At 68.9% G+C, this 56,989-nt stretch carries 49 protein-coding genes (2 of these 49 cut by a window edge); 26 read left to right on the top strand and 23 right to left on the bottom strand.

The annotated features are described in order from the left end of the window. The 5 genes in view from ABDC25_RS17180 to ABDC25_RS17160 are tightly spaced (at most 9 nt apart) and all read left to right on the top strand, a layout consistent with a single transcriptional unit that may run on beyond the window. A protein-coding gene (locus tag ABDC25_RS17180; RefSeq protein WP_021201702.1) for a sugar ABC transporter permease crosses the window boundary here: on the top strand, positions 1-571 show its 3' portion. The gene continues 320 nt to the left of window position 1, outside the view; the window shows 571 of its 891 coding nt (coding positions 321-891); the start codon falls outside the window, past its left edge; it ends in the stop codon at positions 569-571. Then, positions 568-1,455: a carbohydrate ABC transporter permease gene (locus tag ABDC25_RS17175; protein WP_021201703.1), complete on the top strand. Its 888-nt coding sequence runs from the start codon at positions 568-570 to the stop codon at positions 1,453-1,455. The genes ABDC25_RS17180 and ABDC25_RS17175 overlap by 4 nt, the downstream gene beginning before the upstream one ends. Then, positions 1,452-2,963 (top strand): FGGY family carbohydrate kinase, encoded by a 1,512-nt coding sequence (locus ABDC25_RS17170; RefSeq protein ID WP_347123823.1) that lies wholly within the window; start codon positions 1,452-1,454, stop codon positions 2,961-2,963. The genes ABDC25_RS17175 and ABDC25_RS17170 overlap by 4 nt, the downstream gene beginning before the upstream one ends. Further along, on the top strand, positions 2,960-3,616 hold the full coding sequence (locus tag ABDC25_RS17165) for a class II aldolase/adducin family protein (protein WP_021201705.1): 657 nt from the start codon (positions 2,960-2,962) through the stop codon (positions 3,614-3,616). The genes ABDC25_RS17170 and ABDC25_RS17165 overlap by 4 nt, the downstream gene beginning before the upstream one ends. A 9-nt stretch (positions 3,617-3,625) precedes the next feature. Beyond that, a complete protein-coding gene (locus ABDC25_RS17160; RefSeq protein WP_021201706.1) occupies positions 3,626-4,585 on the top strand; it encodes a ketose-bisphosphate aldolase in 960 nt (319 codons plus the stop codon). 45 nt (positions 4,586-4,630) lie between these two features. Here ABDC25_RS17160 and ABDC25_RS17155 read toward each other — a convergent pair whose 3' ends face one another. Next, positions 4,631-5,428: a DeoR/GlpR family DNA-binding transcription regulator gene (locus ABDC25_RS17155; protein ID WP_021201707.1), complete on the bottom strand. Its 798-nt coding sequence runs from the start codon at positions 5,426-5,428 to the stop codon at positions 4,631-4,633. 157 nt (positions 5,429-5,585) lie between these two features. On the opposite strand from ABDC25_RS17155, the gene ABDC25_RS17150 reads away from it, so the two are divergent. Beyond that, positions 5,586-6,572: a LacI family DNA-binding transcriptional regulator gene (locus ABDC25_RS17150; protein ID WP_021201708.1), complete on the top strand. Its 987-nt coding sequence runs from the start codon at positions 5,586-5,588 to the stop codon at positions 6,570-6,572. Positions 6,573-6,589: 17 nt separating this feature from the next. On the opposite strand, the gene ABDC25_RS17145 is transcribed toward ABDC25_RS17150, so the two are convergent. Then, positions 6,590-6,880: a hypothetical protein gene (locus tag ABDC25_RS17145; protein WP_021201709.1), complete on the bottom strand. Its 291-nt coding sequence runs from the start codon at positions 6,878-6,880 to the stop codon at positions 6,590-6,592. 194 nt (positions 6,881-7,074) lie between these two features. Between ABDC25_RS17145 and ABDC25_RS17140 the strand changes: the two genes are divergently transcribed. Both ABDC25_RS17140 and ABDC25_RS17135 read left to right on the top strand, forming a co-directional pair. Then, positions 7,075-8,610 (top strand): FGGY family carbohydrate kinase, encoded by a 1,536-nt coding sequence (locus ABDC25_RS17140; protein WP_029259340.1) that lies wholly within the window; start codon positions 7,075-7,077, stop codon positions 8,608-8,610. Beyond that, positions 8,607-10,241: a hypothetical protein gene (locus ABDC25_RS17135; RefSeq protein ID WP_021201711.1), complete on the top strand. Its 1,635-nt coding sequence runs from the start codon at positions 8,607-8,609 to the stop codon at positions 10,239-10,241. The genes ABDC25_RS17140 and ABDC25_RS17135 overlap by 4 nt, the downstream gene beginning before the upstream one ends. A 12-nt stretch (positions 10,242-10,253) precedes the next feature. Here ABDC25_RS17135 and ABDC25_RS17130 read toward each other — a convergent pair whose 3' ends face one another. After that, positions 10,254-10,589, bottom strand: a complete 336-nt coding sequence (locus ABDC25_RS17130) for a hypothetical protein (RefSeq protein WP_347123818.1) — start codon at positions 10,587-10,589, stop codon at positions 10,254-10,256. On the opposite strand from ABDC25_RS17130, the gene ABDC25_RS17125 reads away from it, so the two are divergent. Continuing rightward, positions 10,577-11,503 carry an endo-beta-N-acetylglucosaminidase H gene (locus ABDC25_RS17125; RefSeq protein WP_347123816.1) on the top strand — a complete coding sequence of 309 codons (927 nt, stop codon included), beginning with the start codon at positions 10,577-10,579 and terminating at the stop codon, positions 11,501-11,503. The two genes, ABDC25_RS17130 and ABDC25_RS17125, sit on opposite strands and share 13 nt — an antisense overlap. Before the next feature lie 43 nt (positions 11,504-11,546). On the opposite strand, the gene ABDC25_RS17120 is transcribed toward ABDC25_RS17125, so the two are convergent. The 4 genes from ABDC25_RS17120 to ABDC25_RS17105 are packed head-to-tail and all read right to left on the bottom strand — an operon-like array spanning position 11,547 to position 17,937. Beyond that, positions 11,547-14,768 carry a GH92 family glycosyl hydrolase gene (locus ABDC25_RS17120; RefSeq protein ID WP_347123814.1) on the bottom strand — a complete coding sequence of 1,074 codons (3,222 nt, stop codon included), beginning with the start codon at positions 14,766-14,768 and terminating at the stop codon, positions 11,547-11,549. A gap of 5 nt (positions 14,769-14,773) precedes the next feature. Then, on the bottom strand, positions 14,774-15,709 hold the full coding sequence (locus ABDC25_RS17115) for a carbohydrate ABC transporter permease (RefSeq protein ID WP_136024635.1): 936 nt from the start codon (positions 15,707-15,709) through the stop codon (positions 14,774-14,776). Beyond that, positions 15,706-16,632 carry a sugar ABC transporter permease gene (locus ABDC25_RS17110; RefSeq protein ID WP_021201716.1) on the bottom strand — a complete coding sequence of 309 codons (927 nt, stop codon included), beginning with the start codon at positions 16,630-16,632 and terminating at the stop codon, positions 15,706-15,708. The genes ABDC25_RS17115 and ABDC25_RS17110 overlap by 4 nt, the downstream gene beginning before the upstream one ends. A gap of 3 nt (positions 16,633-16,635) precedes the next feature. Then, complete coding sequence (locus ABDC25_RS17105) at positions 16,636-17,937, bottom strand: extracellular solute-binding protein (RefSeq protein WP_347123811.1); 1,302 nt, start codon at positions 17,935-17,937, stop codon at positions 16,636-16,638. A gap of 231 nt (positions 17,938-18,168) precedes the next feature. Here ABDC25_RS17105 and ABDC25_RS17100 point away from each other — a divergent pair, with 231 nt between their 5' ends. Then, the gene (locus ABDC25_RS17100; protein WP_347123809.1) at positions 18,169-19,479 is read left to right on the top strand and encodes a glycosyl hydrolase; all 1,311 of its coding nucleotides are present in this window, start codon (positions 18,169-18,171) and stop codon (positions 19,477-19,479) included. Positions 19,480-19,486: 7 nt separating this feature from the next. Here the strand turns inward: ABDC25_RS17100 and ABDC25_RS17095 are convergent, their stop codons facing one another. Continuing rightward, on the bottom strand, positions 19,487-20,518 hold the full coding sequence (locus tag ABDC25_RS17095; protein ID WP_021201719.1) for a LacI family DNA-binding transcriptional regulator: 1,032 nt from the start codon (positions 20,516-20,518) through the stop codon (positions 19,487-19,489). A gap of 159 nt (positions 20,519-20,677) precedes the next feature. Between ABDC25_RS17095 and ABDC25_RS17090 the strand changes: the two genes are divergently transcribed. The 3 genes from ABDC25_RS17090 to ABDC25_RS17080 all read left to right on the top strand — a co-directional run bounded on the left by ABDC25_RS17090 (position 20,678) and on the right by ABDC25_RS17080 (position 25,801). Continuing rightward, positions 20,678-22,267 (top strand): family 20 glycosylhydrolase, encoded by a 1,590-nt coding sequence (locus ABDC25_RS17090; RefSeq protein WP_021201720.1) that lies wholly within the window; start codon positions 20,678-20,680, stop codon positions 22,265-22,267. Further along, positions 22,260-25,280, top strand: coding sequence for a glycoside hydrolase family 38 C-terminal domain-containing protein (locus ABDC25_RS17085; RefSeq protein WP_167255276.1), 3,021 nt, complete (start codon positions 22,260-22,262; stop codon positions 25,278-25,280). Before ABDC25_RS17090 ends, ABDC25_RS17085 begins: the two co-directional genes overlap by 8 nt. Positions 25,281-25,390: 110 nt before the next feature. Then, positions 25,391-25,801: an MmcQ/YjbR family DNA-binding protein gene (locus tag ABDC25_RS17080; protein WP_347123805.1), complete on the top strand. Its 411-nt coding sequence runs from the start codon at positions 25,391-25,393 to the stop codon at positions 25,799-25,801. A 63-nt stretch (positions 25,802-25,864) separates the two neighbouring features. Here the strand turns inward: ABDC25_RS17080 and ABDC25_RS17075 are convergent, their stop codons facing one another. Continuing rightward, positions 25,865-26,947, bottom strand: a complete 1,083-nt coding sequence (locus tag ABDC25_RS17075) for an SEC-C domain-containing protein (RefSeq protein WP_167255278.1) — start codon at positions 26,945-26,947, stop codon at positions 25,865-25,867. A gap of 53 nt (positions 26,948-27,000) precedes the next feature. Here ABDC25_RS17075 and ABDC25_RS17070 point away from each other — a divergent pair, with 53 nt between their 5' ends. Beyond that, complete coding sequence (locus ABDC25_RS17070) at positions 27,001-27,369, top strand: VOC family protein (RefSeq protein WP_029259327.1); 369 nt, start codon at positions 27,001-27,003, stop codon at positions 27,367-27,369. An 18-nt stretch (positions 27,370-27,387) separates the two neighbouring features. Here ABDC25_RS17070 and ABDC25_RS17065 read toward each other — a convergent pair whose 3' ends face one another. Then, positions 27,388-27,975: a hypothetical protein gene (locus tag ABDC25_RS17065; RefSeq protein WP_029259326.1), complete on the bottom strand. Its 588-nt coding sequence runs from the start codon at positions 27,973-27,975 to the stop codon at positions 27,388-27,390. A gap of 125 nt (positions 27,976-28,100) precedes the next feature. Here ABDC25_RS17065 and ABDC25_RS17060 point away from each other — a divergent pair, with 125 nt between their 5' ends. Next, on the top strand, positions 28,101-29,333 hold the full coding sequence (locus ABDC25_RS17060; protein WP_021201726.1) for a glycosyltransferase: 1,233 nt from the start codon (positions 28,101-28,103) through the stop codon (positions 29,331-29,333). Positions 29,334-29,338: 5 nt separating this feature from the next. Continuing rightward, positions 29,339-30,568, top strand: a complete 1,230-nt coding sequence (locus ABDC25_RS17055) for a glycosyltransferase (RefSeq protein ID WP_167255280.1) — start codon at positions 29,339-29,341, stop codon at positions 30,566-30,568. A 48-nt stretch (positions 30,569-30,616) separates the two neighbouring features. Here ABDC25_RS17055 and ABDC25_RS17050 read toward each other — a convergent pair whose 3' ends face one another. Both ABDC25_RS17050 and ABDC25_RS17045 read right to left on the bottom strand, forming a co-directional pair. Beyond that, a complete protein-coding gene (locus tag ABDC25_RS17050; protein ID WP_029259323.1) occupies positions 30,617-31,207 on the bottom strand; it encodes a hypothetical protein in 591 nt (196 codons plus the stop codon). A 43-nt stretch (positions 31,208-31,250) separates the two neighbouring features. Beyond that, entirely contained in the window at positions 31,251-31,412 is a 162-nt protein-coding gene (locus ABDC25_RS17045; protein WP_168441017.1) for a hypothetical protein, read from the bottom strand. 84 nt (positions 31,413-31,496) lie between these two features. On the opposite strand from ABDC25_RS17045, the gene ABDC25_RS17040 reads away from it, so the two are divergent. Next, complete coding sequence (locus ABDC25_RS17040; protein ID WP_021201729.1) at positions 31,497-32,471, top strand: helix-turn-helix domain-containing protein; 975 nt, start codon at positions 31,497-31,499, stop codon at positions 32,469-32,471. Between the two features lie 38 nt (positions 32,472-32,509). Here ABDC25_RS17040 and ABDC25_RS17035 read toward each other — a convergent pair whose 3' ends face one another. Further along, positions 32,510-33,211 carry an NRDE family protein gene (locus ABDC25_RS17035; RefSeq protein ID WP_347123801.1) on the bottom strand — a complete coding sequence of 234 codons (702 nt, stop codon included), beginning with the start codon at positions 33,209-33,211 and terminating at the stop codon, positions 32,510-32,512. A 67-nt stretch (positions 33,212-33,278) separates the two neighbouring features. Here ABDC25_RS17035 and coaBC point away from each other — a divergent pair, with 67 nt between their 5' ends. Next, positions 33,279-34,478 (top strand): bifunctional phosphopantothenoylcysteine decarboxylase/phosphopantothenate--cysteine ligase CoaBC, encoded by a 1,200-nt coding sequence (coaBC, locus tag ABDC25_RS17030; RefSeq protein WP_347123799.1) that lies wholly within the window; start codon positions 33,279-33,281, stop codon positions 34,476-34,478. Between the two features lie 149 nt (positions 34,479-34,627). Next, the gene (locus ABDC25_RS17025; RefSeq protein WP_021201732.1) at positions 34,628-36,838 is read left to right on the top strand and encodes an AAA family ATPase; all 2,211 of its coding nucleotides are present in this window, start codon (positions 34,628-34,630) and stop codon (positions 36,836-36,838) included. Between the two features lie 101 nt (positions 36,839-36,939). Here ABDC25_RS17025 and ABDC25_RS17020 read toward each other — a convergent pair whose 3' ends face one another. The 3 genes from ABDC25_RS17020 to ABDC25_RS17010 all read right to left on the bottom strand — a co-directional run bounded on the left by ABDC25_RS17020 (position 36,940) and on the right by ABDC25_RS17010 (position 40,924). Further along, on the bottom strand, positions 36,940-39,216 hold the full coding sequence (locus tag ABDC25_RS17020) for an ATP-binding cassette domain-containing protein (RefSeq protein ID WP_347123797.1): 2,277 nt from the start codon (positions 39,214-39,216) through the stop codon (positions 36,940-36,942). A 71-nt stretch (positions 39,217-39,287) separates the two neighbouring features. Beyond that, positions 39,288-39,875, bottom strand: a complete 588-nt coding sequence (locus tag ABDC25_RS17015) for a nitroreductase family protein (protein ID WP_347123795.1) — start codon at positions 39,873-39,875, stop codon at positions 39,288-39,290. Positions 39,876-40,015: 140 nt separating this feature from the next. Then, positions 40,016-40,924 carry a LysR family transcriptional regulator gene (locus ABDC25_RS17010; RefSeq protein ID WP_021201735.1) on the bottom strand — a complete coding sequence of 303 codons (909 nt, stop codon included), beginning with the start codon at positions 40,922-40,924 and terminating at the stop codon, positions 40,016-40,018. 147 nt (positions 40,925-41,071) lie between these two features. Between ABDC25_RS17010 and ABDC25_RS17005 the strand changes: the two genes are divergently transcribed. Beyond that, complete coding sequence (locus ABDC25_RS17005) at positions 41,072-44,557, top strand: bifunctional proline dehydrogenase/L-glutamate gamma-semialdehyde dehydrogenase (RefSeq protein ID WP_347123793.1); 3,486 nt, start codon at positions 41,072-41,074, stop codon at positions 44,555-44,557. A gap of 147 nt (positions 44,558-44,704) precedes the next feature. Here ABDC25_RS17005 and ABDC25_RS17000 read toward each other — a convergent pair whose 3' ends face one another. The 5 genes from ABDC25_RS17000 to ABDC25_RS16980 all read right to left on the bottom strand — a co-directional run bounded on the left by ABDC25_RS17000 (position 44,705) and on the right by ABDC25_RS16980 (position 50,065). Next, positions 44,705-45,793 (bottom strand): ABC transporter permease, encoded by a 1,089-nt coding sequence (locus tag ABDC25_RS17000; protein ID WP_029264745.1) that lies wholly within the window; start codon positions 45,791-45,793, stop codon positions 44,705-44,707. Then, positions 45,790-46,674, bottom strand: coding sequence for an ATP-binding cassette domain-containing protein (locus tag ABDC25_RS16995; RefSeq protein WP_315072059.1), 885 nt, complete (start codon positions 46,672-46,674; stop codon positions 45,790-45,792). The genes ABDC25_RS17000 and ABDC25_RS16995 overlap by 4 nt, the downstream gene beginning before the upstream one ends. 206 nt (positions 46,675-46,880) lie before the next feature. Then, the gene (locus ABDC25_RS16990) at positions 46,881-48,068 is read right to left on the bottom strand and encodes a benzoate/H(+) symporter BenE family transporter (protein WP_136024626.1); all 1,188 of its coding nucleotides are present in this window, start codon (positions 48,066-48,068) and stop codon (positions 46,881-46,883) included. Positions 48,069-48,122: 54 nt separating this feature from the next. Continuing rightward, positions 48,123-48,803 (bottom strand): response regulator transcription factor, encoded by a 681-nt coding sequence (locus ABDC25_RS16985; RefSeq protein ID WP_347123790.1) that lies wholly within the window; start codon positions 48,801-48,803, stop codon positions 48,123-48,125. Continuing rightward, positions 48,800-50,065, bottom strand: a complete 1,266-nt coding sequence (locus tag ABDC25_RS16980; protein ID WP_021198208.1) for a sensor histidine kinase — start codon at positions 50,063-50,065, stop codon at positions 48,800-48,802. The genes ABDC25_RS16985 and ABDC25_RS16980 overlap by 4 nt, the downstream gene beginning before the upstream one ends. Before the next feature lie 150 nt (positions 50,066-50,215). Here ABDC25_RS16980 and ABDC25_RS16975 point away from each other — a divergent pair, with 150 nt between their 5' ends. From ABDC25_RS16975 to ABDC25_RS16955, 5 genes are all read left to right on the top strand, one after another. Further along, entirely contained in the window at positions 50,216-50,653 is a 438-nt protein-coding gene (locus ABDC25_RS16975; protein WP_347123788.1) for a VOC family protein, read from the top strand. Between the two features lies 1 nt (position 50,654). Further along, complete coding sequence (locus ABDC25_RS16970) at positions 50,655-51,347, top strand: helix-turn-helix domain-containing protein (protein ID WP_021198210.1); 693 nt, start codon at positions 50,655-50,657, stop codon at positions 51,345-51,347. Further along, a complete protein-coding gene (locus ABDC25_RS16965) occupies positions 51,344-51,997 on the top strand; it encodes a dihydrofolate reductase family protein (RefSeq protein ID WP_021198211.1) in 654 nt (217 codons plus the stop codon). The genes ABDC25_RS16970 and ABDC25_RS16965 overlap by 4 nt, the downstream gene beginning before the upstream one ends. 156 nt (positions 51,998-52,153) lie before the next feature. Next, positions 52,154-54,181, top strand: a complete 2,028-nt coding sequence (locus tag ABDC25_RS16960; RefSeq protein ID WP_167255300.1) for a carboxypeptidase regulatory-like domain-containing protein — start codon at positions 52,154-52,156, stop codon at positions 54,179-54,181. A 141-nt stretch (positions 54,182-54,322) separates the two neighbouring features. Then, positions 54,323-54,757: a hypothetical protein gene (locus tag ABDC25_RS16955; protein ID WP_347123785.1), complete on the top strand. Its 435-nt coding sequence runs from the start codon at positions 54,323-54,325 to the stop codon at positions 54,755-54,757. A 92-nt stretch (positions 54,758-54,849) separates the two neighbouring features. On the opposite strand, the gene ABDC25_RS16950 is transcribed toward ABDC25_RS16955, so the two are convergent. Both ABDC25_RS16950 and ABDC25_RS16945 read right to left on the bottom strand, forming a co-directional pair. After that, positions 54,850-55,659 carry an HAD family hydrolase gene (locus ABDC25_RS16950; RefSeq protein WP_347123783.1) on the bottom strand — a complete coding sequence of 270 codons (810 nt, stop codon included), beginning with the start codon at positions 55,657-55,659 and terminating at the stop codon, positions 54,850-54,852. Positions 55,660-55,670: 11 nt separating this feature from the next. Beyond that, the gene (locus ABDC25_RS16945; protein WP_167255304.1) at positions 55,671-56,531 is read right to left on the bottom strand and encodes an exodeoxyribonuclease III; all 861 of its coding nucleotides are present in this window, start codon (positions 56,529-56,531) and stop codon (positions 55,671-55,673) included. A 182-nt stretch (positions 56,532-56,713) separates the two neighbouring features. Here ABDC25_RS16945 and pyrE point away from each other — a divergent pair, with 182 nt between their 5' ends. Continuing rightward, positions 56,714-56,989, top strand: partial view of an orotate phosphoribosyltransferase gene (gene pyrE, locus ABDC25_RS16940; protein WP_021198216.1) — the 5' portion only. The gene runs 285 nt beyond the window's last position; the window shows 276 of its 561 coding nt (coding positions 1-276); the start codon lies at positions 56,714-56,716; its stop codon lies off the right edge, out of view.

Raw genomic sequence — 56,989 nt, 5'->3', positions numbered from 1 at the left:
CTTCATCCCCGCGATCCTCTCGCCGGTCGTGGTCGGGATCGTGTGGCAGCGCATCCTCGACCCTTTCAACGGCGTGCTCACCGCCATCGGCAAGGCCACAGGGCTCACCTTCCTCGGCGGCAACTACCTGGCCGATCCGCAGACGGCGATCTTCGCGGTGATCTTCGTGAACGTCTGGATGTGGACCGGGTTCTCGATGCTGTTCTACCTCGCGGGGCTGCAGCTGATCGATCCCAGCCTCGTGGAGGCGGCGCGCATCGACGGCGCCAACGGTTTCCAGACCATGGTGCGGATCACGTTCCCCCTGCTGAAGACCACCACACTGTCGCTCGTGCTCCTCGGGATCATCGGTTCGCTCAAGACCTTCGAGCTCGTCTACGTGCTCACGCAGGGCGGACCCAACCACGCGTCGGAGATGCTGCCCACCTTCGCGTTCCTGGAGGCGTTCCAGCTGCAGAACGTCGGGTACGCCTCGGCCATCAGCGTCGTGCTGCTCGTCGTCGCCGTCGTGAGCTCGCTCTCGATGGTGCGGGTGTTCGGCGCCGGATTCATCACAGGAGACGAGAAATGACCGCGACGAGCGAGACCCGCACCCTGATCGTCCCGAAGGACACCGTCGGCCGTCACCGCCACGGTGCTCCCGGACGCCGCGTCGGCTGGCTGCACTTCGTGCTCGTGCCGCTCGCCGTGCTCTGGCTCGTACCGATCATCATGGTCGTCGGGCTCTCGATGATGCCGCCGAACAACCCCGGCACGCAGTTCTTCGGGCTGTTCCCCGCGGAATTCAGCGTCAAGAACTACCTCACGATCTGGGACCAGAACCCGATCCTGTTGCACCTGCTCAACAGCCTCCTCATCACGGTGCCTTCGGTGCTGCTGGTCTGTCTGCTCGGATCGATGACCGCGTTCGCCCTGGCCCGACTGCGGGTTCCGCTGAAGGCCCTGATCTTCGGGGTGCTGATCCTCGCGCTGATCCTCCCGATGTCGAGCATCGTGGTCGCGACGTTCCGCATCCTGCAGTCGATGCAGCTGTACAACAACCTCCTCGGGCTCGTCCTGGTGTACAGCGCACTCGGCCTGCCGTTCGCGGTCATCATCATCCGCACCTCCTACCTCGCGATCCCGCTCGAGACCTACGAGGCCGCACGACTCGACGGGGCGAACAGCTGGCAGATCTTCTGGCGCATCTACCTGCCGCTCGGCAAGCCCGCCCTCGCCGTGGTCGCGGTGTGGCAGACGATGATGAGCTGGAACGACTTCCTGCTGCCGCTCGTCACGCTCGGCGACAACGAGCTCAAGCCGCTCACCCTCGTGCCGCTCGCCTACCGCGGCATGTACCTGTCACAGCCGGGGGCACTGTTCGCGATCCTGGTGCTGATCTCCATCCCGGTCGTGCTGCTGTTCGTCTTCATCCAGAAGTACCTGGTGAACGGCCTGTCGGGAGCGATCAAATGAGCGTCATCGGCCTCGATCTCGGAACCAGTGGCGTGCGGGCCGTCGCCTTCGCCGCAGACGGACGGACGCTCGGTGGGGCGTCGGCACCGCTGATGCTGCGGCGCGACGGTCGCGGGCGCGTCGAGCTCGATGCCGAGGAGATCATCGTCGCCGCCGAGAGCGTGGTGCGCGCAGCGGCGGCGGAGGCAGAGCAACTCGGCGACGCGGTGCAGGCGATCGGCTTCAGCGTGCTCGGCGAGGCCGTCGTACCTGTCGACGGGGCCGGCGTACCGCTCGCTCCGGTGGCGGTGAGCATGGACACGCGCGGCATCGAACACGCCGCCGTGCTGGGTGCGCGGCTCGGAGACGGCCGCTTCACCGCGATCACCGGACAGCCGTTGCACGGGATGTTCTCGGTCTTCAAGATCATGGCCGGCGATGATGCCTGGTCTGCGGCCGCGGGTTACCGCTGCATCGGGGATCTGGTCGCCGAGCGGTGGAGCGGTGTCGCTGCCATCGACCTCGGTCAGGCCGCGCGTACCGGCATCCTCGACGTCGATCGAGGCGAATGGAGCAGCGAGATCCTCGAAGCCGTGGCCGCCTCCGCCCCGTGGGTGCGGGAAGACCGGCTCCCGGTCCCCGTGGCATCGGGAACCATGATCGCCGGCGTCCACGACCAGGCGGCTGCCGTGCTCGGCGTCGCACCCGGCACGCGCCTGGTTGCCGGCACGCACGACCAGGCGGCTGCCTTCCTCGGCGCCGGCGGAGAGGCGGGAGCGCGGTCCGTGATCGCGCTCGGGTCGAGCGACTGCCTCTCCGTCGCCACCCGCGAACGCCCGCGTGGACTCGAGTCGACCGGCTTCGCCAGCTACCGACTCGATGACGAGACATGGATCACCCTCGCCGGAACCGCCGCAGGCGGATGGGTGCTGGAATGGCTGGCGACCCTCCTGGGTCGTGACGTCGGCGATGTGTTCGGCGCGCTCGCCGAGGATCCGCCCTCTCTCCTCGTGCTGCCGTACCTCGCCGGCTCCGGCACCCTCGACAACGACCCCTCCGCGCGCGGAACGATCCACGGCCTCACGCTCGACACGACCGTGCCGCAACTGGCGCGAGCCGTCGTGGAGGCCGCAGGCTTCGAGTTCCACAAGATCATCGCGGCCCTGGACCGCCACGGGGTCCGCGTCGATGACCTCCAGGTCACCGGCGCAGGTTCCGAGAACGCCGAGGCGCTCTCCGCCCGTGCCGCCGCGGCCGGGACGCGACTCACGCCAGTCGCCCGTGACGCATCCGCCCGTGGGGCGGCGATGCTCGCGCTCCGCGGTCTCGGCGCCGATTCCTCGGATCTCCTCGTCGCCCCCGACCCCGCTGCTGCGGCCGAGCCCGACCCCGCATCGGGCGAGTGGTACGCCGCGCAGCGAGCCGCCTACGCCGCCCTCTACGACGTGACCCGCGGCATCGCGCCGCACCTGGCCCGGCCATCGTGGCCGACCCAGAAACCGCCCCACCAGAAGGAGAACACGAAATGACCGAGACGACGCTCCAGCTCGACTTCGACATCGACGCCGCGCGCGAGGAGATCCTCGACTACTGCCTGCGTTCGATGGAGTACGGACTCAACTTCAACACGCAGGGCAACATCAGCATCCGCGTTCCCGGCGTCGAGGACCGGTTCCTGATCACGCCGACCGACCTCGAGTACGACAAGATGAGCGCCGATGACATCGTGCTCGTGAACGGCGACAGCGAGGTGATCGACGGACGGCTCGGGCCGTCGAGCGAGGTCACCGTGCACATGGCCGTCTACCGGCGTCGACCCGACGTGAACGCGATCGTGCACTCCGAGCCGGTGTTCTCCAACGTCTGGGGCGTCGTGGGGTCGCCGATCCTCGGGACGCTGGTGAACATGGTGATCTACACCAAGGGCGACGTGCCGATCATGCCGTTCGAGCTCAGCAACAACACCGAATTCGGCGAGCACATGTGCGACGCGATGGGCGACCTCAACGCGGTGGTGTGGGCGAACCACGGCCTGCTCACCGTCGGGCCGAACCTGCGTGACGCGTTCAAGACCAGTGTCGCGGTGGAGTCGGCGGCCAAGGTGCAGGCCTACGCCCGCGCGCTCACCGACACCCCGATCGTGCTCGACTACGACACGCTCGGCATCACCGAGTCGCTCTGAGGATCACGGATGGCACTGCAGACTCTGCGTACCGCGCTCGCCGACGCCGACGCGGGCGGCTACGCCGTCGGCGCCTTCAACGTGTCGAGCATCGATCAGGCGATCGCGGTGCTCGATGCCGCCGAGACGGAGCGTTCGCCCGTGATCGTGCAGGCGATCGCCGGGATGTCCGCCTACGACGACGAATCGCGCTGGTGGCACCGCCTGAGGGGTCTGGTCGCCGAATACGAGCATGTCCCCGCAGTGCTGCATCTCGATCACGGACGCACCCATGACGACTGCGCGCGGGCCATGGACCACGGCTTCACCAGCGTGATGATCGACGCCAGCAGAGCGAGCGGCACCGATGAACCCGCCTCCTTCGCCGACAACGTGGCGCTCACGCGTCGGGTGGTCGAGGCGGCCGTGCCCTTCGGTGTGAGCGTCGAGGGCGAGCTCGGCACGATCGGCGGGGCGGAGGCGGGTGTCACCGGGGTGCTCGAGGAGATCGTGTTCGCCGACCCCGATCAGGCCGTCGAGTTCGTGGAACAGACCGGGGTGGACGCGCTCGCGGTGGCAGTGGGCACGAGTCACGGCTCGGTCAAGTTCACCGACGAGGCCGGAGGCCAACGGCTGCGGCTCGGCCTCATCTCGGAGATCAGAGGACGTCTGCCGGACACCTTCCTGGTGCTGCACGGTTCCTCGTCGGTGCCCGCCGAGGCGGTCGCCAGGATCAACGCACACGGCGGTGACGTGCGGCCCTCGTACGGGATCTCGCCTGAGCAGAAGGCGGAGGGGATCGCCGCAGGCATCCGCAAGATCAATCAGGGCACCGACTCCCACCTGGCCTGGAGTGCCGCGCTGCGCACATTCCTGCAGGAGAACCCCGCGGTGGTCGAGCCCAGCGAGCAGCTGCGCCCCGCGATGGGCGCATTCCGGGCGATGGTCACGCAGCGCATGCGTGAGTTCGGCTCCTCGGGTCGCGCCTGAGGCCCCGGCCCCGCGGGTGAGGCGCGACGAGCTCGATCTCGCAGGTCAGGCGAGCTCGATCGCGAGTCCGGCCTCTCGAAGCGTCTCCAGCTCGGCCGGAGGCGCTTCGACGCCGGTGATCAGCACGTCGACGCGCGCGAGCGGAGCCACCTGGATCACCTGACTCTTGCCGATCTTCGAGCTGTCGGCGACCACGATGGCCCGCGCCGCCGAGTCGAGGTAGCGCCTCTTCATGGTGACCTCGGGGAGGCTGGAGTTCGTGAACCCCCGCTCCGACACCCCGTTGCAGCCGATGAAGCAGATGTCGCTGTGCACGGACCCGATGAACATGTCGCCCATCGGGTCGATGAGCGAGCGCTGCTTGTAGTTCACGGTGCCGCCGGTGACGACGACAGTGATCTGGTGCGGCTCCGCGACGCCGAGCTCGAGCGCGATCGTGAGGGAGTTGGTGAACACCACGACGCCGCGCAGATCCTCCCGGGCTCGCAGGGCGCGGGCGATCGCGAGCGTCGTCGTCCCGGCATCGAGCAGGATCGCCATCTCGCTCTCGACCAGCGCGGCCGCAGCATTGCCGATGCGTCGCTTCTCGGTGACGGCGCGCGTGAGGGCCCGCTCGTAGTCCGGGGAGTGGGCGGTGGACTTGATGCCCGAGATCGCTCCGCCGTGAACGCGCTGGATGACGTTCTCCTCGGCGAGGAGGTCGAGGTCGCTGCGCACCGTGACCTCGGACACGCTGAGGGTGCGGCTCAGCTCCTGCACGCGGGCGAAGCCCTGACGCTCGATGATCGACACGATCTGCTCGCGCCGCACCGTTGCGGGGACCGTCTGCGACCACTCTGGCATCCCCTCAGCGTACTCGGGACGGCGGAGCAGCCGACGGGTGCGCCGCCGGCGCCGCGCGATACTGTTGCACCTGTTGCACCACCCGGCTGCCGCATCATCCGGGCGTTGTCGGCGGGCGAGCCGGGGCAGCAGCAGTCGGCGGGAAGCAGAGGAGCGCATGGCAACGATCTACGACGTCGCCGCGCTCGCCGGCGTCTCGCCCGCGACGGTCTCGCGCGTCTTCAACGGCACGAGCGTGTCGGACGAGAAGGTCGCCGCCGTCCGTGCGGCCGCCGCGACGCTCGACTTCACGCCCAATCGGGCCGCCCGCTCGCTGCGTCGACAGAGTTCCGAGGTCATCGCCCTCGTGATCCCCGACATCGAGAACCCGTACTTCACCGAGATGGCGAGAGGGGTCGAGGATGTCGCCTCGGAGGCCGGGTACTCCGTCGTGCTCTGCAATTCCGATGCGCAGGTGGAGAAGGAGGCCACGTACCTCCGCATCGCGATCGCCGAGAACATGTCCGGCGTGATCATCGCGACCGCTGATGAGCACTCCGACCTCGACAGCCTCCTCGCCACCGGCCGGCCGGTCGTGGCCGTCGACCGCAGCACGACCTACGACATCGACGGTGTGGTGATGGCCAATCGGGCGGCAGGCACATCGGCGACGCGGAGTCTGATCGATGCCGGGCACCGTCGCATCGCCTATATCGGAGGGCCCGCGCACATCGACACCGCCGCCGAGCGCGCTGCGGGATGGCGTTCCGCGCTCGCCGCGGCATATCCCGATCTCGCCCTCGACGGCCTCGAGCGCTTCGCGACGTTCCGCGTCGACGGCGGGCGTGCCGCGATGGAGGAACTGCTCGCCCTCCCGGAACCTCCGGATGCGGTGGTGGCCGGCAACAATCTGATCGGTGTCGGAGCGATCCAGGTGCTCACGGAGCACGGACTCACCCCGCCGGACGTGGGTGTCGCCGTGATCGGCTCGCTGCCGTTCACGACGCTCTCGCCGAGTGTCGTGACCGTGGTGCGCCTTCCGGCGCGGCACATGGGTGTGACCGCGGCGCGGATGCTGCTCGAACGGATCAAGGGTGATACCCAGCCGGCGCGCACGGTCGTGCTGCGCAACGAGCTTCAGCCCGCGAGCGCCGTGCGGAGCTGAGCGGGCGGTCGGGCCGGCTACTGCGAGCGCCAGAACCGCGTCGCGAGGTTCGCCACCTCTTTGTCGAGGCTGTCGACCTTGTGCTCCAGGGCGTCGATGCGGCCGGTGAGCCGGCCCTCGAGACTCTCCAGCCGCCCGCTCAGATCGCCGCGCAGTCCGCCGATCTCGCCCCGCAGCTCGCCGCGCAGGCCACCGACCTCGGCGCGGATCACCCGGCTGAACTGCATCGTCATGAGGGTCATGCCGCCGAGCATCATGGTCGTGAACACGCCGATCAGCGTCCATACCTGCGGGTCGTCCAAGCGCATGCCTCCAGTCTGATTCGGGGTGCCCAGAATGTCACGGTATTCCGGTCCTGGTCAGCCAGAAAGCTGCGGTCGGTGGGCGCATCACCCTTCGGCGTGAGTGGTGCAGGACGACTCGCGCCTTGCGTCATGAAATCGATTTCGCGTAAAGTGGCGATGAAGCCCGGACTCCGTCGTCCGGGCACGAGGAGGACTCCATGCGCTGCACCCTCGGGGTGGACATCGGCACGTCCAGCAGCAAGGGCGTGCTGGTGGATGCCGGCGGTGGAATCCTGGCATCGGCGACCAGGGCGCACGATGTCGATCGTCCGCGCACGGGCTGGGTCGAGATGGACGCCGCGATCTGGTGGGACGAGTTCGTCGCGATCTCGGGGGAGTTGCTCGCCGCAGTCCCGGACGCTGAGATCGTCGGCGTGGGCGTCAGCGGAATGGGCCCCTGCATCCTCCTCGCCGACGAGCATGACGTCCCGGTGCGCCCGGCGATCCTGTACGGCGTCGACACCCGTTCGACCGTGCAGATCGAGCGCCTCACCCGGGAGCTGGGCGTCGACGACATCACTCGCATCGGCGGGTCGACGCTGACCTCGCAGGCGGGCGGACCGAAGATCGCCTGGGTCGCCGACGAGGAGCCCGCGGCGTGGGAACGGGCGCGGCGGCTGTACATGCCCGCGACGTGGCTCGTGCGCAAGCTCACCGCCGCCTACGTGCTCGATCACCAGTCCGCCAGTCAGGTGTCCCCCCTCTATGACATCGAAGGCGAATGCTGGCACGGCCCCTGGTGGGACCGATACGCGGCGCATGTCGAGCAGCCGACTCTGCAGTGGGCGGGAGATGTCGCCGGCGAAGTCACGGCCGAGGCATCGGCGCTCACCGGAATCCCCGCAGGCACTCCCGTGATCACGGGCACGATCGACGCCTGGACCGAGGCCGTCAGCGTCGGCGCGCACGAGGTCGGCGACCTGATGCTGATGTACGGCACCACGATGTTCATGGTCTTCACGAACGGTGCCGAGACGCTGCGGACGCCATCGATGTGGACCACGGCCGGTGCTTTCGCCGGCACCCGCAACCTCGCCGGCGGCCTCTCGACCTCGGGCGCGCTGACGGCCTGGCTCGTGGGGCTGACCGGCGCCGACTATCCCGAGCTGCTCGCCGAAGCCGAGACCTCGGGGGCCGGAGCGCGGGGCCTCCTCGTCCTGCCCTACTTCGCGGGCGAACGCACGCCGATCCAGGACCCGGACGCCCGGGGGGTGATCGCGGGACTCACGCTCGACCACACCCGCGGTGACCTCTACCGGGCCGCGCTCGAGGCCACGGCTCTCGGGGTGCGCCACAACGTCGAGACCATGCGCGCGGCGGGGGCGGACATCCTCCGCATCGTCGCGGTCGGCGGCGGCACCCAGGGGCGCTTGTGGTTGCAGATCGTGTCCGATGTCACCGGACTCGTGCAGGAGGTGCCCGCGACCACGATCGGGGCGAGCTACGGGGCGGCATTCCTCGCCGCGACCGCGACGGCCGCACCAGACGGGACTCCGGTCATCGCCGACTGGAACCCGATCTCCGAGCGCATCCACCCCGACGAGGCGGTGCGCCCGCTCTACGACGCCCTCTTCGACCGCTACGTGCGGCTGTACGAGGGGTCGAAGCCCGTCGTCCACGAACTCGCCGCTGCCCAGCGCGGCACGCCCGCGACCATCGACAACCCGACCCCCACCGCCCCGGAGGCATCATGACCACCTACACCCTGCCGACGCCGGCGACCCGTCCGGCCACCGCGCCGAAGACGGCATACATCATCACGTCCGGAGACCTGCGCGAGTCGGCGAACGTCGCCGGCTGGCCGACGCAGGTCGAGCTGGAGAGCGGCGTGACCGGTGTGCTGAACGCGCTCGGCTGGGAAGTCATCCGCCCGTTCGGCGTCGACCCCGAGACCGGCCATGGCTTCATCTCGAGCCAGCGGATGGGACTCGAGGTGTTCAAGAGCATTCCCGTCGATGCTCCCCTCGTCGTCGCCATCGCCAACTGGCAGTACTCCCACCACGTGCTCGCCGGTCTGCGGTCGCATGAGGGGCCGATCCTCACCGTCGCGAACTTCGCGGGGGACTGGCCCGGACTCGTCGGGCTGCTCGGGCTGAACGCGGGTCTGACCAAGATGGACAAGCCCTATGCGACGACGTGGTCGGTCGACTTCACCGATCAGTGGTTCACCGACGGCATCAGGGAATGGACCGAGACCGGTGCCATCGCCCACGACGCCTCGCACGTGCGCGCACTGCCCGCACTGCCGGAGAGCCCCGAGAAGCAGCTGGGTGAGGCGCTCGCGGCCGAGCTGCGCGCCGAGAAGGCGATCATCGGGGTCTTCGACGAAGGATGCATGGGCATGTACAACGCGATCTTCGACGACGAGCTGCTCAACGGGACCGGCATCTACAAGGAGCGGCTGTCGCAGTCGGCGCTGTACGCCGAGATGCTGAACGTCACCGAGGACGAGGCGGATGCCGCCTACGACTGGCTGATCGATGCGGGCATGACGTTCCGCTACGGCGACGACGCCGTCACCGAGCTCACGCGCGAACAGGTGCAGTGGCAGCTGAAGATGTACATCGCCGCGCTCCGCATCGCCGACGACTTCGGACTCGATGCGGTCGGCATCCAGTACCAGCAGGGGCTCAAGGACCTGGTGCCGGCGTCGGACCTGGCCGAGGGCATCCTGAACTCGACCGAGCGGCCGCCCGTCACCTCGCGCGACGGCTCACGCGTGCTGCACGAGGGGCGCGCGTTCCCGCACTTCAACGAAGCCGACGAGGGGGTCGCGGTCGACGCGCTCGTGACCGACCGGGTGTGGCGCGCGATGGGTCTCGTGCCCGACAACACCCTGCACGACGTGCGCTGGGGTGAGGACTACGACGGGCAGTTCGTCTGGGTCTACGAGATCTCCGGCTCGGTGCCCGCCTCGCACCTGGGCGGGTGGCAGAACGCCGAGGGCTGGCGCCAGGGCCACGTGTTCTTCCCGGCCGGCGGTGCGACCATCAACGGCGTCTCGAAGCCGGGTGAGATCGTGCTGTCGCGGGTGTTCATCGCCGAGGGGATCCTGCAGGCCGACATCTTCCGCGCCTCGGTCGTCGAGCTTCCTGCCGAGGAGACGCAGCGGCGCAAGGACGCCACCAACCCGGAATGGCCGATCGCGCACGTGGTGCTGCACGGCATCTCGCGTGACCAGTTCATGGCCCGCCACAAGGCCAACCACGCGCAGCTGGTCTACGCCCCGGATGCCGAGACGGCCGACAAGGCCCTGATCGCGAAGGCCGCGATGTTCGCCGGCATGGGCATCAAGGTCAACCTGGTGGGAGACGTGGCGGTCTGATCGGCTCGGGAGCTACTGCGATCGCCAGAAACGCGTCGCGAGATTCGTCAGCTCCGTGTCGAGGTCGCCGAGCGTCGATTCGATGCGTCCGAGTCGACCGTCGATGCCGTCGATGCGCGCCGAGAGGAGCGGCCAGGTTGTCGCGGTATTCCGGTGTCCGTGGGTGACGTACCCAGTCGTTGTGGGGAGGTCGCCTCCTGCGGCTCCGGTGCAGGAGGAGAGAATCATCCACTTCATCGACTTCTTCACCTCCGTCCACTTAAGCGATATAGTCAGCCGCAGGTCGCACCGAAGCGGCCTGATCTCGATATCGATGATGAAGGAGACGATCAGCCATGACTCAGTCACACGTCAAGATTCACCGGTTCCGAAAGGGGCTCGCGGCGCTCGCCGGGGTGGCGCTCGCCACGGTAGGAGCCGTCGCCGCCTCGCCGGCTGTCGCCGAGAGCCCCGCGACCGATCCGAAGGTGGTGGCGTACGTCGAGGTGAACTCGAACGATTTAGCGAACGTGGCCGACTACACGCTGGCGGATTCGGGCACGCCCGCCGTCGACATGGCGATCATCTTCGCCGCCAACATCAACTACGACGGCGAGAAGGCATACCTGCACTTCAACGACCGCGTCACCGCGACGCTCGACGATGCCGAGAACCAGATCCGCCCTGTGCAGGCGCGCGGCACCAAGGTGCTGCTCTCCGTGCTCGGCAACCATCAGGGGGCGGGATTCGCGAACTTCACCTCGTACGAAGAAGCCGATGCCTTCGCCGCCCAACTCGCCGACGCGGTGACGACCTACGGGCTCGACGGCATCGACTTCGATGACGAGTACGCGCAGTACGGAGTCGACGGCACGCCGCAGCCCAACGCGCAGTCGTTCGGATGGCTGGCGACGGCTCTCCGCGATCGCCTGGGCCCCGACAAGATCATCAGCCTGTACGCGATCGGCGAGACGTACACCGTGACCGACTTCAGCCTGTTCGACGTCGCGGGCGTGATCGACTACGCCTGGAACCCGTACTACCCCACGTACGACGCGCCGACCATCCCGGGCTTCGGGGACAAGACCCGCCTCGGGGCTGCGGCGATCGACCTCGCGAACGTGAGCTCGTCGACGGCCGCGGACTTCGCCGAGCGCACGGTGGCCGACGGGTACGGCGTGTACGTCGCGTACAACCTCACCGCGACGGACCAGTCCGCGCTGCTGTCCGGGATCACGCAGCAGCTCAAGGGAGAGGCGACGCAGTACACGGCTGCGCCGTGATCCGGCCATGTGCCGCGAGCCGGCCACGTGCCGTCTCGAGTGCTCAGTCCAGATCGAACACCTCGAGCTGACGGATCGTGACCTCGGCCTCCGCACGCACGCGGAGCGCCGGGGTCACGACCCGGTCGGTGAGCGTGAACGGCGTCGTGCGATCGCGAAGCAGAGCCTCCTGATGCGTCGTCGTCACGGGAGTCCAGTTCTCGTCCGCTCCCAGGATCTCCCAGCCCAGTGCAGACGAGTTCGAGGCGGCCGTCGTCGTCACACTGAGGTCGCTGACGCCGCGCGGCTCGGGGAACCGCCACCCGACCCATTCCCCGGCGCGGAGGGTGACGCCGGGATCCCCCGCCGGATCCCCGTCGTCGAAGACGCGCTCGGGGTGCGCGAGCGCCACGGAGGAGATGACCTCGCCCCCGGTCGAAGTCAGGTCCGCGCGCCAGGGTTCGGGGGTGTCGCGCGGAGTCGGCTCGCCGGTCTCGAGCGCGCACACGGGGTCGTCGCCGAAGACCAGGTCGAGCACGACGTCGCCGGCGAGAGCGTCGATCGGCAGCGTGGCCGACGCCATGGGAGCCCCGTCGAGTCGCGCCTCCTGCAGCACGTGGGCCGAGGGGGAGGAGCGTCGGGACCGGATGCGCAGGGTAGAGCCGTCGCCGCGATCCACGCGGATGTCGTCGAAGAGCGGTGATCCGATCCGCAGATGTCCGGAGGCGAGCTCGAGCGGGTACAGCCCGAGCGCCGCCCACAGCCACCACGCGCTCATCTCGCCGTTGTCCTCGTCGCCGGGGAAACCCTGGCCGATGTGCCCGCCGGCGAACAGCCGTCCGGCGAGCTCGTTCACGAGGGGCGCCGACCGCCACGGGCGATCGCTGAACGCGTACATGAAGGGGATGTGGTGAGCGGGCTGGTTCGAGATCGCGCACATCCCGGAACGCAGCGCCCTCGCCTCGCGTTGCTCGTGGATGACGGTGCCGTACGCGCCGCCGAACCGTTCGTCCGCGGTCTCCGGCTCCGCGAAGAGGGCGTCGAGGTGGCGGCCGAAGCCCGCTGGACCCCCGTAGAGCTCGGCGATGCCTGCTCCGTCGTGCACAGCCCCGACCGACATGCCCCAGGCATTCGTCTCGACGTTGTCTCCGCCCCAGGATCGCGGATCGAATCCGGGGGTGCGCGCACCGCTGTCGTCCCTTCCCCGGAAGAACCCCGTGCCCTCGTCGAACAGTGTGCGATACGACCGGGATCGATTCGCGAAGTACCGGGCGAAGGATCGATAGCGTGCTGATTCCGATCCGGATCCGACGTCGGAAGCCCGCTGCGCGGCGAAGCGGCCGAGTGCGGCATCGCTCACCGCGTTCTCGATGCTCCAGCTCATGCCCTCCGGTACGTCCGCGGAGATATACCCCGTGAATCGGCCCCTCGCGATGCCCTTGCGCCCGCGGCGTGCGTCCGGCCCCGGCTCGCAGGCGTTCCGCCACCCGCTCTCGAATGCGCCGACCCGGTCGAACTCCACGCCCCAGCGGGCCGCGTCGGCGAAGATCTGGTCGCTCGAGGTGCCGACCATGCTGTCGACGTACCCCGGCGCGCTCCATCTCGCCATCCACCCTCCGCGGCGATACTGCTCGAGCTGGCCGTCGAGCAGCGTACCGGCGAGCCCCGGATCGAGCAGGGCGAGCGCCGGCCACTCCGTGCGATAGGTGTCCCAGTACCCGTTGTTCACGACGAGCTCCCCGTCGACGGCCGGTGCACCCTCGCCCGAGGGGTGTCGTGCGGCGAACACATCGGCGAACCGCCAGGCGGGCGTCTCCGGGGTGCCCACGTTCTCGGCCGCGCTGTTGGGGTACAGGTGCATGCGGTGCAACGCCCCGGCGATCCGGGAGCGATGCTCTTCGTCGGCGAGCGTGCGATACGGAAGGTCGGCGTCGGGCAGCGGCGGGATCGTCACGCGCGACAGCAGCCGATTCCACGAGGCGGCGCCGGCGTCTCGCAGTTCCTCGTAGGCCACCGAGGGCGGTGCCTCGGTCTGCAGAGCATGCCGGGCCTGCTCCACCGACAGGAAGGAGAGGCCGATCCGCACCTCGAGCGATCCGCGTCCGGCGACGTAGCCCGCGACCTCGCCGCGTCCGTCGTCATCGAGCGGGCCGTGCTCGGGAGCCCCCACGGCCCCCTGCACGTCGCCCCTGGCAGGCAGGATGGCGCCCGCGAAGTAGCACCGGGGAGCGTTCCCCCACTCCTCGGATCCCTCCGGGATCCACCCCTCGAATCCTTCGGCGTCCGTCCAGGCGAGGTGCCCGTCGTCGGTGAGCTGGTCGATGACGAAGCCGACCGGGGCATCGGGGTCTGCGCTGTGCACGCGGAAGACGGCCCCGTGCGCGGTCGCGGTCATCTCGACGCGCAGGCCGTCGCCGAGCTCCGCCGCGTACTCGTGCGGTCGCGCACGCTCGGAACCGCGAGTGATCCAGCGGCGGCGGCCGGCGCGGTGCGAGGTGGGCGTGCCGAGGAACGGCATCAGCTGCAGCACGGAACGATCGCCGATCCAGGGGCTCGGCTGATGGGAGAACTGCAGGGCTTCGAGACGACGCCCCTGCGGGTCGTCGTGCACGAAGGGGCGGTAGGGCCAGCGGGAGTCCTCCGCATCGGTCGACGGCGTGACGAACGTGAATCCGTGGGGGAGGGCGACCGCCGGGATGGTGTTGCCGCGCGAGAACCGCGGGCCGGAGTGCGAGCCGCGTCGGGTGTCGACGCGTTCGACGGGGGCGACGTCGGCCGGCGTCGGCGTCTTCTGCTCGACCTCGACCTGCACGTAGCCCGTGCATCGGGCGGGGAGGTCCGCGGCGTGGAAAAGCGAAGCGGTGCCGAGCACGAGCTCGACCACACCGCGGCGGCGTGCCGAAGGGGCGAGCGAGACGGTGTCGGCGTTCCACTGCTCGGGCAGGCTCCACCGGGCGTCGAACTGTGCGTGCGCCGTGACAGGGAAGTCGTAGCGGTCGCGCACGGCGGCGACATCGCTCAGTCGGGTGCCGTCGGCGAGGCGCACGTCGACGGTCACGGCGAGGGCCGCGTGCGGGGCCAGGGTCGCATCGGGACCGTCGGCGTAGAACGCCCAGTGCAGCACGGTGTCCGGGGTGATCTCGAGATCGTCGAACCCCGGGACGTCGATCCGCTGCTCGCCGGCGGAGGGGTCGAACACGAAGGCGTGCACCGGGCTCGACAGCACACCCGAGCGGGGACGGGACGACGGGGGATCTGCCGGCCCGTCCGCCGGCGTGAGATGCACGGCGCTCACCCCTTGATCGCGCCCTCCTGCACGCCCTTGAAGAAGAACCGCTGCGTGAACGAGAACATGATGACGATCGGCACGAGAGCGATCATGGTGCCGGCCGCGATCAGACGCGGGTCGACCGAGAAGCTGCTGTTCAGGTAGGCCATCCCGACCGTCAGCGTGTACTTCGACGGGTCGGACAGCACGATCAGCGGCCAGAGGTAGTCGTCCCAGGCGCCGATGAAGGCGAAGATCGCGACCACCGAGACCATGCCGCGGATGTTCGGCCACACGATGTGCCGGATGCGCTGCCAGGTCGTCGCACCGTCGACGGTCGCCGCATCCAGCACGTCCTTCGGGATCATGCGGCAGGCGGTGGCGATCAACAGCACGTTCATCGCGCTGATCGCGCCGGGGAGGAAGACGCCCCAGAGGGTGTCGGCCAGGCCCAGGGCGCGGATCGTGAGGAAGTTGCTCGTCACCGTGACCTCGCCGGGGAAGAGCAGCGTCGAGAGCAGGATCCCCATGACGATCCACTTGCCGCGGAACCGCATGCAGCCCAGCGCGTAGCCCGCGAAGGTGGCCAGGACCACGTTGCTGATGACCGTGCCGACCGAGACGAGCAGCGAGTGCCAGGCGTACAGGTACACCGGGACGATGTCGGCGACCCTGGTGTAGTTCTGCAGGGTCGGCTCGCGCGGGATGAGCTCGGGCGGGAAGGAGTAGATGTTCTCCTGGGCGCCCTTGAACGAGGTCGACAGCTGCCAGAGGAACGGCCCGATGACGATCACGAGGACGAAGAGGAGGAGCGCGTATCGGCCGATCAGCCCGCCGAGGGTCGGCTTGCTGAAGTCGCCGGAGCCGCGGCGGCGGAACATGCGCTCGCGGGTCGGTGCAGCCGGCTCCTCGGAGGCGCGGACGTCTTCCGCTGAACGGGGTGGCGTGAGCGTGCTCATGCGGAGACCTTCGCCTTCTTCTCGCGATTCATGACGGCGATCGCGACGAGCGGGATGAGGGTGAGCAGGAACAGCGCCACGCTGATGGCGGAGGCGTACCCGATGTTCCCGTTGAGACCGGATCCCACCTGACGGATGAGCATCACGAGCGACATGTCGTATCCGCCGGGACCGCCCGTGCTCTTGGACAGCACGTCGAGCTCGGCGAAGACCCTCATCGCCGACACGGCGATGAGCACCGAGATGAGCAGCATCGCGCCGCGCACGGAGGGGATGGTGACGGACAGGAACCGGCGGAACGAGCCGGCGCCGTCGAGCATCGCGGCCTCGTGCAGCTCCTTGCCGACGTTCCCGAGCGCCGCGAGGTACACGACCATGTAGTAGCCCAGGCCCTTCCAGACCGTGAGCAGGATGGCGCAGCCGAGCAGCAGCCAGCGGTCGACGAGGAACGCCATCGGCTTGTCGATCAGCCCGAGGAACTCGAGCGTCTGGTTGATGATGCCACGGCTGTCGAACAGCCAGGTCCAGATGAGGGCGACCACGACCACCGAGGCGATCACAGGGAAGTAGAAGGTGGTGCGGAAGAACGAGATGCCGGGGAGCTTCTTCTGCACGAGCAGCGCCAGCAGCAGCGGGAGGATCGTGAGCAGCGGCACGCACACGACGACGTAGATGAGGCACGTCGTCAGGGCGTTCCAGAACATCTCGTCGCCGAACATGCGCTCGTAGTTCGCCCCGCCCACGAACTCGGGGTTCCGCAGCGGCCGGGCATCGGTGAAGCTGAGGAAGACCGTGTTCAGGAAGGGCCAGAGCGCGAACACCAGCACCCAGGCGACGGCGGGCCCGAGGAGCAGCCAGGGTGTGAACCACCGATGGGTTCTCATCGTCTTCCTGCCGGCCCGGATGCCGGTGTTCGCACGCATGGCTTACTTGTCCACGCGGTTGGCGTTGGCGTACTCGACGATCTTGTCGAGCTGGGCCTTGGAGTCCGCCTCGCCGTTGACGGCGAGGGCGATCTGCTGGGTCATGTAGGTGGCCATGTCGGAGGTCCACTGGAACGGCAGCGCCTTGGCGTCCTTCATCGCGCCGAAGACGGTATCGATCGCCGAGAGCTGCTTCTCGTCGGTGACGGTGGAGGCGATGTTGTCGACGACCTCGTCGCCGCCTTCGGCGGTGCCGGGGGCGGTGCCGACGGCGAGCGACGAGAAGGCCACCTGGTTCTCCTGGTTCGTCGCGAACTCCGCGAATGCGAGTGCGGCTTCCTTGTTGTCGGAGTCGGCCGAGACGTTGAGGCCCTGCACGTACAGGGGCGCGATGCCGAGCCGCGGCGTGGCCACCGTGCTCTCGAGCAGTGCCGGTGCGTCCTTCTGCAGATCGGTCGTGAAACCGGTGCCGCCGGTCGTGAAGGCGACCTTCTCCTGGATGTACGCCTCCGCATTCCCGCCGTAGTCGCCGGTCAACGCCTCGGCGGGCATCGCGCCCGCCGCGTACGCGTCGGCGTACTTGTCGATGATCGCGGCGGCCTCGTCGGTGTTGAAGTCGAACTCGCCCTTGTCGTTGATGACCTCCATGCCGGCGGCAGTGAAGGTGTCCAGCGCCGGGATGGAGGAGAGGAGCTGCACCTTTCCGCCGGACTCCGTCGCCACGTCCTTCGCGAGCGTGAGGAGTTCGTCGACGGTGGTCGGGAGGTTCTCCTGGGTGACGCCGAAGGGAGCGAGCTGGGCGAGGTTCCACCAGGACGCGTCGCTGGAGAGGTACCACGGCAGCCCGTAGGTGCCTTCCATGCCGGGGTACTGGCTGTAGGCCTCCCAGGCGCCGGTGTTGTAGCCCGACTTCAGGTCGGGGTCGGCGGTCTCCAGGTCGACCAGCTTGCCCGCCGCCACCAGCGGGTAGGCGATGTCGGGCGGGAGGTTCAGCACGTCCGGAAGAGTGTCGGCGTTCGCCTGGCTCAGGATCTTGTCCTGGTAGCCGTCGCCCGGCTGGTCGAGCCACTCGACGGTGACGTCGGGGTGCTCCTTCTCGAAGGCATCGATCAGGTTTTCGAAATAGGGAGTGAACTTCTCGTTCTTGAGCGACCATGTCTGGAACTGGATCGTGCCGCTGAGCTCGCCCGAGGTGTCGATGGGGCCCGAGGCGCCGGAAGAGCCCCCGCCTCCCGTGCAACTCGTCAGCGCCAGAACGCCGATGCTGAATGCTGCCAGAGCGACAATGCGTGTGGGAACTTTCATCGTGCTTCTTCCTCGAGGCGGGCGAATCCGCGTGACGTCCGGATCAGCGGCCTGCGCACACCGGGGACTACAACGCTTTAGCAGATGAAACCATCCGATCCCCTCCCTGTCAAGACGGTCCGTCGACGGAATACCGGTGACCGGCATCGCAGGGTGGATCACCTGTTGCTCAAGCGTTATAGTGGTGCGAAATCCGCCCTCGCCGAAGGGCATGTCCGAAAGGCCTGACACATGACGCAGCGCGGCGCCCTCGATGCTCCTCTGAGGTTCGGGGCGAACTACACGCCGTCGAAGAACTGGATGCACTCCTGGCTCGACTTCACCCCCGACGACGTGCGCCGCGACTTCTCGGCCCTCGCCGAGCTCGGCCTCGACCATGTCCGCGTCTTCCCGCTGTGGACCGTGCTGCAGCCGAACCGCACTCTCATCCGCGAGAAGGCGATCGACGATGTGCGCGCCGTCGTCGACATCGCCGGCGAGTTCGGCATGGACGCCAGTATCGACGTGGTCCAGGGGCACCTGTCGAGCTTCGACTTCGTGCCGTCGTGGCTGTACACGTGGCACGACAAGAACATGTTCACCGATCCACGGGCGCTCGAAGGCCAGGTCGCGCTCGTCGACCGGCTCGCCCGGGGTCTGCGCGACGCTCCGAACTTCCTCGGGCTGACGCTCGGCAACGAGACGAACCAGTTCTCCGCGCACACGCATCCCTCTCCCTGGCCGGTCACGCAGGACGAGGCCGGCGGCTGGATCTCGGCCCTGCTGCAGGCGGCGGAGACCGCGGCCCCCGGGCTCCCGCACGTCCACAGCGAGTACGACGCCGTCTGGTACATGGACGGCCATGGCTTCGCCCCGGCGCATGCCTCGCGGCTGGGGGCGATGACCACGATCCACTCCTGGATCTTCAACGGCACCGCGCAGCGCTACGGTGGCCGTTCCGTCGCTTCCGATCGCCATGCCGAGTACCTGATCGAGCTCTCCCGCGCCTTCGCGACCGACCCCGACCGCGTCGTATGGCTGCAGGAGGTCGGGGCGCCCTCGAACTGCCTCGCCGATGACGAGATGCCGGATTTCCTGGAGGCGACGGTGCGCTCCGCCGTGCGCACCGAGAATCTGTGGGGCATCACGTGGTGGTGCTCGCATGACGTGAGCCGTGACCTCGGCGACTTCCCCGAGTTGGAGTACACCCTCGGTCTGATCGGTCAGGACGGTGCGGCGAAACCCATCGGCCGCCGGCTCGCCGAGATCATCCCCGAGCTGCGGCAACGGGTCGCGGCGCCCGCGAGAGACACCGCGATCGTCGTGGACGTCGACGAGCGCGAGGTTCCCGTGAGCCGGGCGGCGCTGAGCCCCGGCGGAGCGGTGTTCCAGGCCTGGGTCGACGCGTGTGCCGCCGGCCTCGATCCCGCACTGATCACGTCCCGTGACGCGCTCGATCCCACTGCGCTCGATGCGCGGGGGATCCGCCGACTCATCCGTCCCGATGCATCGGCCGATGTCGTCGACCCCTACGGATCGGTCAACACCGTCGTTCCGAGCTGAGGGCGGCTCACCCGAGGCGGGAGGGCGGGGCCGTGCTCTCGCGCGCGGTGAGCACGGGTGTCGGACCCTCGACGCTGGGCAGGTTGGCTCCCGCCTCGATCTGCTGCAGCAGGAGAGTGGCGGCGCGTTCGCCGAGCTCGAAGGTGTCGCGCGTCATCGCCGTGATCGAGGGGTTGATCAGACCGGCGATCACCGAGTCGTCGAACGAGGCGAGCGAGACGTCGCGCGGAACCGCGCGTCCCATCTCCTGCGCGACGCGCAGGCCGGCGACGGCCATCACGTCATTGTCGTAGACGATCGCCGTCGGACGCTGCCGGCCCGACAGCAGCGCCCGCGTCACGGCAGAGGCGCGGGCGGGGGAGAAGTCGGTCGTGATGACCTCGCCCTCGAGGCCGTCGACGGTCATGCGCTCGAGCACCTCGGCGCGCAGTCGGGTGTGCTCGAGTTCGGCCGGACCGGCCACGTAGGCGATGCGGGCGTGGCCGAGGGCGGCGAGGTAGGAGAAGAGGGTCTCGGCGACCGTGTCGTCGCCGATCCAGACGCTCGGCACCGAGCCTTCGGGGGAGGGCTCGGACCCGATCATGACGGCGCGCGCGTCGAGGGCCTCGATGCGTCCGATGCGCGGGTCGTCGTCGCGGGGGTCGATGAAGATGAAGCCGTCGACCTGGTTGGAGGAGCGCCACTGGCGGTGCACCTCCATCTCCTCCGCGATGTCGGCGACCAGTCGCAACTGCAGGCTCACCTTGCTCTCCGACAGCCGCGACTCGATGCCCGCGATCAGGTCGGTGAAGAAGGCCTCGGAGCCGAGGGAGCGGGCGGGGCGGGCGAGGGCGAATCCGACCGTGTTCGCGCGGGCCCCGACGAGTGCCCGCGCCGCGGAGCTCGGCTGCCAGCCGTTCTCCTCGACGATCGTGAGGATGCGATGCCTGGTCTCGTCGCTCACGCCGGGGCGGCCGTTCAGCGCGAACGACACCGCACCGGGGGAGACCCCCGCCATGCGCGCGATATCGGCGATCGTCACGCGTTTCGCCGGGCTCATAGTCCCTCACCCTACTTGATCGGTTTAGCCTCGGGAAAGAAGCGCCGACGTGCCTTAGACTCTTCGACTAGATCGCTTTAGTACACCAGATAGCATCAGTCGCAGCGCATCACCAGCAGACCCGAATCAGCCCTCACCGTCGAGCCCGGAGATCCCCCCATGCATGACGACACGTCGCTCGCCGAGGTGGGCACTCGTCTGCAGTCGGCAAGAGGTGAGGAGATCGCGCGATGGCTGGCGATCCCGCAGCCGACGACCCTCGCGCTCAGGGTCGGGGCCTGGCGCCCGTCATCCGTACGGGTCATCGCCGAGGAGCCCGAGTACGCGCGGGAGGCGGAACGGCTGTCGGGCGAGCTCGCAGCCCTCGGCATCCCGAGCGGCGAGGCCGCGGTGATTCGGCTGCGGCGCGGGGACGCCGACGGCGACGGCGACACGGCCGGCGACAGCGAGTCGTTCGAGATCGACGTCGACGCCGACATCGACGTGCGGGCGGCCGGAGCCGCCGGAGCGTTCCGGGCGACGCGACAGCTGCTGCACAACCTGCGCGCGCAGGGGCGGGTGCCGAAGGGGCGGGTGTCATCGGTCCCTGTGGTGGCGGAACGGGGCTTCCACCTCGACGCCGCCCGCCGCTACTTTGCTGCCTCGTGGATCATCGCACTGCTGCACGCGCTCGCCGACGTCGGGATCACGACGTTCCAGTGGCACGTCTCCGACAACGAGGGTTTCCGCATCGGGTCGACAGCCTTCCCCGAGATCGTCTCCCCCGCGCACGTCACCCGCGTGGAGGCAGCGGCCGTGGCGGACGCGGCCGCTGACCTGCACATCGACCTCGTGCCCTCGCTCGACATGCCAGGGCACCTCCGCCACGCCCTCTCCGTGCACCCGGAGCATCGGCTGCCGGCAGCTGGCGGACCGTGCACCGACCATGCGCTCGACATCACCCGTGCCGAGTCCATCGACTTCGCGTCGGCGCTGATCGACGACGTCGCCGCCGTGTTCCCGCACAGCACGAACTGGCACCTCGGCGGAGACGAGTTCGTCGACTTCGCCCGCATCGACGAGTACCCCGCGCTCGCAGAAGCGGCACGAGAGCGGCATGGGCCATCCGGCACCGGTTTCGACCTGCTGACGGGTTTCGTGAACGAGATCGCCGTGCATCTCCGTGCGAAGGGGCTCGCCCCCCGGGTCTGGAACGACGGGATGCTGCGTAGTGGAGAAGTCGTCCTCGATCACGACATCGTGCTGACCTGGTGGACGAACTGGCATGCGCAGATGCCGTCCCTCGGGGTGGGCATCGAAGCCGGCAATCCGCTGGTGAACTTCCACGATGCGCTGTTCTACTACGTCCTCGGAGAGAAGGCGGGCTACCTCTACCCGACGAGCGAGCGCATCTGGGAAGCCGACTGGCATCCCGGGCTGTTTCCGTCTCTTCCTGGCGGGGCGCGGCAGGAGATCCGGCCGCCCTATCCGCAGCGGCTCCTCGGAGCGTCGTTCTCGGTCTGGTCGGACGATGCCGCAGCGCAGACGCCGGTCGAGGTCGCAGACGGCATCCGTCGACCACTTCGCGCCATGGCCGAGCGCGCCTGGAACGGAGGGAGCTCGCTCTCGCACGACGACTTCTGCGCGATCGATGCGGCGATCGGTGTCCCGACTGCCGTCACCACGACCGCATCCACCAGCCACACGACCGCCACCAGCCACACGACCGCCACCACCCACCTTCGAGCCCGGAGATCCACCCATGCATGACGACACCTCGCTCACCGTCGGCCGCGTCAAGCGCGTACTCGAAGAGCGCATCCGCCCGGCGATCCACTCGGCCTCCGTGCCGTTGGACGTCGAGATCCACGAGCTGCCCGGCGAGCCGATCGCGCCCGCGGAGGGACTCGCCCTCGACTACGCGCCCGGCGCTGTCGGCGCTCCCTGGGGTCCCGCGTGGGGCACCACGTGGTTCAAGCTCACCGGTCTGGTGCCGTCCGAATGGGCGGGGCGGCGTGTCGAAGCTCTCATCGACCTCGGCTTCGACGTGAACATGACCGGTTTCCAATGCGAGGCCCTGGCCTATCGCCCGGGTGGCGCGGACGGCGACCCGATTCCCGTGAAGAGCATCAATCCGCGCAACCAGTGGGTTCCGATCGCCGAGACGGCTGCGGGAGATGAGCCCGTCGAGCTGTACCTCGAGGCCGCGTCCAACCCGGTGCTCCTCGACTACCACCCCTTCCTGCCCACGCAGGAGGGCGACATCCTCACCTCCTCGAAGGAGCCGCTCTACCGCGCGCGGCGGATGGACCTGGCCGTGTTCGAGCAGGAGGTCTTCGACCTGTCCCTCGACCTCGAGGTGCTGTTCGAGCTGCAGGCCGAGCTGCCGGCGACGTCGCCCCGCCGCATGCGCATCCTGCAGGCCATGGACGATGCCCTCGACGTGCTCGATCTGCAGCACATCGTGCAGACCGCTCCCGACGCCCGCGCCCGCCTCGCCGAGGTGCTGGCCGCTCGGGCCGAGGCGAGTGCGCACCGCATCTCGGCCGTCGGGCACGCGCACATCGACTCGGCCTGGCTGTGGCCGGTGCGCGAGACGATCCGAAAGGTCGCACGCACGACCTCGTCGATGACGACGCTCATCGACGAGCAGCCCGAGTTCCAGTACGGCATGTCCAGCGCGCAGCAGTACGCCTGGATCAAGGAGCACCGCCCCGAGGTGTGGGAGCGGGTCAAGGCCGCTGTCGCCTCCGGGCGATTCCTGCCGCTGGGCGGCATGTGGGTCGAGTCCGACACCGTGATGCCGACCGGCGAATCGCTCGTGCGGCAGTTCTCGCACGGGCAGCGGTTCTTCGAGCGCGAGTTCGGCATCCGCTCGAAGGGGGTCTGGCTGCCGGACAGCTTCGGCTACTCGCCCGCCCTGCCGCAGCTGATGCGCCGTGCCGGTTTCGAGTGGTTCTTCACGCAGAAGATCTCGTGGAACCAGCAGAACGTCTTCCCACACCACTCGTTCCTCTGGGAGGGCATCGACGGCTCGCAGGTGTTCACGCACTTCCCCTCCATGGACACGTACAACTCGCAGCTGAGCGGCATGGAGGTCGCGAAGGCGTCGCGCCAGTTCAAGGAGAACCGCCTCAGCTCGCGGTCGATCGCTCCGGTCGGCTGGGGCGACGGCGGCGGTGGCACCACCCGGGAGATGACAGGCAAGGCCGAGCGCCTGCGCGACCTCGAGGGCAGTGCGCAGGTGGTGTGGGAGCACCCGGACGTCTTCTTCGACGCGGCGAAGGCGGAGCTGCCGAATCCGGCCGTGTGGGTCGGCGAACTGTACCTCGAGCTGCACCGCGGCACGCTCACCAGCCAGCACGCCACGAAGGCGCTGCACCGTTGGGCCGAGCACGCGCTGATCGAGGCCGAGCTGTGGGCCGCGACCGATGCCGTGCGCACCGGCGCCGACTACCCGCAGGCCGAGTTCGACCGGTTGTGGCAGGCCGTGCTGCTGCACGAGTTCCACGACATCCTGCCCGGCACCTCGATCGCGTGGGTGCACCGCGAGGCCGTCGCGGTGCTGTCGGATGTGCTGTCGGACGCGCGCGACATCGCCGATGCCGCCCGCCGCTCGCTCGCCGGCGACGGTGATCGCGCACTGCGCTTCGAGCCGACGTCCGTCGGGTATGCCACGAAGGGCGGCCGCGCGCTCGGGGCGGCGTTCGTCGCCGAGCCCACGGCAGCACCGGTGTCGCTCACGGAAGAGAATGGCGGCTGGCGCCTGGAGAACGAGCTCGTGTCGGTGCTCGTCTCGGCCGAGGGACTCATCGTCTCGGCGGTCGACAAGGCCTCCGGGCGTGACGCCGTCGCGCCGGGTAAGGCCGCGAACCTGTTCCAGCTGCACCAGGACTTCCCGAACATGTGGGACGCGTGGGACATCGATCGGTACTACCGCAACAGCGTCGACGACCTCACCGGGGTCTCGTCGATCGAGGCCTCGGTCGTGAACGGCGTCGCGCAGATCGTGGTCGTCCGTGCGTTCTCGGAGTCGACGATCACCCAGACGATGCTCCTCGCTCCGGATTCGCGCACCGTGCTGCTGCGCAACGAGGTCGACTGGCACGAGACCGAGAAGCTGCTCAAGCTCGCCTTCCCGCTCGACATCCAGGCCGCGCACACCGAGGCCGAGACCCAGTTCGGGTTCCAGTCGCGCGTGACGCACACCAACACCAGCTGGGAGGCCGCGAAGTTCGAGACGTCGATGCACCGTTTCGTGCTCGTGCGCGAGCAGGACTTCGGCGCCGCCCTCGTGAACGACTCGATCTACGGCTACGACACGTCGCGCGAGGTCTCGGACGATGCCGTGACCACGACGGTGCGGCTCTCGTTGCTGCGGGCGCCGCGGTTCCCCGACCCCGACACCGACCACGGCGTCCACGAGATCGAGGTCGGCTTCGTGATCGGCGCGGATGCCGCGATCGCCACGGCCGAGGGCATCCGGATCAACACCCTCCCGTCGATCGTGCGCGGTGAGCGGGAGGTAGAACCGCTCGTCTCCGTGCAGGGCGAGGGGATCGTCGTGTCGGCCGTCAAGCTGGCGGACGACGGCTCGGGTGATGTGATCGTGCGTGTGTACGAGGCGCTCGGCCGTCGCGCGGTCGGTGAGCTGTCGGTCGGGTTCGCACACCGAGACGTGCGCGAGGTGAGCCTGATCGAGGACGACATCGACGAGGCGCGGATCGGTGGCGAGCTGCGGCTGCGCCCGTTCGAGGTGCGGACGCTGCGCATCGTGCGCTGAGTGAAGTGTGATCAGGCGCACGCGCGGGATCAGGCGGAATGTCCGCGGAAGGGCCTGATCTCGCGTGCCTGCCGGTTGTGGCGACCGGTGCCCGGGAGGACGATGGCGAGATGGTGAGCATCGAGGATGTGCGCGCGTTCGCCCTCGCCCTTCCCGGCGCCGAGGAGTCGGTGAGCGGTCACACGGGTGAGGCTGCCTGGCGGCTGAAGAGCGGACAGTTCGCGTGGCTCCGCGGCCCGAGCGCGACCGACCTGCGGGAGCTGGCGGAGCTCGGACGTGAGTGGCCGGCGGGAACGGTGCTCGCGGTGCGCGTCGCCGACCTCGAGGAGAAGGAGGCGCTGCTCGCCGCAGAACCCAACGTGCTCTTCACCATCCCCCACTTCGACGGATACCCCGGATTGCTCGTGCGTCTCGACGCCGTCGACCGCGCCCGGATCGAGGAAATCATCACCGACGCCTGGCTGGTGCGGGCGCCCTCCCGCGTCGCGAAGAAGTGGCTCGCGGAGCGCGGGCTGGAATGAGAGAGGCGCGGACGTGGACGTCGGCCAGGCGGCGCGGTCCTCGCTCGCGGCGCTCCCTCGCGATCAAAGCCCCGTCGAGCTCGCTGGATCGGAACCATGTCCGGCCGCGGGCGTCCCCGGCGATCCGCTGCGAGACGAGATGGTCTCTAACCGGGGGCGCTTCCACGAAGTATCCGACGGGAGCCAGATTCCTGAGCAGCAGTCGGCGAATGGAAGGCCCGAACCGCACGGGCAATCTTCCTGATCCTCGATCGGTCGATCGGGGACCATGTCTCCCGACGAGAGTGTGTCGTCGTTCTCATCGATCCACTCATTCATGCCGGTACGCCAATACGTGTCCATGCCGAGGTGCCAGGCGGCGGATTCACCCAGGACCTGTGCGGTGTCCTCGATCCACCGCGCCGCAGGTCCCAGGAACGCCGTGAAATGCCACCCGGCCAGAACGATATGTGAGAGGCAACCCCCGAATCCCCGGAACTGGACGATGTTGGCCTGTGCCCGTGGGTTGACATCCGGTATGACCGTGTTGGCGAGCCGATAGCCCTCCACGGCGAGTCGGCTCGCAGGGTAGACGTCGGACACGATCATCTTCACCAGCTCATTGGTCTCGCCGCGTGAGAGCGAGTTTCGGGAGTAGAGCGTCGCTGGTGAGAGATGTGCCTTCAAGACGATCCCCGCAAGCGCCCTCTTCACAAGCGTCGTGTCGACACCAGCCAAAAGGACGTCGCCGTCGGACGGCGACGCCGTGACAGAGATGGATGTGAGCGCTGGGGTTGTGCCGCTGGTCAGGGTGGAGAGGTAGCGCTCGGCATCTCCCAACCGCTGGTCACACTCCCGGCAGAACAGGTAGCTCTTGATGAAGTCCTGTCGTTTCGTGACGACGCCGCGAGAGTTGTAGACGCCGAGCAGCCCGCCTTCGTTCTTCGCCCAGCGGGCTGCCCACTTCGGCGTGACGTGCCCCAGGACCAACGGCTTGACCGTTCGGCACAGTCCGCATGGCTGAACGACTTCAGCTCTGAGGTCACTCCCGACGATGAGCGACGAGCGAGGCCCTTCGATGATGGCCTCGCGGCTTCGCGTGGGGCGAATCGCACCAGACACGGCTCTCGGCTGTCTCTGCTCCCGTCTCCTCGATGCATTTCCCACGTCGGCAATGTTTCCATAGCATCGACGTGGCAGTGATGCGCTAGAACGGGAGCATGACTTCAGACGTGACGGGGATCGGCGGCCTCTTCTTTCGCAGCAGGGATCCGGAGGCACGGGCCACGTGGTATCAGCAGCATCTCGGCATCAGCGCCGGTCACACCGGCACCTGGCAGCAGGACGCGGGGATGACCGTCTTCGCGCCGTTCCCCGCCGACAGCGACTACTTCGCCGCCGACCAGCAGTTCATGCTGAACCTGCGCGTCACCGACATCGAACAGCTCGCCGTGAGGCTGGAATCCGAGGGCATCCCGGTGGAGCGCCGAGACGAGTGGAACACCGAGGAGTACGGGACGTTCGCCCGCATCCACGATCCCGAAGGTCTCGCGATCGAGCTGTGGCAACCACCGGCGGAATCGTCTTGAACCGAGCCGCTTCCGCGCTCAGGCCGGATCGAGGCGCAGCACGTCGGGCGATTCGCCGCCGGTGAGGTCGTCCGCGATGCGGAGGCTGCGCGCCAGATCGTCGAGCGCGCCGATCAGCGTGCCGAACCGTTCCTTGTCGCTGCACACCGCGGTCAGGGTCACCAGGTGGGTCCCGGTGTCCCAGGTGTACGTCGCGAACGGCGGCGACGCCGGCGACGGCGGCATCGGTACCAGCAGCTTCTCGCCCACGCCGAGCCGGGTGGGGAACGACTCCGTGTCGTCGTAGTCCATCGGCATCGAGGCCCGCGCGATGCGCACATCCGGCGTCAGGACCTGTGCGGTCGCCATCGCCACGACAAGCTCCGGCTCGGCCTTCCACGTCCACACCAGCACGCGTCCGTCTGCCCGCTTCATGAGCATCGGCGCCGCCTGGCTCATCGCCCACGCGCCGAACTTCGAGCCCGGCCGCTCCGTCGCCCCCACGGCCGCATTGACCTGACCGAGCAGCATCCGGATCGCGGCCTTGCGGTGGCGGCGGCCCTTCCAGCCGAGCGAGTCCGTCACGGGAATCCACAGCTGGGGATCGGCGTCGGCAGTCAGTCGCATGGCTCCACGGTATCGGCTGCACCTGAGGGATGCCCGGTACGCCTCGGCCGCGCGAACAGGGCCCTCGGGTAGAGTGGCCAGCGCCCGACCAGGGCTTTCCCTTGGCCGCCACATCGTAAGGCAGCATGTCTGTGACCTCCTCCGACGATCCGATCGATCCGTCGAGCGGCCCCGCCGCCGAACCCGCGCCCCGACCATTGAAGATCGTGATCGGCTGCGACACGTTCGCGCCCGACATCAACGGCGCCGCCCGGTTCGCCGAGCGTCTCGCCGCCGGCCTCGTGCAGCGTGGCCACGACGTGCATGTCGTCGCCCCCAACCAGGCCTATCGCCGTGCGCAGCCGCACACCGAGGTGATCGAGGGCGAGCCGATGACGCTGCACCGTCTGCCGTCGTTGCGCTGGGCGCCGCACGACTGGCTGCGCTTCGTGTGGCCGTGGCGCTCGAAGCACTACGCCCGCAAGGTCCTCGACCATGTGCAGCCCGACGTCGTGCACATCCAGTCGCACATCGTGATCGGCCGCGGTCTCGCGTACATCGCGCACGAGCGCGGGATCCCGGTCATCGCCACGAACCACGTCATGGCCGAGAACATCCTCGACCACACGACCATGCCGAAGTTCATCGACGACCTGGTCCTCAAGTTCGCCTGGGCCGATGCGAAGCGCACCTTCGACATGACCCGCGCGATCACCACTCCCACCCGTCGCGCCGCCGACTTCCTCGAGAAGACCGTCGAGGTGAAGGGTGTGATCCCGGTCAGCTGCGGCATCGACCGCACGCAGTACACGCCGGTGATCGCCCCGCGCGACGAGAACCGGATCATCTTCGTCGGCAGGCTCACCGCCGAGAAGCAGGTCGAGGTCATCCTCAAGGCGATGACGAAACTCGACCCGGCGCTGGAGACGACGTTCGACATCGTGGGCGGCGGCGATCAGCGCAAGCAGCTGGAGCACCTGACCGCGCAGCTCGGACTCGCCGACCGTGTGACCTTCCACGGACGGACGAGCGATGAAGAGCTCCGCGCCCTGCTGTCGCGCGCGAGCCTGTTCGTGATCGCCTCGATCGCCGAGCTGCAGTCCATCGCGACGATGGAGGCCATGGCCTCGGCTCTGCCGATCGTCGCCGCGGACGCCGTCGCCCTTCCGCACCTCGTGCACCACGGTGAGAACGGATACCTGTTCGAGCCGGGCAACGTCGATGCGCTCGCCGCGCGCCTCACCGACGTGCTCACGGCGGAGCCCGCGGAATACCAGCGGATGCAGCAGGCATCGCTCGACGGCGTCGCCATCCACGACATCAACCGCACCCTCGACACCTTCGAGGCGCTGTATCGCGACGAGCCGCTGCCGGAGTAGCACGCATGCACATCGTCTTCTTCGGCGACCAGCACCTCGACTCGCTCGGCGGTGCGCAGGTGTCGATGCGGCTCCAGCGGGAGTTCCTCGAGCGTGCCGGTCACATCGTCACGGTGGTCGCCCCGAAGATGCACGGGTCGAGCCATTCATCCGGCTCGCACGGCGGCGCGTACATCGACCTGCCGTCGATGCCGATCACGACGGATCGCGAGTACGCGATGAGCTGGCCGGGGCGTGGGAGCGACCGCTTCCTCGACAAAGCCATGACCCATCGTCCCGCGGTGGATCTGGTGCACGTGCAGGCCGACTTCTGGGGCGCGTTCATCGGGCACCGTTACGCGCAGCGCCACGGCATCCCGGTCGTGCACACCATGCACAACCGCGTCGACGTCGGCATCGCCGCCGTCACCCCGCTGCACGGGCCGGTGCTGGCGGCGCTGAACATCTGGCGCCGGATCGCGATGCGCGGCATCGGAGTCCCCGTGCCCGGCACCGACGGCTGGGCGTTCCTGCGAGGACTCGCCGCCGGAGCATCCGCCGTCACCGCGCCCTCGACGCACTTCGCCCGCCGCCTCGAACAGCACGGTGTCTTCCCGCACGTGGACGTGATCTGGAACGGCATCGACGACGACCTCCGCGCGCAGACGCTCAACGCCGGGCCCGCAGACCGCACGCCGGGACGCCCGCGCTTCGTGTGGCTCGGCCGGATGAGCCCCGAGAAGCGACTGCTCCCGTTCCTGGAAGCGTTCATCGCCTCCGGCATCGATGCGGATCTCGAGATCATCGGCGGCGGAGCGCAGCGTTCCGCGGCAGAGAAGATCGTGCGCGGGCGTGGGGGCATCCGATTCGCCGGCCGGTTGACCTACCCGCAGACGCTGGCGCGGATCGCCGCGGCCGATGCCCTCGTGCAGACGTCGATCGGCTTCGAGACCCAGGGCATGACCCCGTTCGAGGCGGCGACGCTCGGAACCCCGTCGGTGATCTGCGACCCCGACATCGCGGCGGAGCTCGGCGGCGGACTCTGGGCCGTTCCGGATGCCGAGGAGTCGGCGAGCGGACGAGACCTCGAAGCCCAGCGCACGGCAGCACTCGCCGAGACGCTGCGGCAGGCCGCATCCGATATCGCCGCGGGCACCGCACCCGCCCCGCTCCCCGAAGTGGCCGAAGCCTTCCGGCAGTCGTCGCGCACGGCGGCGATGGTCGAGGTCTACCGGAGGGTTCGCGCCGACAGCTGAACCGGCGCTGGCTCAGAGGTAGGCCCTGGCTCAGAGGTAGGCGCCGTCTCAGAGGTACTGGTACAGGGCGATCGTCAGTCCGGTGACGGCGATCCCGATGGCACCGGCCCCCGCGATGCCGACGGCGATGCCCGTGAGCAGCCGATTCGTGGGCCGGCGCACCGCGATCAACCCCAGCACGAGGGCGACGACGTAGGCGAAGAAGCTGAGGATTCCGATGCCGTTGTCGAACGCGAGCATGAACGCGAATCCGCCATCACCGCCGTAGACGAACGGCCGGGCGACGGAGCTGAACAGGTTGACCGCGAGAGTGGCCACCGCGATCACGAACGCCGCGACCGCGAGCGGGTTGCCGGTGCGGGCCTGCGCCGGGGGTATCGCCTGGCCGGGGAACGCGGGATGCGCCGGTGCGTACGCCTGCCATCCGGGAGTGGGCGCCGGATACGCCGTCGGAGACGACGGTGGATAGGGCGTCGAGGAAGCCGTCGAGGAGGGAGGTGAGCCGTCGGGCGCGGGTGCAGGAGACGGAGGCGGCGGGGTCGAGCGCTGCGGCGTGGCCGGATACTGCGCTGCGGCCGGATACTGCGGTGCGGCGGGCAGATGCGCGGTCGGGACGGGAGGCTGCTGAGGCTCGCTCATGACGACGAGCGTAGCCGCCGCTGCGAGGATCGGCGGCAGGCGATCAGCGATAGACGTGCCCGGACTCGGCCTGGTGGCCGACGTCGCGGCCGGCGACGCGCGTCCAATCGGTGGGGGTGCGTCGGTAGCCGTCCCGGCGCAGTTCGATGATGGTGGCGACGGTGGCCCACGCAGCGAGGAGGAGGAGTGCGATGAGGAGTACCATGGCAGAAACGCTACGTTCGATGTCGAACAGCCACGAGTGGCAGAATAGACTATGAACGTCGGAAAACTGCCAACAGGAGTGAGTATGAAGACGGTCGCCTGCGTCATCCAGGACGGGTTCGCGCCCTTCGAGTTCGGCGTGGCCTGCGAGGCATTCGGCCTCGACCGCGCCGACGACGGCGTGCCGAACTTCGACTTCCGCATCGTCGCTCCCCGTGCCGGTGTCGTGACCTCGAAGATCGGCTTCTCGGTCAACGTCGAGCACGATCTGACCTTCGCCTACGACGCCGACCTCGTCGTGTTCTGCCCGCTCCCTCGGGAGAGGTGGGGCGACATCGATCCGCTCCTGCTCGACCTCGCCCGTCACGCGGTGGCACGCGACGCCTGGGTGATGAGCGTGTGCAGCGGGTCGTTCATCCTCGCCGCCGCAGGAGTGCTCGACGGTCGGCGCGCCACCACGCACTGGATGTACGCGCACGTCATGGCCGACATGTACCCGCAGATCGACATCGACCCCGACGTGCTGTTCGTGCAGGACGGCAAGATCATCACGAGCGCGGGCACGGCCGCCGGGATCGACGCGTGCCTGCACCTGCTGCGGCAGGAGGTGGGAGCGGAGCTCACCAACCGCATCGCCCGCCGCATGGTCGTGCCGCCGCAGCGCGACGGCGGGCAGGCGCAGTTCATCGATCGCCCGATCCCCGTGGTTCCCACCGACTCGCTCGCGGCCGTCGCCGACTGGGCGGTCGAGCACCTGCGTGACGACCTCGGCGTCGATCAGCTGGCGGCAAAGGCCCTGATGTCACCGCGCACCTTCGCCCGTCGGTTCAAGGCCGAGTACGGCGCGACACCCGCGGCCTGGTTGGCGCGTCAGCGCATCATCCATGCGCAGCGGATGCTGGAGCGCACCGACCTGCCGCTCGAGCACATCGCCGACGAATGCGGGTTCGGCTCGGCGGCCGTGCTGCGGCAGAACTTCGCCCGGGTGCTCGGCCTCACCCCCACGGCCTATCGCGCGCGGTTCTCCTGTGCCGAGGATTCGGCGGTTCCCGCGGCCTGAGCGACATCGGCTCCTCGGCCGGTCCGCTACTCGGTCCGCTACTCGGTCCAGTGGGCCGGCGAGGGGAGCGCGACGTCGTTCACCTCGACGCCGCCGGGGGTCACCGTGGCGATGCAGTACAGCAGCGACTGCGTGGGGTAGCCATGAGGACGGTTGTCGCGGATGATCGCCCGGTCATCCTCCGCGGGCAGCGCGGTCGAGGAGGCGAGCAGAGCGGTCCACTCCGCCGTCCAGTCGTCGCTGTCCGCCGTCGGTCCCAGGGCGCGGAACTCCGGCAGCCAGGCCTCGATGCGCGGGGTCGTCGCGTCGTCGAGGTCGTCATGCGCGATCATGTGCGTGCCGGGATCGATGGTCGTCTCGCGCAGCTCGACACCGTCCCACGACAGCACCCGTGCACCCTCGGGGCGCACCTCGAGAAGGTTGAAGCCGTGCATGGCCAGCGGGGCGACGGGGGAGCGACCGCTCGCCGATTCCAGCGCGAGAGCGCCACGAGAGACGGCGCGCGCATCGGGAAGGCCGCCCACGTCGGCGCGGTTCAGCAGCACGGCGAGTCGACGTTCGGCGGGGTTCGCGGCGAGCCAGGCGCCACCGGCGCGGCGATCGCGGATCCCGACCACGCCGGGGTAGTCCTCCGGCCACCAGGCTCCGAGCGAGTCCCATGCGCGTAGCGGGTCTTCATCGCGGACCGCGAGAAGACGTGCGGATCCGGCATTCTCGACATCGATCACGACCGTGCACACGGACCCCAGTCTAGGTCGGGGATGAGGTGTCGGCCCATGGCGGCGGATGCTGGGGCAGAATCGAGACGTGAACATCGTCGTCGGAGTCACGGGCGGCATCGCCGCGTACAAGACGGTGCACCTCGTGCGCCTGCTCACGAAGGGTGGGCACGACGTGACCGTGGTGCCCACCGAGGATGCGTTGCGCTTCGTGGGATTGCCCACATGGGAGGCGATTAGTCGGCACCCGGTCACCACGAGCGTGCACGAGGATGTGGCGAAGGTGCGGCACGTGGCTCTCGGTCAAGCCGCCGAGCTGGTGATCGTGGCACCCGCGACCGCGAACTCCCTCGCGAAGATCACCGCGGGCCTCGCCGACGACCTGCTGGGCACCACGCTGCTCGCCACCGAGGCCCCGGTGCTGATCGCTCCGGCGATGCACGCGGAGATGTGGCGGAATCGCGCGACACAGGCGAACATCGCCACGCTGCGTGAGCGCGGCGTCCACATCGTCGGCCCGGCCGACGGAGAGCTCGCTGGCGGTGACAGTGGACCCGGCCGCATGTCGGAGCCGGAGGACATCTTCGCCGCGGCGCAGGCGCTGCTGGCCCCCGGTGACCTCGCCGGGGTGCGGGTCGTGGTGTCGGCCGGCGGCACACGGGAGCCGATCGACCCCGTGCGCTTCCTGGGCAACCGCTCCAGTGGTCGGCAGGGCGCGGCTCTCGCGGCCGAAGCCGCCGCGCGCGGCGCCGAGGTCACCCTGGTCTCGGCCAACATCTCGGGCGATGTGCTCGCCGAGGTGCGGCATCCGTCGATCCGCATCGTGCCGGTCGGCGCGGCGGCGGAGCTCTCCGCGGCGATGAAGCGGGAATCCGCCGACGCCGACGTGGTCGTCATGGCCGCGGCGGTCGCGGACTACCGCCCGGTCGAGGTGTCGGAACGCAAGCTCACCAAGGAGGGCGGCGGGATTCCGGCCATCGAGCTGGTCGAGAACGAGGACATCGTCGCGGCACTCGCCTCGTCACGCCGACCGGGGCAGTTCGTCGTCGGTTTCGCCGCGGAGACCCCGGAGGACGAAGCCGAACTGCTCGCCCGCGCGCGCGGCAAGCAGCGGCGCAAGGGCGTCGACCTGCTGGTGGTGAACGAGGTCGGCTGGGAGCGCGGGTTCGAGTCCGCCGAGAACGCGGTGCACATCCTCGGGCCGGGTGGTGTCGACGCCGGGGTGGCATCGGGGTCCAAGCGCGCCGTCGCGGCGGCGATCTGGGATGCCGTCCGGCGCGAGCGCTGAGCGCAGGATCGGCGACGGCGGGCGGGGGAACGGACTGGAGGAGAATCTCGGCGAGTGCTAAACTTGAGTCAACACAACTCAACTTTGATCCCGCCTCCCGATCCGGCAGGCGGGAGACGACCAGAAGGAGCATCTCCAAGGAGGAGCGCATGACCACCCCGCAGACCGGCAACCAGAACCAAGAGCAGCAGTCCGCCCTCGAGCAGTTCGGCATCAACCTGACCGACCGCGCCCGCGAGGGCAAGCTCGACCCCGTGATCGGACGAGACAGCGAGATCCGTCGCGTCAGTCAGGTGCTCACCCGCCGCACGAAGAACAACCCCGTGCTGATCGGTGAGCCGGGCGTCGGCAAGACCGCCGTCGTCGAAGGACTCGCCCAGCGCATCGTCGCGGGCGATGTCGCCGAGTCCCTCAAGGACAAGGAGCTGGTCACCCTCGACATCTCCGCCCTCGTGGCCGGCGCGATGTACCGCGGGCAGTTCGAGGAGCGGCTGAAGCAGGTGCTCAAGGAGATCACCGAGTCCGACGGACAGGTCATCACGTTCATCGACGAGCTGCACGTGCTGATGGGTGCCGGCGGTGGGGAGGGGTCGGTCGCGGCCTCCAACATGCTCAAGCCCATGCTGGCCCGCGGTGAACTGCGCCTGATCGGCGCGACCACTCTCAACGAGTATCGCGAGTTCATCGAGAAGGACGCCGCACTGGAGCGCCGCTTCCAGCAGGTCTACGTCGGAGAGCCCTCGGTCGAGGACACGATCGCGATCCTCCGTGGACTCAAGGGTCGCTACGAGGCCCACCACGGGGTCACGATCTCCGACAGCGCCCTCGTCGCCGCCGCCGCGCTCTCGAGCCGCTATCTTCCCGCGCGCCAGCTTCCGGACAAGGCGATCGACCTGATCGACGAGTCGATGTCGCGGCTGAAGATGGAGATCGACTCGTCTCCGGTCGAGATCGATCAGCTCAAGCGCCAGGTCGACCGCATGAAGCTCGAAGAGCTCGCGCTCAAGCGGGAGAAGGACGCCGCCTCCAAGGAGCGTCTGAGTGCCCTGCGCGAGCAACTCGTCGGCATGGAGAAGCAGCTCGCCGAGCTCGAGGCCCGGTGGGCGCGCGAGCGGCAGGGGCTGAACCGGGTCGGTGAGCTGAAGAAGCAGCTCGACGACGCGATCACCCAGCGTGACCTCGCCATGCGCAACGCCGACTACACGAAGGCCTCGAAGCTGGAGTACGAGACCATCAAGCGTCTGGAGCGCGACATCGCCGAGGCCGAGCAGGCCGAGGCCGCGACGCCGGCGGAACCCCGCATGGTCAACGAACAGGTCACCGACGAGGACATCGCCGCCGTGATCGCCGCGTGGACGGGTATCCCTGTCGGGCGTCTGCTGCAGGGCGAGAGCGAGAAGCTGCTGCACCTGGAGCAGGAGCTCGGCAAGCGCCTGATCGGTCAGAAGGACGCCGTGAAGGCCGTATCGGATGCCGTGCGCCGTTCGCGTGCGGGTATCAGCGACCCCGGTCGGCCGACCGGATCGTTCCTGTTCCTCGGCCCCACCGGTGTCGGAAAGACCGAGCTGGCCAAGGCGCTGGCCGAGTTCCTCTTCGACGACGAGCACGCCATGGTGCGCATCGACATGTCGGAGTACGGCGAGAAGCACTCGGTCTCGCGACTCGTCGGTGCCCCTCCCGGATACATCGGATACGAGCAGGGTGGTCAGCTGACCGAGGCTGTGCGACGCCGCCCGTACAGCGTGATCCTGCTCGACGAGGTCGAGAAGGCCCACCCCGAGGTGTTCGACGTGCTGCTGCAGGTGCTCGACGACGGTCGCCTGACCGACGGTCAGGGGCGCACGGTCGACTTCTCGAATGTGATCCTGATCCTCACGTCGAACCTGGGATCGCCGATCCTCATCGACCCGGTGCTCGCACCCGATGAGAAGCGCGATCAGGTCATGGCCCTCGTGCGGCAGGCATTCCGTCCGGAATTCCTGAACCGACTCGACGACATCGTGATGTTCTCGGCCCTGAGCGAGGACGACCTCGCCCAGATCGTGGAGCTCTCGGTCGACCAGCTGCACGACCGGCTGCGCGACCGTCGCCTCACACTCGCCGTCACCCCCGATGCGCGGGCCTGGCTCGCCGAGCGCGGGTACGACCCCATGTTCGGTGCGCGACCGCTGCGCCGCCTCATCCAGAGCGAGGTGCAGAACAAGCTCGCCACCGCGCTGCTCTCGGGCAACGTGCACGACGGCGACACCGTGCGGGTCGACGTGGCCGCCGACGGGGCGGGCCTCGTGCTCACCTCGACGACGCCCGACCCCGAGCCGGAGGAAGACGACGTGATCGAGGCCGAACTGCTCGAGGACTGAGCTGCTCGAGGACTGAGCTGCTCAAGGGCTGAGCTGAGACGCACAGCAGAGGGGCTCGTGGATGATCCACGGGCCCCTCTGCCCGTCTGATGCGCCCTGCTTCAGGGGTGCGGGCGAGACGCTGCCGCGAGCGCCCGACCGGTGAGGGAGTCGTCGTCGCCCGAGATCTCTGCCGGAGTGCCGGTGAAGATCAGCTGACCGCCATCGGAACCGGCACCCGGACCGATGTCGACGACGTGGTCGGCGCGGGCGACCACGCGCAGATTGTGCTCGACCACGACCAGCGTCGCCCCCTCGTCGAGCAGGTCGTCGAAGAGGGCGTTGACGGTGTCGACGTCGGTCGGATGCAGTCCTGAGGTCGGCTCGTCGAGGATGATGCGGTCGGCGCGATCGCGTTGCGGCTCGCTGAGGTGCCGGGCCAGCAGCAGCCGTTGCTTCTCGCCGCCGGAGAGGGTGTCGAGCGAGCGTCCGACCGGGATGTAGCTCAGGCCGGTGCGCTGCACCCAGTCCAGCGCGTCGACCACGTCCGGGTGGTCGGAGAAGAGCGCGCTGACCTCGGCCGGCGTCGACGCCAGCACGTCGGCGATCGAGGAGCCGTCGACCTGCACGCCGAGCGCGGTCTCATTGAAACGCAGCCCTCCGCAGGCATCGCACGGGAGGGAGACGTCGTCGAGGAATGCGAGCTCGGTCGTGATGTGTCCACGGCCGCGGCAGGTGGGGCACCCCCCACGGGAGTTGAAGCTGAACCAGGAGGCATCGAGCCCTGAGGAGCTTGCGAACACCTCGCGCACCGTGTCGGCGATACGCAGCATGCTCAGCGTCGTCGACCGCGCTCCGCCCCGCAGCGGGTCCTGCCCGACGACCGTGAACTCCGGGTGCTGGCGCGGCAGCTCGGCGGTCGCGAAGGAACTCTTGCCCGACCCCGCGACCCCTGTGACGGCGGTGAGCACGCCGAGCGGGATGTCGACGTCGAACCCGCGGAGGTTGTGCGCGCGCGCATTCCGCACGGCGACGCGGCCCGAGGGAGTCCGAGTCGTCGCACGGATCGTCAGTGGCTCGGCGAGCACACGCCCCGTGAGGGTGTCGGCGGCGCGGAGCGCTACGGGGGTGCCCTCGAACTGCACGATGCCGCCGCCGGAGCCCGCCCCCGGCCCGAGGTCGACGACGTGATCGGCGACCGCGATCACCTGCGGATGATGCTCGACGACGAGGATGGTGTTGCCGGCGTCGCGCAGCCGCTGCAGCAGGGCCACCAGCCGCTGGATGTCGGCGGGGTGCAATCCGGTGCTGGGCTCGTCGAACACGTAGGTGACGTCGGTGAGGGCGCTGCCGAGGTGTCGCACGATCTTGACGCGCTGAGCCTCACCGCCGGACAACGTGGCCGATTCGCGGTCGAGCGTGAGATAGCCGAGGCCCACCGAGAGCAGGGCATCGAGCACGTGGCGGACACCGTCGACGGCCGGGGCGACGCGGGGATCGTCGAACTCGTCGAGCAGGGCATGCAGGTCGGACACGGGCATGCGCATCCAATCCACGATCGAGCGTCCGTCGATCAGGCTCTCCCGCGCTGCCGCGTTCACCCGCGCACCGTGGCAGTCCGGGCATGTGTGATGTGTCACGAGCCGGTCGAGCTCCTCGCGCACCGAGGCCGACATCTTCACCGGGCGCTGCTTCAGGAACACATCGCGCATGCGCGTGATCACCCCGTCGAACCGGGCGCTCTGCGGGAACCGCGGATCGGGGTCGTCGAGCTTGAGCTTGTCGGCGTAGAGGAACTGGTCCATCTCCTCGGCCGTGTAGTCCTTGAGCGGCTTCTGGCGGTCGAACAGTCCGCAGTACGCGAAGCGCTTCCACCGATACACCCCGGGGCGGAACAGGCTGAACCGGACCGGTCCCTCGTCGATGTTCTTCTCGGGGTCGATCAGCGCGTCGATGTCGATGTCGTACACCGTGCCGAGGCCTTCGCAGGTCGGGCACATGCCGGACGGGTCGTTGAACGAGTAGGCGGGGGAGTAGCCGGCGGAGGGCTCGCCGACGCGTGAGAAGACCAGGCGCACCAGCGATGCCAGGTCGGTCGCGGTCGCCACGGTCGAGCGCGCGTTGCCCGTGAACCGGCGCTGGTCGATCAGGACCGTGAAGGTCAGCCCGTCCATGGCCTGCACGTCGGGTGCGGGCATCTGCGGCAGCCGGGCACGGATGAAGGTCGAATAGGAGTCGTTGACGAGTCGCTGCGCCTCGGCGGCGATCGTGTCGAGCACGAGGGACGACTTGCCCGAACCCGAGACGCCGGTGAAGACGGTCAGCAGCTTCTTGGGAACGTCGACGGAGACGTCGCGGAGATTGTTCGTCCGCGCGCCGGTGATGCGGAGGAGGTCCATCCGCACACGCTAACGGGGCCCCCGGACAATCCGGAGGCCCCGTCGGTGCAGAGGTGTCGAGAGCGCGGAGGTCAGGCGCTCAGGATGACCGTCTCGGCGATCGGGCGACGTACGCGCGGAGCGACCTCGCGCTCCTGCAGCACCTCGGGCAGAGCCTCGATGTCGCCGAACTCGCCGACGGCGAAGACCGTGAAGGGCACGAAGCGCTCCTCGAGGTCGGCGAACTCGCGGACGACCTCGGGATCGAAGCCGCTCATCTGGTGCACGACCAGGCCGTCGTGGTGTGCCTGCACCGAGAAGTGCGCGACCGCCTGGCCGAGGTCGTAGAGCGTATGCGTGATCGGGGTGCCGTCGGCCGTGGCGGTCTCGGCGATCGCGACGACGAGCACGGCCGCGTTGCCCGCCCAGGCCTGGTTGAAGCCCATCAGGGCGTCGACGACCTGCGCGTGCAGCGCGGTGCCGCGACGGGCGACGATGAAGCGCCAGGGCTGCGTGTTGTTGGCGGACGGTGTCCAGCGGGCGGCCTCGAGAGCGGTGGCGAGCTTGGCCTCGTCGATCGAGCTCTGCGCGTCGAAGGCGCGGGGGCTCCAGCGGCCGGCGAGGACGTCGAGGACGGGGTGCTCGGTCGGTGCGGTGCGGTCGATGACAGGAGTGCTCACAGAGGTGCCTTTCGGAAGGAGGGGATCGGACTCCTTCGTCCGGGTACACGGGTGCCAACAGATGCATGTGCATGCATATTCCCGGGGATTCCTCCGTGTCGGCGCCGGACGGCGTTCGGTCGGAGAGGGAGGTCATGCATTCAGACCGGGAGATTGTGCGACGCCGCGTCGGCCAGCGCACTGCGCACCGCGCGGATCGAGGGGGCATCGGCCGACACCCGCCGTGCCGAGGAGAAGATCTCGCGCCGCGGTTCGTGGGGGAGGGGTGCCAGATCGACGGTCGGGGTGTCGCCCGCCCAGACGAGCTCCGGCAGCAATCCGACGGCGAGCCCGGCATGGATCAGCCGCACGTGCGCGGTGAGGTCGGCGATCTCGAAGCGCACGTCGGGCTCGAACCCCGCGGTGCGGCAGAGCTGCTCGGCCCAGGCGCGGGAGGCGGTGCCGGCGGGTTCGAGCACCCAGGGCTCCTCGCGCGTCGACCAGAGCTCGGCGAGCGCATCCGCATGCCGTGGTGCTCCGGGCCGTCGGGCGAGCGCGATCGCATCGTGCGCGAGCATCACCCGGTCGAGGTCGGCGTGGATCGGTCGGGTGTGCCCCGGGTACTGCTCGGCGAGGATCAGGTCGAAGTCGCGGCTGGACACCCCGACCAGCCCGGTCTCCGGATCGCACTCGGTGACCTCGACGCGCAGGGCCGGATGTCGGTCCTTAAGAGCCTCGAGAGCCCGCGGGAGCAGGGAGTGCGCCGTCGACTGGAACACCGCGATGCCCACGGTCCCGGTCACCTCGGTGAGCGATTCGGCCACGGCGACCTCGGCGTGCTCGAGCTGATCGAGGATGCCGATGGCCTCGGCGACGAGCACGTTCCCCTGGGGCGTGAACTGCACTCCACGCCCCACGCGTCGCAGCAGCGGCACACCCACATCCCGCTCCAGGGCGCTCAGCTGCTGTGACACCGAGGCCTTGCTGTACGAGAGGGCGTCGGCCACTGCCGACAGCGTTCCGCGGCGCGAGAGCTCCACGAGCATCCGCAGTCTGTTGACGTCCAGCACAGTGGTCCCTTGCTCTGCGGATATTGTTCAGCTTGAGTGAACAGAATCCACGCAAATCGGTTGATAGACGGAGCCTACCGAGCGGCAGGACAATGAACCAGCCCGCACACGAAATCCCGGTGTGCGCTCTCTTGGAAGGTCCCACCGATGCCTGTCGCCGCCGACACCACCACCCCCCGTACCGAAGACGTCGCCGCCCTGGTGAAGCGCTGGCTCGTCGAGAGCGAGACCCACCCCGTCGAGCCCGCCGCCCAGCGCCTGTCCGAGGTACTCAAGGACCCGAACGGACTCGCGTTCACGGTCGGCTTCGTCGACGGCGTGATGCGTCCGGAAGACCTGCGCGTCGCCGGCCGTAAGCTCGCCGAGCTGAGCGACATCACCCCGTCGCTGCTGCCCGGCTACCTGCGCGCCGCGATCAAGACGGGCGGCTTCTGGGCGCCGAAGCTCCCCGGCGTGGTCGTGCCGATCTCGCGTCGCGTGCTGCGCGCCATGGTCGGGCACCTCGTGCTCGACGCCACGCCCTCCAAGCTCGGCCCCGCGATCGCGAAGCTGCGCAAGAGTGGCAACCGGCTCAACCTCAACTTGCTCGGCGAGGCCGTGCTCGGCGAGCGCGAAGCGGGACACCGCTTGCAGGGCACCCGCGACTTCCTCGCCCGCGACGACGTCGACTACGTGTCGATCAAGGTCTCCAGCGTCGTGAGCCAGCTGTCGATGTGGTCGTTCGACGAGGCCGTGGCCGATGTCGTCGAGAAGCTGACCCCGCTCTACGAGCTCGCCGCGAAGGCCGAGGCGAAGGGCAAGGCCAAGTTCATCAACCTCGACATGGAGGAGTACCGCGACCTCGACCTGACGATCGCGGCCTTCACGAGCATCCTCGACCAGCCGGGGCTCGAGAACCTCGAAGCCGGCATCGTGCTGCAGGCTTACCTGCCCGACGCCCTCGGTGCCATGCAGCACCTGCAGGAGTGGGCCGCCGCCCGCCGTGCCAAGGGCGGAGCGCCGATCAAGGTGCGCGTCGTCAAGGGCGCGAACCTGGCGATGGAAGAGGTCGACGCGGCGATCCACGGCTGGCCGCTCGCCACCTACGGCACCAAGCAGGACTCCGACACCAACTACAAGCGGGTGCTCGACTGGGCCATGACCCCGGAGCGACTGGACGCCGTGCGCATCGGCATCGCCGGCCACAACCTGTTCGACATCGCCTACACCTGGCTGCTCGCCCAGGCGCGTGGGGTCGCCGACCCGTCCGGCGCCGATCCGCTCGTCGAGTACGAGATGCTGCTGGGCATGGCGACCGGGCAGGCCGAGGCCGTCCGCAAGGACGTCGGCCGCCTGCTGCTGTACACGCCGGTCGTGAACCCGGCCGAGTTCGACGTCGCGATCGCGTACCTGGTGCGCCGCCTCGAAGAGAACGCCAGCCCCGAGAACTTCATGTCGGCCGTGTTCGAGCTGGCTTCGAACCCGTCGCTGCTCACCCGCGAGCGGGAGCGCTTCGAGCGCTCGCTGGCCGCGCTCGCGACCGATGAGGCGGGATTCGTCCCCGGCCCCCACCGCGTGCAGGACCGTACCGTTCTGGATTCCGACGCCGAGGCGCCCTCCGGAACCACCACCGGCTTCGAGAACCAGGCCGACACCGATCCGGCCATCGCCGCGAACCGCGCATGGGGCCGCGAGATCCTGAGCCGCTCGGTGGGCTCGACGCTCGGCCTCGACACCATCGCGATCGCCAAGGTCGAGACGGATGCCGAGCTCGACGGCATCTTCTCCGCAGCGACCGCCGCCGCCGAGAAGTGGGCAGCGCTCCCTGCCGCTGATCGCGCTGCCGTGCTGCATCGCGCGGGAGACGAGCTCGCCGCGCGCCGTGGTCAGCTCATCGAGATCATGGCCCACGAGGCGGGCAAGACCATCGCCGAGGCCGACCCCGAGATCAGCGAGGCCATCGACTTCGCGCACTACTACGCCGAGCGCGCGAAGGACCTCGAGACCGTCTCTGGTGCCGACTTCGTGCCGTCGAAGGTCACCGTGGTCACGCCGCCGTGGAACTTCCCCGTCGCCATCCCCGCGGGTGGGGTGCTCGCGGGTCTGGCCTCGGGTTCGGCCGTCATCATCAAACCCGCGAAGCTCACGCAGCGCTGCGGCGCGGTGATGGTCGAGGCGCTGTGGGCCGCCGGTGTGCCGCGCGACCTGCTCGCGCTCGTCGACCTCGCTTCGCGCGACCTCGGTACACGCCTCGTGGCCGGCCCTGCGGTGGATCGCGTGATCCTCACGGGGGCGTACGAGACGGCGCAGCTGTTCCGCTCGTTCCGCTCCGACCTGCCGCTGCTCGCCGAGACCAGCGGCAAGAACGCGATCATCGTGACGCCCTCGGCAGACCTCGACCTGGCGGCCGCCGACGTGGCTCGCAGCGCGTTCGGCCACGCGGGGCAGAAGTGCTCCGCGGCGTCGCTGGCGATCCTCGTCGGATCCGTCGCCGACTCGAAGCGATTCGAGCGTCAGCTGGTGGATGCCGTGACCTCGATGCGCGTCGGCCTGCCCGATGACCCCGCCACCCAGATGGGCCCGATCATCGAGCCGGCGAACGGCAAGCTGCTCACCGCGCTCACGAAGCTCGAGAAGGGCGAGCGCTGGCTGGTCGAGCCGCGCAAGCTCGACGACGAGGGAAAGCAGTGGACGCCCGGTGTGAAGACCGGCGTGCGCGAGGGCTCGTACTTCCACCTCACCGAGTTCTTCGGGCCGGTGCTCGGCATCATGCACGCGAAGGACCTGGACGAGGCGCTGCGCCTGCAGAACGCTGTCGACTACGGCCTGACCGCCGGCATCCACTCGCTCGACTCCGACGAGGTCGCCACCTGGCTCGACCGTGTCGAGGCGGGCAACCTGTACGTGAACCGCGGCATCACCGGCGCGATCGTGCAGCGTCAGCCGTTCGGTGGCTGGAAGCGCTCGGCCGTCGGAGCGGGCGCCAAGGCCGGAGGCCCGAACTACCTCTTCGGTCTCGGCGAGTGGACCCCGGCCGAGCTTCCGGCCGCCGCCCCGAGCGCGGCCGTCGTGCCCGCGGTCGGCGCACTGCTGGACGCGACTGCCTCCGAGGTCGACACGGCCGAGGCCGAGTGGCTGCACCGCGCCGCCGCATCCGACGAGCGCGCCTGGGTCGACGAGTTCGGCGCGGTGAGCGACAAGTCCGGGCTCGGGGTCGAGCGCAACCTCTTCCGCTACCGTCCGGTCGCGGTCGACGTGCGCATCGGCGAGAGCGCGCCGCTGGTCGACGGTGTCCGCGTGCTCGCGGCCGCCCTGCGCAGCGGCAGCCCGTTCACGGTGTCGGCACCGGCCCTGCCCGCACGCATCGAGAAGGCGCTGCGTGCGCACGGTGTGACCGTGAAGCACGAGTCGGACGCGGCGTGGACCAAGCGCTACGCCAAGGCGGCGAACTCGTGGCACCGCGTACGGCTGGTCGGCGGCGACGCCGCGGCCCTGCATGAGGCGCTCGACGGAAGCCCCGATGTGGCGGTCTGGTCGCACGCCGTGACCGGTGCCGGCCGCGTGGAGATGCTGCCGTTCCTGCACGAGCAGGCCGTATCGATCACGAACCACCGCTTCGGCAACCCGACCACCCTCGCCGACGGCGTGATCTGACCCGGGCTCGCTCCCGGAAGCGAAAACGGAGACGATCGATGCGGCCGTCCGCGTGTCATGTGCCGACACGCGGACGACGAGCGCGATCGTCTCCGTTTTCGCACCCTTGCACGGGCGGGCGGGTGGCGGGTGGCTGGGTACGCAGCCTCAGCCGCGCAGCGCCTCGGCGAGCTTGACCCGGGAGCCCATGCGCAGCAGCGAGTTCTCGTAGATCTTGGCGCCGATGACGATGGCCGCGACGCAGCTGAGGAGCAGGATCACCAGGCTCAGCAGCGGCTCCCACCACTGGGCCTCGCCGACGAACAGGCGCATCGGCATGCCGACAGGCGCCGAGAACGGCACGTACGACATGATCGTCAGCACCAGCGGGTTGTCGTTGAAGACGATGACCAGGATGTACGGGGCCATGATCAGCATCGTGATCGGGGTGGTCGTCGAACCGATGTCCTCCTGGCGGGAGACCATCGAGGCCGCAGCCGCGAACATCGCCGCCAGCAGGATGAAGCCGAACAGGAAGAACACCGCGAACCAGATGATCGGCGCCCCGAGGGTCGTGAGCACCTCGCGCTGACCTGTGACGATCAACCCGATCGTGGCCACGGCCGCCAGGGCGAGGATCTGCCCCATCGCCAGCACCGTGTTGCCGATCACCTTGCCCGCGAGCAGTGTGCGCGCCGGGATGGCCGACAGCAGCACCTCGACCACGCGGGTCTGCTTCTCCTCGACGACGCTCTGCGCGATCGTGCCGCCGAACGTCGCCGCTGCCATCATGAAAACCAGACCGAAGGCGATCGCGATGAAGTACCGCAGCAGCGGGTTGGTGGTCGCCGGTTCCAGGATCACTTCCTCGGGAGTGATCGACAGGGCCGAGACGAGCGAGCCCGGCGCCTCCTGCAGCGCGACGATCGTGTAGCCCGAGGGGCCATCACCCGGGAGCACCGCAGCGTCGACCTTGTCGTCGCGCACGAGCTGTTCGGCTGCAGCCTGGTCGGCGACCGTGGTGACCTCGACGTTCGGGATGGCGGAGACGGCGGAGGCGGTCTCCGCGGTCGCTGCGACCGGCATCGCATCGGTGTTCTTGCTCGCGAAACCACCGAGGATGATACCGGCGAGCGCGAGCACCAGCAGGATGCCGGTCGAGATCAGGAACGCCTTGCTGCGCAGCTTCGAGCCGATCTCGCGCTCGGCGACGAGCCAGATGCCGTTCGAGGCGCGGACAGGGGTGGGGGCGCTCACTGGATGACCTCCTTGAAGATCTGGGCGAGGGACGGATGCTTGGGGGCGAAGCTGGCGACGTCGCCACGCTGCACGGCCGACTGCAGCACGCGCTGCGCCGTTTCGGGGCCGTCCGCGTCGAACAGCGCGTACCCGCCCTCGAAGTCGACGACCGTGACGCCGGGCTCGGTGCGCAGCCATCCGGCGTCGCCGGCCGAGACGAGCTCGTACCGGTCACGGGCGTGCTCGGCGCGCAGCGTGTCTCGGGAACCGGCCGCGCGGATCGTGCCGCCGGCGAGGATGACGAGGTCGTCGCACAGGCGCTCGACCACGTCGAGCTGGTGGGAGGAGAACAAGATGGATGCGCCCTTGGCGGCACTGGCCTGCAGGACTCCCGCGACCACGTCGACCGCGAGCGGGTCGAGGCCCGAGAACGGCTCGTCGAGGATGAGAACCTCGGGGTCGTGCACGAGCGACGCGGCGATCTGCGCGCGCTGCTGGTTGCCGAGCGAGAGCGACTCGATGGTGTCGTTCAGCCGCTCGCCGAGCCCGAGCTCCGTGAGCAGGGCGGTCGCGCGCTCCGTGGCCTCCTGCTTGCCGAAGCCGTGCAGGCGGGCGAGGTAGACGATCTGCTCAAGCACCTTCATCTTCGGGTAGAGGCCGCGCTCCTCGGGCATGTAGCCGAAGCGGCGGCGGTCGGCGGTCGTCAGCGGAGCGCCGTCCAGGTCGACACGGCCGCCGTCCGACGACAGCAGCCCCAGCACGATCCGCATGGTGGTGGTCTTGCCGGCGCCGTTGCCGCCGACGAAGCCCGTCAGCCGCCCGGGGGCGACCGTGAAGGACACGTCATCGAGCACGCGCCGAGAGCCGTAGCTCTTGGTGATGCCGGAGAGTTCGAGCATTCCTGTGGTCATGCCTTCACGTTACGGAGCGCGCCCGACTGCGGCATCCCCCGCACGGCGGACTCTGCGGGATCACCCGTGCGGGGGAGAGTGCACGGGATCTCGCCGAGTGCACGGGATCTCGCCGAATGCACGGGATGGAGACGCGGACAAGTCGTGCACTCGACGAGAAGCGGTGCACTCGCGGTGAGGGGTGGGGGGGAGTATCAGGGGCGTGGGGTGTGGAGCACCGTGCGGACGAGGAGTCCGGCGAGGAGGGCCCAGAACGCGGCGCTGACCCCGAGCACGGCGATCCCGGATGCGGCCACCAGGAAGGTCACAACGGCGGGGATCCGTTCGCCCGGTTCGTCGATCGCCTGCTGCACCGATGAGCCGAACGCGGCGAACAGCGCCAGACCGGCGACGGCCGGGATCACGGCCGTCGGCGCGAGCACCACCAGAGCGGCGAAGGCGGCCGAGAAGACCGCGAGAACGAGGTATGACGCCCCGGTCGAGACCCCGGCGACCCACCGCCTCTTCGGGTCGGGGTCGGCGTCCGGCGAGGCGGCGAGTGCCGCGCTGATGGCGGCGAGGTTGATGGCGTGCCCGCCCGCCGTCGCTCCCAGGGCCGTGCCGACCCCGGTGACCAGCATGGCGGGACGCCACGGCACTTCGTATCCGAAGCTGCGCATGATCGCGACGCCCGGCACGTTCTGCGACGCCATCGTCACGATGAAGAGCGGCAGTGCGAGGCCGACGAGCGCGCCGACCGTGAACGTCGGCGCGGTGAATTCGAGGCGCGGCAGGAGCAGGGCAGGGTCGAAGGGTGTGCCTTCGCCGATCGCAGAGACGCCGACGAGCGACACCGCGACCACGACGGCGGCGGCGACGAAGGCCAGTGGCACCGCCCAGCGCGGTGCGAGGCGTGCGAACAGCAGCCACGTGAGCACGACCGGCGCCACGCCCCAGGGGTTCGCGACGATCCCGGTGATCGGGGCCAGGCACAGGGGCAGCAGCACGCCGGCGAGCATCGCCTGCGCGATCGACGGAGGGATGCGGGCGATCAGCGCGCCGAGGGCCGGCCACAGCGCGGTGAGCAGGATGAGTGCGGCGGTCACCAGGAAAGCGCCGACCGCTGCCGGCCATCCACCCTCGACGGTGCCCGTGGCGACGAGCAGGGCGGCTCCCGGAGTCGACCAGGCGACCGTGATCGGCATGCGATACCGCCATGCGAGCACCACGCAGGCCAGACCCATCGTGAGGCTGGCCGCGAGAAGCCCGCTCGCCGCCTGCGCCGCGTTCGCCCCGACCGCGTCGAGCCCGGTCAGCACCACCGCGAACGAGCTGGTGAATCCGACGAGTGCCGTCACCACCCCCGCCAGGATCGGGCGGGACAGGGGTGCGGCTTCGGGCATGGCTCCGAGGGTATCGCGGAGACGGAGGGGCGCCGCGGATCAGGGGGTGCCGCGCTAGGCGAGACCCATGCGGTGCGCGAGCACGACCGCCTGCACGCGATCGCGGGCGCCCAGCTTCTGGAGGATGCGCGAGACGTGTGTCTTCACGGTGGCCTCGCCGATGAACAGCGCCTGCGCGATCTCGGCGTTGCTCCGGGCATCGGCGAGCAGCGTCAGAACTTCGGCCTCGCGCTCGGTGAGGGGCTCGGCGAGCGTGACGTTCGACACGCCGCTGTTCGTGGTCGCGACCGCCGCCGGAGCAGGCGTCGCGGCGAAACGTGCCAGCACGCGGCGGGTCACCTCAGGGGCGAGCATGCCGTCACCGGCGGCGAGCGCCCGGACGGCTGAGATCAGATCCTCCGCGCCGGCGTTCTTGAGCAGGAATCCACCGGCCCCGGCATCCAGAGCACGGTACAGGTAGTCGTCGCGATCGAAGGTCGTCACGATCGCGATGGCCGCGTCGACCTCCGGGTCGGCGACGATACGTCCGGTCGCCTCGATACCGTCCATGTCGGGCATCTGCACGTCCATCATGATGACGTCGGGACGGAGGGCAGATGCCTTGGCGACCGCCTCGGCTCCCGATGATGCCTCGCCGACCACGGTGATGTCGGGCTGGGTGTCGAGGATCGTGCGGAAGCCGGCGCGCAGCAGGGCATGGTCGTCGACGAGCAGGACACGGATCGGATCGTTCATCGGTTCCTGCTCGATTCGCTCGCGACGGGAAAGGGCACGCGGGCGCGCACGCGCAGGCCGCCGAACGGCCGGGGGATCACCTCGAGCGTGCCTCCGGAGGCCGCGGCGCGTTCCCGCATCCCGAGCTGGCCGAGCCCGGGGCGAAGCTGGGCGACCGGGCGCCCCGTGTTCACGATCTCGATCTCGACGCCGTCGTCGTCGTAGCGCACGCGCACGTCGGCTGTCGCGTCGGGGCCGGCGTGACGGCGGGCGTTCGTGAGGGACTCCTGCGCTATGCGGTACAGGTTCACGGCGACGAGCGAAGGGACGGGCGCGGGGTCGCCGATGACCGTGTACGCGGTCGGCAGTCCCGCCTCGGTCGAAGCGTCGACGAGTTCGGCGATGTCGTCGAGGACGAGGGTAGAGGCGGCATCGGTGGTCTCCCCGCCGGGGGCCCGCAGAGTCTCGAGCAGCTGGCGCAGCTCGTGGATGGCGTCGCGTGCCGATCCCTCGATCCCGGTGAGGATGCGCGCGGACTCCGCGGGGTCCCGTTCCAGCACCAGGCGGGCGGCTCCCGCCTGCACGCCCATGACCGATACGTGGTGGGCGACGACGTCGTGCAGCTCGCGCGCGATGCGCACCCGGTCGAGGGCGACGGCCTGAGCAGCGGTGACCTCCCGCTCGCGCTCCAGCTCGGCCGTGCGCTGCTCGAGAACCGCCAGTTGGCTGGCCGCAGCCCAGGAGCGCTCGCCGAAGTAGTACGCCCCACCGAAGTAGAGCACGTTCAGCAGCAGCTGGATGAGCATGAAGGCGACGTACGGCGACATGGCCCCGGCGATCACATCCGCCTTGTCGGCTTCGTTGATCGCATCGCGGTACATCGTGATCAGCAGCCACACGAACATGCTCACGATGATCCCGACGCGCACGATGATCGCGCGCCGGCGGTTGTTCATCCAGGCGCCTGCCGTGTAGATGGCGATGAACATCGCGATGTTGCCGACATAGATCTCTGGGATCCGGATCGTCACGGCGGTGAAGTAGGCGGCGACCACGATGACGGCGACCGTGCCGGGCCAGCGGCGGCGGACGGCCAGGGGAGCAGTGACGACCGCCGCGTACACGAGGGCCGTCCACAGCGGCGCCTGCTCATCGCCGTACATCTCTGCGATCGAGGAGAGTGCAGCGCTCAGCACGGCCCCGACGAACATGACGGCGGCGAGCAGGATGTCGCTGCGCCGCTCGCGCTCAGTCGGCGTGCGGAGGAACGGGGCTGCGGGCATCCCTCCACCGTAGGGCGGGGCCCGTTCCGACCGCATCCCCCGCACGGGGGAGCGAATCGTTACTTGCTATTGACAAGCTCAGTTGTTTTTTGCAAGCTGGTCACGAAAGGGCTCACCGACCGATGGGCTCGCATCTCCGGAGGAGTCATCATGACCAAGGTGTTCGTCAACCTGCCCACCAGCGACCTCGACCGCGCCAAGGCGTTCTACACCGCGCTCGGCTGCGAGATCAGCCCCCAGTTCACCGATGAGAACGCCGCATGCATCGTGTGGAGCGATGACATCTACTTCATGGTGCTCAAGCGCGAGTTCTTCGCCACGTTCACCGACAAGCCGATCGCCGACCCGAACGAGGTCGCGCAGGTCTCCGTGGCCTTCAGTCAGGACTCGCGTGACGAGGTCGATGCGATTCTCGAGAAGGGTCTGGCCGCCGGCGGCACCGAGCCGAAGCCCGTGCAGGACTACGGCTTCATGTACTCGCGCGACCTCGACGACCCGGACGGCAACTCGCTCGGCTTCCTGTACATGACCCCCGAGGCCGTCGAGAACGGCCCGGACCACGTGGGCGACACCGCCGCGTCGGTCTGACATGGCGGCGCGCAGCTACGGCCAGTACTGCGGCGTGACGACGGCCGTCGAGCTGATCGGGGAGCGGTGGGCGCTGCTCATCGTCCGCGATCTGCTCGTCGGGCCCCGTCGCTACACCGACCTCAAACAGGGCCTGCCGCGCATCCCGACCAACATCCTGTCCACCCGGTTGAAGGAGTTGCAGGAGGGTGGGGTCGTGCGCCGGGTGCCGCTGCTGAACTGCGGCCTGGTGTACGAGCTCACCCCCTACGGCCGCTCGTTCGAGCCGATCATGCTCGCGCTCGGACGCTGGGGTTTCCAGGCGATGGGCGATCCCGCAGAGGGTGACGTCGTCACGCCCGACTCGCTCACGATGGCCTTGCGCACGGCGTTCCAGGAGGAATCCGCCGTGGATGCCGAGTACGAGCTGCATGTCGGCGACGTCGCCCTCCGTGCATCCGTGCACGACGGCGAGCTCCGCGTCGCGCAGATCACGCCGCCGGCGCCGCCGGTCGGCGGACGTCTTCCCGACGGCGCTCCGGACGCGGTGATCGTCGCCGGGCCCGGCATCCGTCGCCTCATCGGCGGCGAGGTCACCCCGGCGGAGGCCCTCGCGCAGGACATCGTCGCGGTCGTCCGGGGCGACGAATCGCTGCTGGACTCGTTCGCCGACACCTTCCGCATCGCACGACTGACAGTAGGGAGCACGACATGAACAGCCAGTATCCCGATGAACAACAGGCATCCGGCCGGATCCTGATCGATCTCTTCACCTCTCTCGACGGCGTCGCCCAGGGCCCCGGCGGCACCGACGAGGACACCTCCGGCGGCTTCCGCTTCAGCGGCTGGCAGGCCGGGTATCCCTCCTCCGGGGTCGGTCCCGAGATCGAGAAGGGCATGCGCGGGCTCGACGCGCTGCTGCTCGGGCGCCGCACCTACGACATCTTCGCCTCGTACTGGCCACAGCACACCGAGGGGGAGTCGGGCGCCATCGGCACGCTCTTCAACCGGGTGCCGAAGTACGTGGCGACGCGGAATGCCGAACTCGCACTCGACTGGGAGGGCAGCACGCGCGTCGGTGCCGATCTGGCTGCCGAGGTGGCCGCGATGCGGGCGGCCCACCGCGAAGTGCACGTGATCGGCAGCATCGATTTCGTGCACACCCTGCTCGCAGAGGGACTCTTCGACGAGCTCAACCTCTGGGTCTATCCGCTGCTGCTGGGCGCGGGCAAGAAGGTGTTCGATGACGACGCGATGCCGAGCGTGCTGCGGTTGCTGGATCCGCCGATCACCGACGAGGCGGGTGTGACCCTGCTCCGGTACGGGCGCACCGATAGGGTGCCGGAGGTCGGGACGTTCGAGTGATCACGAGGGGGGTAACTCCCGTGTATCGACTATTCCCTTCCTATGTGCTGATCCTCTAGGTTCGAGAGGAAAGCTGCCGGCGATCGGCGGATGAATCGAGACTGTACGCGACGGTGGGATCACCGAGCGAACGGACTCCCTCGCAAGGTGAGAAGAATGACGCGACGACGCGGGATGCTGCGGGCTGTGCTGGGCGGAATGGCGGCGATCGCGATCGCCCTGGGAGGTGCGACAGCCGTCGTGGCGGCGGAAGATCCCGCGCCAACGGGTTCGATGTCCGGGACGGTGACGGCCGACGTCGGAGGAGCGGCGCTGGCGGGCATCCAGGTCTCCGCACAGCGAGATGGCGCGCTCGGCCGGTCCGACGCCGTCACCGATGCGACTGGCGGATATACGCTCACCGGCCTGGCCGACGGAACCTACCTGGTCCGCTTCTCTGCGCCGGACCGCAGCTTCGCCACGGAGTACTGGAACAACGCCAGCGACTCACTCGGCGCGCAGCGCGTCACGGTGACGAACGGGTCTGCGGCGACGGGCATCGACGCCGCGCTCGCCCCCGCGCCCTCGGCGTCTATCACCGGAACGGTCACCCGCGAGGACGACGGGACACCGGTTTCGGGCATCGCCGTCTCGGTGACCGGCCCCGGCACGGCCTGGGCATCGGGCTTCACCGATGCGTCCGGCACTTACACTCTCAACGCCCTCCCCGCCGGCTCGTACATCGTGAGGTTCCAGCCGGAGGGAACCGATCTGAAGCGCGAGTATTGGCAGAACGCCTTCGACTACTCCCAGGCGACCCCTGTCGTCCTCGCCGAGGGAGAAGCTGTCTCCGGCATCGATGCCTCCCTCGTGGCCGGGGGCGCGATCGCCGGCGTCGTCACGCGCGCCGATGACGGCGCGCCTCTCGCAAACGTCACGGTGAACGCGCTCGATGCGAACGGAGAGATCGTTGCCTTCGCGCGCACCAACCCTGCCGGCGCGTACGTTGTCGGCGGACTTCCTGCCGGTTCGTATCGCGTGCAGTTCGGCGCGCCCGCTCCCGGACTCGTCACGGAGTACTGGGAGAACGCGTACAGCTTCAACGCTGCGAAGGTCGTCGCCGTCGGTGAACTGCAGACGACCGCCGGGGTGAACGCGGCTCTTGACTCGGTCGGGTACATCAGCGGTTCGGTGACCAAGAGCGCAGACGGCTCTCGTGCACTCACCGCTATCACCGTCGCCGATGTGGAGGACAGCAGTCACGCATACTTCCTCGGCGTCGCGAACGACGGCACCTATCAGGTGGCCGTCGCGCCTGGCACCTATCGCGTGCACTTCGCGCCGTATGAGCCCGGTCTGCGAGCCGAGTACTGGGCCGACGCCTACACGGCGGGGACCGCGAACCCTGTCACGGTGACGTCCGGTGCGAACGTCGTCGGAATCGACGCGGAACTCGACGCGGCTGCCCTCGTGACCGGCACGGTCTCTCTCGACAGCAGTGAGGGGAGAGAGGTCATCGTCGAGGCCTGGTCCGGAAACGAGATCGTCGGCACGACCTTCGCTGATCTTCAGACCGGCGCGTATTCGCTCGCCCTTCCTGAAGGGTCGTTCATCCTGAAGGCCTCGGCCAACTTCTACAACGACAGCACAACGACCGCGCAGCCTCAGTTCTACGACGGCGTCGCCACGGCGGCGCAGGCGACTCCCGTCGTCGTGACCGTGGGCGCTCCCGTGTCGGGGATCGACTTCACCCTCGTCGCGGTCGCGAATCCTGAGCCGCAGCCGGGGCCCGCCCTCGCGCTCGGCGCAGGATCGATCCGCGCCGGGAATGACATCACCATCTCGGGCACGGGGTTCACGCCGGGAGCGACGATCGCATTCGAGCTGCACTCCGACCCGATCGCGCTCGGGACGCTGACTGCCGACGCGGACGGTGCACTTCAGGGCACGTTGCGTATTCCTGCGAACGTACCGGCCGGTGCGCACACCTTGGTGGCGCTGTCAGGCACGACGGTGATCTCCCGCACGGCGCTGACCGTCACCGCGGCAGCGGGGACGGGTGGTCAGGCCGGAGGAGCCGCGGCGGCACCGGGCGCAGGGCTGGCCACCACCGGTCTCGAGGCTCCGATCGCGATCGTGGTGATCGGCGTCGTCCTGGCCATGATGGGTGGGCTGCTCGTGCGGCGTCGCCGCGTCGAGAGCTGAGACTCAGCCGGGAACCGTCTCGATCACCGGTGATCCGAGAGCGGCACCACCGGCACTCGGACAGCGTGGAGGCGCGATGATTCGCGGGACGGGGCATTCCTTGTGAACGAGCAACGTGTGTCTGAATGGGTAGCACAAAGCGTGGCGAGGATCGACCCGGCGACATGTCTGTTCGTGGTCGACCACCTGGACGAGATCCTCGGCGAGACCCCCGATGGTGGGTTCGATATCCAAGCGAGCCTTGAGGTGTTGTCGTCGTGCGACCGGAGGCTGCCGTCGGGAATGGAAGCACGTCTCGCTCTTCCCTGGGGAGACAGCGTCACGCTGGAAACGGAGCTGCCGTCGCTGGACAGGGTTCCGGTTCTGGACCCGTACGAGCCGCCGTCCCTCTATGTTTTCTCCCGTGAATACTGGGCCATGCCGAACGACCGAGAAGAGCATCGGTGCCCGTATGACGGAAACCCGTGGGGAGATGCCTACGCGGTCGAGTATGTGTCCGGTCGTTCGCCTCGAGAGCGAGATCTCGATTGGGAGTTCACGAGAACGGTCTGGGTGCGCCCGAGAGAAACACCCTGAGCCTCGAGATCGAGAAGTGATCCGTCGCCATGGATCTCGGCGGCCAGGCTCAGGCACGGGCCCGAGGCGATGACCAGTCGGGCAACATCGTGTCAGTCGAGCAGCCGCTCGATCACTCGTGCCACACCGTCGTCGTCGTTCGAGGTGGTCGTCTCGTCGGCTGCGTCCTTCACCGGAGGTTCGGCGTCGGCCATCGCGACCCCGTGACCTGCCCAGCGGAGCATCTCGACGTCGTTGAGCGCATCGCCGAAGGCCACCACGTCGGCGCGGTCGATGCCGAGGTGGTCGCAGAGCCGGGCGAGGCCCGTCGCCTTGGTGACGCCCTCGGCCATGACCTCGACGAACGGGGCTCCGGAGAGCGTGGCCTCGAAGCCGGTGAGTCCGAGTGAGCGCACCACGTCGAACAGCGCGTCGGGCGCGAGCTCGGGGTGTCGGATCACGAACTTCAGGCTGGGAGCGGCGAGCACCTGCTCCAGAGGCACGCCGCCCATGGTCGCAGGGTCGCGTTTGTGGTCGGCGAGAGCGGCGATCGCGGCGTAGCCGTCTTGTGCCACGAACGTCTCGCCGGCGTCGCGCACGCTTGCGAACAGCAGGCCGGGGATGCTCGCGCGCAGAGCCTCGGCCAGCGTGCGGATCGTGTCAGCGGGAAGCTCTTCGGCGAACAGCATCCGCCCGTCGTCGAGGCGCACCGCGTACGCGCCGTTGCTGCACAGCGCCCAGCCGTCGAACCCGGCATCCGCCGCGATGGCCCGCAGCCCGATCGGCTGACGGGCGGTGACCGGCACGACGTGGATGCCACGGGCGCGCGCGGCGTCGAGAGCCGCGCGGGTGCGTGGGGTGACGGTCGATGTCGAATCGAGAAGGGTGCCGTCGAGATCGGTGGTGATCAGGCGCACACTCATGGGGTCGACATTCAGGAGAAGATCATCGGCATGTCGTCGTCGTCATCGGCGCCGCCGGTTCCGAGACGGCGGCTATCGAGGTCGACGACGACGGGAACGTGATCACTGGGCTGCTCGCCCTTGCGCTCGTCGCGGTGGATGGACGCGCCCTGCACGGCCTCGGCCAGCGTGCGCGAGCCGAGCACGAAGTCGATGCGCACGCCCTCGTTGCGCGGGAACTTCAGGCGCTGATAGTCCCAATAGGTGAAGCCTTCGGGTATCAGCGGGCGCACGACGTCGGTCACCCCGGCATCCTGGAACGCGAAGAACGCGTCGCGCTCCTGCGGAGAGACATGGGTGGACCGGCCGATCACGATGTCGGGATCGCCGTTGTCGACGTCGAACGGAATGATGTTGAAGTCGCCGACCAGGGCCAGCGGCAGGTCGGGGTTCGCCGACAGCTCGGCGGCCGTCGACTTCTTCAGCTGCTCCAACCAATGCAGCTTGTAGAGATAGTGCGGGTCTTCGAGGGAGCGGCCGTTGGGCACGTACAGGCTCCACACCCGAACCCCGTCGACCATCACGCCGAGCGCGCGGGCCTCGAGCGGAGCATCCGGCCCCTCATGCCCCTTCGCGAAGCCCGGCATGCCGTCGAACGACGTGCGCACATCGGTGACGGGCAGGCGGCTCGCGATCGCGACGCCGTTCCACTGATTCAGGCCGTGCACCTCGACGTGGTAGCCGGCCTCTTCGAACGGCCCGTAGGGGAACTGCTCGGGCTTGCACTTGATCTCCTGCATCGCCAGCACATCGATGTCTTCTCGGACGGCGAACTCGACGGTGCGGGTGACGCGGGTGCGGATGGAGTTGACGTTCCAGGTGGCCAAGCGCATGCCTCCAGCCTAGTTGCGAGATCCGACACACGAGCCCGCGCTGGGTCCGTCGCCCGCGACCTGTATGGCGGTCACCTGCATGACCGCCGGACGGATGCATGAGCCGCAAGGCCGGGAGTTCATGCATCCGGTCAAACCTCATGCCTCCGCGCAGTGCGTCCCAGGCTTCTACACTGGATGCCGTGACCGCACTCGACGCAGACCGCCAGACACTCCTCGACCTCATCAAGGACGAGGCGGTGTTCCACGGCGACTTCACCCTCTCCAGCGGCAAGAAGGCGACGTACTACGTCGACATGCGCAAGCTCACGCTGGACCACCGTGCCGCTCCCGCGATCGGCCGCATCATGCTCGACCTGATCGGCGACCTCGATGTCGTGGCCGTCGGCGGGCTCACGCTCGGCGCCGACCCGATCGCGAACTCGGTGCTGCACGCCTCGGTCGCCGCCGGCACTCCG

This window comes from Microbacterium sp. SY138 (assembly GCF_039729145.1).
GTDB classification, from domain to species: Bacteria; Actinomycetota; Actinomycetes; order Actinomycetales; family Microbacteriaceae; genus Microbacterium; species Microbacterium maritypicum_A.
The sequence above is the reverse complement of the archived record's forward strand: the minus strand, read 5'-3'. Positions and strand labels throughout refer to the sequence as shown.

Coding starts and splice junctions, on each gene's coding strand:
- ABDC25_RS17175 (WP_021201703.1), top strand. CDS start 568: ATGACCGCGACGAGCGAGACCCGCACCCTGATCGTCCCGAAGGACACC.
- ABDC25_RS17170 (WP_347123823.1), top strand. CDS start 1,452: ATGAGCGTCATCGGCCTCGATCTCGGAACCAGTGGCGTGCGGGCCGTC.
- ABDC25_RS17165 (WP_021201705.1), top strand. CDS start 2,960: ATGACCGAGACGACGCTCCAGCTCGACTTCGACATCGACGCCGCGCGC.
- ABDC25_RS17160 (WP_021201706.1), top strand. CDS start 3,626: ATGGCACTGCAGACTCTGCGTACCGCGCTCGCCGACGCCGACGCGGGC.
- ABDC25_RS17155 (WP_021201707.1), bottom strand. CDS start 5,428: ATGCCAGAGTGGTCGCAGACGGTCCCCGCAACGGTGCGGCGCGAGCAG.
- ABDC25_RS17150 (WP_021201708.1), top strand. CDS start 5,586: ATGGCAACGATCTACGACGTCGCCGCGCTCGCCGGCGTCTCGCCCGCG.
- ABDC25_RS17145 (WP_021201709.1), bottom strand. CDS start 6,880: ATGCGCTTGGACGACCCGCAGGTATGGACGCTGATCGGCGTGTTCACG.
- ABDC25_RS17140 (WP_029259340.1), top strand. CDS start 7,075: ATGCGCTGCACCCTCGGGGTGGACATCGGCACGTCCAGCAGCAAGGGC.
- ABDC25_RS17135 (WP_021201711.1), top strand. CDS start 8,607: ATGACCACCTACACCCTGCCGACGCCGGCGACCCGTCCGGCCACCGCG.
- ABDC25_RS17125 (WP_347123816.1), top strand. CDS start 10,577: ATGACTCAGTCACACGTCAAGATTCACCGGTTCCGAAAGGGGCTCGCG.
- ABDC25_RS17115 (WP_136024635.1), bottom strand. CDS start 15,709: ATGAGCACGCTCACGCCACCCCGTTCAGCGGAAGACGTCCGCGCCTCC.
- ABDC25_RS17110 (WP_021201716.1), bottom strand. CDS start 16,632: ATGCGTGCGAACACCGGCATCCGGGCCGGCAGGAAGACGATGAGAACC.
- ABDC25_RS17105 (WP_347123811.1), bottom strand. CDS start 17,937: ATGAAAGTTCCCACACGCATTGTCGCTCTGGCAGCATTCAGCATCGGC.
- ABDC25_RS17100 (WP_347123809.1), top strand. CDS start 18,169: ATGACGCAGCGCGGCGCCCTCGATGCTCCTCTGAGGTTCGGGGCGAAC.
- ABDC25_RS17095 (WP_021201719.1), bottom strand. CDS start 20,518: ATGAGCCCGGCGAAACGCGTGACGATCGCCGATATCGCGCGCATGGCG.
- ABDC25_RS17090 (WP_021201720.1), top strand. CDS start 20,678: ATGCATGACGACACGTCGCTCGCCGAGGTGGGCACTCGTCTGCAGTCG.
- ABDC25_RS17085 (WP_167255276.1), top strand. CDS start 22,260: ATGCATGACGACACCTCGCTCACCGTCGGCCGCGTCAAGCGCGTACTC.
- ABDC25_RS17080 (WP_347123805.1), top strand. CDS start 25,391: ATGGTGAGCATCGAGGATGTGCGCGCGTTCGCCCTCGCCCTTCCCGGC.
- ABDC25_RS17070 (WP_029259327.1), top strand. CDS start 27,001: ATGACTTCAGACGTGACGGGGATCGGCGGCCTCTTCTTTCGCAGCAGG.
- ABDC25_RS17065 (WP_029259326.1), bottom strand. CDS start 27,975: ATGCGACTGACTGCCGACGCCGATCCCCAGCTGTGGATTCCCGTGACG.
- ABDC25_RS17060 (WP_021201726.1), top strand. CDS start 28,101: ATGTCTGTGACCTCCTCCGACGATCCGATCGATCCGTCGAGCGGCCCC.
- ABDC25_RS17055 (WP_167255280.1), top strand. CDS start 29,339: ATGCACATCGTCTTCTTCGGCGACCAGCACCTCGACTCGCTCGGCGGT.
- ABDC25_RS17050 (WP_029259323.1), bottom strand. CDS start 31,207: ATGAGCGAGCCTCAGCAGCCTCCCGTCCCGACCGCGCATCTGCCCGCC.
- ABDC25_RS17045 (WP_168441017.1), bottom strand. CDS start 31,412: ATGGTACTCCTCATCGCACTCCTCCTCCTCGCTGCGTGGGCCACCGTC.
- ABDC25_RS17040 (WP_021201729.1), top strand. CDS start 31,497: ATGAAGACGGTCGCCTGCGTCATCCAGGACGGGTTCGCGCCCTTCGAG.
- ABDC25_RS17025 (WP_021201732.1), top strand. CDS start 34,628: ATGACCACCCCGCAGACCGGCAACCAGAACCAAGAGCAGCAGTCCGCC.
- ABDC25_RS17020 (WP_347123797.1), bottom strand. CDS start 39,216: ATGGACCTCCTCCGCATCACCGGCGCGCGGACGAACAATCTCCGCGAC.
- ABDC25_RS17005 (WP_347123793.1), top strand. CDS start 41,072: ATGCCTGTCGCCGCCGACACCACCACCCCCCGTACCGAAGACGTCGCC.
- ABDC25_RS16995 (WP_315072059.1), bottom strand. CDS start 46,674: ATGCTCGAACTCTCCGGCATCACCAAGAGCTACGGCTCTCGGCGCGTG.
- ABDC25_RS16990 (WP_136024626.1), bottom strand. CDS start 48,068: ATGCCCGAAGCCGCACCCCTGTCCCGCCCGATCCTGGCGGGGGTGGTG.
- ABDC25_RS16985 (WP_347123790.1), bottom strand. CDS start 48,803: ATGAACGATCCGATCCGTGTCCTGCTCGTCGACGACCATGCCCTGCTG.
- ABDC25_RS16980 (WP_021198208.1), bottom strand. CDS start 50,065: ATGCCCGCAGCCCCGTTCCTCCGCACGCCGACTGAGCGCGAGCGGCGC.
- ABDC25_RS16975 (WP_347123788.1), top strand. CDS start 50,216: ATGACCAAGGTGTTCGTCAACCTGCCCACCAGCGACCTCGACCGCGCC.
- ABDC25_RS16970 (WP_021198210.1), top strand. CDS start 50,655: ATGGCGGCGCGCAGCTACGGCCAGTACTGCGGCGTGACGACGGCCGTC.
- ABDC25_RS16965 (WP_021198211.1), top strand. CDS start 51,344: ATGAACAGCCAGTATCCCGATGAACAACAGGCATCCGGCCGGATCCTG.
- ABDC25_RS16960 (WP_167255300.1), top strand. CDS start 52,154: ATGACGCGACGACGCGGGATGCTGCGGGCTGTGCTGGGCGGAATGGCG.
- ABDC25_RS16950 (WP_347123783.1), bottom strand. CDS start 55,659: ATGAGTGTGCGCCTGATCACCACCGATCTCGACGGCACCCTTCTCGAT.
- ABDC25_RS16945 (WP_167255304.1), bottom strand. CDS start 56,531: ATGCGCTTGGCCACCTGGAACGTCAACTCCATCCGCACCCGCGTCACC.